At 41.8% G+C, this 57,671-nt stretch carries 54 protein-coding genes (1 of these 54 running past the window's edge); 19 read left to right on the forward strand and 35 right to left on the reverse strand.

Annotation, left to right across the window (positions count from 1 at the left end):
* Positions 1 to 416 precede the first annotated feature (416 nt).
* Together dcd and B2727_RS09020 are read right to left on the reverse strand one after the other, a co-directional pair.
* The gene (gene dcd, locus B2727_RS09015) at positions 417 to 986 is read right to left on the reverse strand and encodes a dCTP deaminase (RefSeq protein ID WP_003653416.1); all 570 of its coding nucleotides are present in this window, start codon (positions 984 to 986) and stop codon (positions 417 to 419) included.
* A gap of 106 nt (positions 987 to 1,092) precedes the next feature.
* Complete coding sequence (locus tag B2727_RS09020) at positions 1,093 to 1,686, reverse strand: LysE family translocator (RefSeq protein ID WP_004804846.1); 594 nt, start codon at positions 1,684 to 1,686, stop codon at positions 1,093 to 1,095.
* 316 nt (positions 1,687 to 2,002) lie between these two features.
* On the opposite strand from B2727_RS09020, the gene B2727_RS09025 reads away from it, so the two are divergent.
* Positions 2,003 to 2,560, forward strand: coding sequence for a DUF2062 domain-containing protein (locus tag B2727_RS09025; RefSeq protein WP_032858878.1), 558 nt, complete (start codon positions 2,003 to 2,005; stop codon positions 2,558 to 2,560).
* A gap of 24 nt (positions 2,561 to 2,584) precedes the next feature.
* On the opposite strand, the gene B2727_RS09030 is transcribed toward B2727_RS09025, so the two are convergent.
* The gene (locus B2727_RS09030; protein WP_081406946.1) at positions 2,585 to 3,463 is read right to left on the reverse strand and encodes a 5'-methylthioadenosine/S-adenosylhomocysteine nucleosidase; all 879 of its coding nucleotides are present in this window, start codon (positions 3,461 to 3,463) and stop codon (positions 2,585 to 2,587) included.
* Positions 3,464 to 3,609: 146 nt separating this feature from the next.
* Entirely contained in the window at positions 3,610 to 4,839 is a 1,230-nt protein-coding gene (apbC, locus tag B2727_RS09035; protein WP_033133503.1) for an iron-sulfur cluster carrier protein ApbC, read from the reverse strand.
* Between the two features lie 263 nt (positions 4,840 to 5,102).
* Here apbC and B2727_RS09040 point away from each other — a divergent pair, with 263 nt between their 5' ends.
* Complete coding sequence (locus B2727_RS09040; RefSeq protein ID WP_033133502.1) at positions 5,103 to 5,783, forward strand: hypothetical protein; 681 nt, start codon at positions 5,103 to 5,105, stop codon at positions 5,781 to 5,783.
* Between the two features lie 95 nt (positions 5,784 to 5,878).
* On the opposite strand, the gene B2727_RS09045 is transcribed toward B2727_RS09040, so the two are convergent.
* Together B2727_RS09045 and B2727_RS09050 are read right to left on the reverse strand one after the other, a co-directional pair.
* A complete protein-coding gene (locus B2727_RS09045) occupies positions 5,879 to 6,328 on the reverse strand; it encodes a hypothetical protein (protein ID WP_033133501.1) in 450 nt (149 codons plus the stop codon).
* A gap of 187 nt (positions 6,329 to 6,515) precedes the next feature.
* Entirely contained in the window at positions 6,516 to 7,052 is a 537-nt protein-coding gene (locus tag B2727_RS09050) for a GNAT family N-acetyltransferase (protein WP_033133500.1), read from the reverse strand.
* A gap of 109 nt (positions 7,053 to 7,161) precedes the next feature.
* Here B2727_RS09050 and B2727_RS09055 point away from each other — a divergent pair, with 109 nt between their 5' ends.
* The gene (locus tag B2727_RS09055) at positions 7,162 to 7,659 is read left to right on the forward strand and encodes a hypothetical protein (RefSeq protein WP_005191215.1); all 498 of its coding nucleotides are present in this window, start codon (positions 7,162 to 7,164) and stop codon (positions 7,657 to 7,659) included.
* A 26-nt stretch (positions 7,660 to 7,685) separates the two neighbouring features.
* On the opposite strand, the gene B2727_RS09060 is transcribed toward B2727_RS09055, so the two are convergent.
* Positions 7,686 to 8,153 carry a hypothetical protein gene (locus B2727_RS09060; RefSeq protein WP_005205604.1) on the reverse strand — a complete coding sequence of 156 codons (468 nt, stop codon included), beginning with the start codon at positions 8,151 to 8,153 and terminating at the stop codon, positions 7,686 to 7,688.
* 204 nt (positions 8,154 to 8,357) lie between these two features.
* Between B2727_RS09060 and metG the strand changes: the two genes are divergently transcribed.
* The 3 genes from metG (at position 8,358) to B2727_RS09075 (ending at position 12,309) form a co-directional block, all read left to right on the forward strand.
* The gene (gene metG, locus B2727_RS09065) at positions 8,358 to 10,415 is read left to right on the forward strand and encodes a methionine--tRNA ligase (RefSeq protein ID WP_033133499.1); all 2,058 of its coding nucleotides are present in this window, start codon (positions 8,358 to 8,360) and stop codon (positions 10,413 to 10,415) included.
* Positions 10,416 to 10,557: 142 nt separating this feature from the next.
* Positions 10,558 to 11,202, forward strand: coding sequence for a sel1 repeat family protein (locus B2727_RS09070; RefSeq protein WP_227505284.1), 645 nt, complete (start codon positions 10,558 to 10,560; stop codon positions 11,200 to 11,202).
* Positions 11,203 to 11,331: 129 nt separating this feature from the next.
* Positions 11,332 to 12,309, forward strand: coding sequence for an MBL fold metallo-hydrolase (locus B2727_RS09075; RefSeq protein WP_033133497.1), 978 nt, complete (start codon positions 11,332 to 11,334; stop codon positions 12,307 to 12,309).
* A 62-nt stretch (positions 12,310 to 12,371) separates the two neighbouring features.
* Here B2727_RS09075 and B2727_RS09080 read toward each other — a convergent pair whose 3' ends face one another.
* The gene (locus tag B2727_RS09080) at positions 12,372 to 12,995 is read right to left on the reverse strand and encodes a LysE family translocator (RefSeq protein WP_023270720.1); all 624 of its coding nucleotides are present in this window, start codon (positions 12,993 to 12,995) and stop codon (positions 12,372 to 12,374) included.
* Positions 12,996 to 13,354: 359 nt separating this feature from the next.
* Here B2727_RS09080 and B2727_RS09085 point away from each other — a divergent pair, with 359 nt between their 5' ends.
* A complete protein-coding gene (locus tag B2727_RS09085) occupies positions 13,355 to 14,977 on the forward strand; it encodes an oleate hydratase (RefSeq protein ID WP_033133496.1) in 1,623 nt (540 codons plus the stop codon).
* A 106-nt stretch (positions 14,978 to 15,083) separates the two neighbouring features.
* On the opposite strand, the gene B2727_RS09090 is transcribed toward B2727_RS09085, so the two are convergent.
* The 4 genes from B2727_RS09090 to B2727_RS09105 all read right to left on the reverse strand — a co-directional run bounded on the left by B2727_RS09090 (position 15,084) and on the right by B2727_RS09105 (position 17,868).
* On the reverse strand, positions 15,084 to 15,602 hold the full coding sequence (locus tag B2727_RS09090; RefSeq protein WP_005312506.1) for a hypothetical protein: 519 nt from the start codon (positions 15,600 to 15,602) through the stop codon (positions 15,084 to 15,086).
* A gap of 7 nt (positions 15,603 to 15,609) precedes the next feature.
* Positions 15,610 to 16,218 carry a hypothetical protein gene (locus B2727_RS09095; RefSeq protein WP_005312497.1) on the reverse strand — a complete coding sequence of 203 codons (609 nt, stop codon included), beginning with the start codon at positions 16,216 to 16,218 and terminating at the stop codon, positions 15,610 to 15,612.
* 103 nt (positions 16,219 to 16,321) lie between these two features.
* Positions 16,322 to 17,089 (reverse strand): class I SAM-dependent methyltransferase, encoded by a 768-nt coding sequence (locus B2727_RS09100; RefSeq protein ID WP_033133495.1) that lies wholly within the window; start codon positions 17,087 to 17,089, stop codon positions 16,322 to 16,324.
* A gap of 101 nt (positions 17,090 to 17,190) precedes the next feature.
* Positions 17,191 to 17,868, reverse strand: coding sequence for a DUF1345 domain-containing protein (locus B2727_RS09105; protein ID WP_005312491.1), 678 nt, complete (start codon positions 17,866 to 17,868; stop codon positions 17,191 to 17,193).
* A 184-nt stretch (positions 17,869 to 18,052) separates the two neighbouring features.
* Here B2727_RS09105 and B2727_RS09110 point away from each other — a divergent pair, with 184 nt between their 5' ends.
* The 4 genes from B2727_RS09110 (at position 18,053) to B2727_RS09125 (ending at position 22,381) form a co-directional block, all read left to right on the forward strand.
* Positions 18,053 to 18,601, forward strand: a complete 549-nt coding sequence (locus tag B2727_RS09110) for a TetR/AcrR family transcriptional regulator (RefSeq protein ID WP_005205624.1) — start codon at positions 18,053 to 18,055, stop codon at positions 18,599 to 18,601.
* A 13-nt stretch (positions 18,602 to 18,614) separates the two neighbouring features.
* The gene (locus B2727_RS09115) at positions 18,615 to 20,261 is read left to right on the forward strand and encodes an MFS transporter (RefSeq protein WP_004804807.1); all 1,647 of its coding nucleotides are present in this window, start codon (positions 18,615 to 18,617) and stop codon (positions 20,259 to 20,261) included.
* A gap of 23 nt (positions 20,262 to 20,284) precedes the next feature.
* Positions 20,285 to 21,448, forward strand: a complete 1,164-nt coding sequence (locus tag B2727_RS09120; RefSeq protein ID WP_005312488.1) for an HlyD family secretion protein — start codon at positions 20,285 to 20,287, stop codon at positions 21,446 to 21,448.
* Between the two features lie 66 nt (positions 21,449 to 21,514).
* Positions 21,515 to 22,381, forward strand: coding sequence for a 1-aminocyclopropane-1-carboxylate deaminase/D-cysteine desulfhydrase (locus tag B2727_RS09125; RefSeq protein ID WP_033133494.1), 867 nt, complete (start codon positions 21,515 to 21,517; stop codon positions 22,379 to 22,381).
* A gap of 44 nt (positions 22,382 to 22,425) precedes the next feature.
* Here the strand turns inward: B2727_RS09125 and B2727_RS09130 are convergent, their stop codons facing one another.
* Entirely contained in the window at positions 22,426 to 22,791 is a 366-nt protein-coding gene (locus B2727_RS09130) for a DUF4870 family protein (protein WP_004804804.1), read from the reverse strand.
* 141 nt (positions 22,792 to 22,932) lie between these two features.
* On the opposite strand from B2727_RS09130, the gene B2727_RS09135 reads away from it, so the two are divergent.
* Positions 22,933 to 24,129 (forward strand): NAD(P)/FAD-dependent oxidoreductase, encoded by a 1,197-nt coding sequence (locus tag B2727_RS09135; RefSeq protein WP_033133493.1) that lies wholly within the window; start codon positions 22,933 to 22,935, stop codon positions 24,127 to 24,129.
* 50 nt (positions 24,130 to 24,179) lie between these two features.
* On the opposite strand, the gene B2727_RS09140 is transcribed toward B2727_RS09135, so the two are convergent.
* From B2727_RS09140 to B2727_RS09150, 3 genes are all read right to left on the reverse strand, one after another.
* A complete protein-coding gene (locus B2727_RS09140) occupies positions 24,180 to 24,359 on the reverse strand; it encodes a hypothetical protein (protein WP_004804800.1) in 180 nt (59 codons plus the stop codon).
* A gap of 213 nt (positions 24,360 to 24,572) precedes the next feature.
* On the reverse strand, positions 24,573 to 26,207 hold the full coding sequence (locus tag B2727_RS09145; RefSeq protein WP_033133492.1) for a mechanosensitive ion channel: 1,635 nt from the start codon (positions 26,205 to 26,207) through the stop codon (positions 24,573 to 24,575).
* Positions 26,208 to 26,436: 229 nt separating this feature from the next.
* Positions 26,437 to 26,637, reverse strand: coding sequence for a hypothetical protein (locus tag B2727_RS09150; RefSeq protein WP_004804796.1), 201 nt, complete (start codon positions 26,635 to 26,637; stop codon positions 26,437 to 26,439).
* Between the two features lie 203 nt (positions 26,638 to 26,840).
* Between B2727_RS09150 and B2727_RS09155 the strand changes: the two genes are divergently transcribed.
* Positions 26,841 to 27,263 carry a hypothetical protein gene (locus tag B2727_RS09155; RefSeq protein WP_004804795.1) on the forward strand — a complete coding sequence of 141 codons (423 nt, stop codon included), beginning with the start codon at positions 26,841 to 26,843 and terminating at the stop codon, positions 27,261 to 27,263.
* 22 nt (positions 27,264 to 27,285) lie between these two features.
* On the opposite strand, the gene B2727_RS09160 is transcribed toward B2727_RS09155, so the two are convergent.
* Positions 27,286 to 28,047, reverse strand: a complete 762-nt coding sequence (locus tag B2727_RS09160) for a ferredoxin--NADP reductase (protein ID WP_005205637.1) — start codon at positions 28,045 to 28,047, stop codon at positions 27,286 to 27,288.
* Between the two features lie 84 nt (positions 28,048 to 28,131).
* On the opposite strand from B2727_RS09160, the gene gigC reads away from it, so the two are divergent.
* Positions 28,132 to 29,016, forward strand: coding sequence for a LysR family transcriptional regulator GigC (gene gigC / locus B2727_RS09165; RefSeq protein ID WP_004804792.1), 885 nt, complete (start codon positions 28,132 to 28,134; stop codon positions 29,014 to 29,016).
* Positions 29,017 to 29,065: 49 nt separating this feature from the next.
* Here the strand turns inward: gigC and B2727_RS09170 are convergent, their stop codons facing one another.
* The 16 genes from B2727_RS09170 to ndhC all read right to left on the reverse strand — a co-directional run bounded on the left by B2727_RS09170 (position 29,066) and on the right by ndhC (position 47,673).
* Complete coding sequence (locus B2727_RS09170) at positions 29,066 to 31,126, reverse strand: TonB-dependent receptor (RefSeq protein ID WP_081406945.1); 2,061 nt, start codon at positions 31,124 to 31,126, stop codon at positions 29,066 to 29,068.
* Between the two features lie 340 nt (positions 31,127 to 31,466).
* A complete protein-coding gene (locus tag B2727_RS09175) occupies positions 31,467 to 31,757 on the reverse strand; it encodes a cold shock domain-containing protein (RefSeq protein WP_004804787.1) in 291 nt (96 codons plus the stop codon).
* Between the two features lie 123 nt (positions 31,758 to 31,880).
* Positions 31,881 to 32,516 (reverse strand): uracil phosphoribosyltransferase, encoded by a 636-nt coding sequence (gene upp / locus B2727_RS09180; protein ID WP_017402053.1) that lies wholly within the window; start codon positions 32,514 to 32,516, stop codon positions 31,881 to 31,883.
* A gap of 106 nt (positions 32,517 to 32,622) precedes the next feature.
* Positions 32,623 to 34,119 (reverse strand): NADH-quinone oxidoreductase subunit NuoN, encoded by a 1,497-nt coding sequence (nuoN, locus tag B2727_RS09185; protein WP_004804782.1) that lies wholly within the window; start codon positions 34,117 to 34,119, stop codon positions 32,623 to 32,625.
* Between the two features lie 3 nt (positions 34,120 to 34,122).
* Positions 34,123 to 35,721: an NADH-quinone oxidoreductase subunit M gene (gene nuoM / locus B2727_RS09190; RefSeq protein WP_005191270.1), complete on the reverse strand. Its 1,599-nt coding sequence runs from the start codon at positions 35,719 to 35,721 to the stop codon at positions 34,123 to 34,125.
* 1 nt (position 35,722) lies between these two features.
* Positions 35,723 to 37,618 carry an NADH-quinone oxidoreductase subunit L gene (nuoL, locus tag B2727_RS09195; RefSeq protein ID WP_005205642.1) on the reverse strand — a complete coding sequence of 632 codons (1,896 nt, stop codon included), beginning with the start codon at positions 37,616 to 37,618 and terminating at the stop codon, positions 35,723 to 35,725.
* Positions 37,615 to 37,923 carry an NADH-quinone oxidoreductase subunit NuoK gene (gene nuoK, locus B2727_RS09200; RefSeq protein WP_004655436.1) on the reverse strand — a complete coding sequence of 103 codons (309 nt, stop codon included), beginning with the start codon at positions 37,921 to 37,923 and terminating at the stop codon, positions 37,615 to 37,617. The genes nuoL and nuoK overlap by 4 nt, the downstream gene beginning before the upstream one ends.
* Positions 37,923 to 38,441 (reverse strand): NADH-quinone oxidoreductase subunit J, encoded by a 519-nt coding sequence (nuoJ, locus tag B2727_RS09205; RefSeq protein WP_171061079.1) that lies wholly within the window; start codon positions 38,439 to 38,441, stop codon positions 37,923 to 37,925. The genes nuoK and nuoJ overlap by 1 nt, the downstream gene beginning before the upstream one ends.
* A complete protein-coding gene (gene nuoI, locus B2727_RS09210) occupies positions 38,441 to 38,983 on the reverse strand; it encodes an NADH-quinone oxidoreductase subunit NuoI (RefSeq protein WP_004655439.1) in 543 nt (180 codons plus the stop codon). Before nuoI ends, nuoJ begins: the two co-directional genes overlap by 1 nt.
* Before the next feature lie 18 nt (positions 38,984 to 39,001).
* Positions 39,002 to 40,018: an NADH-quinone oxidoreductase subunit NuoH gene (gene nuoH / locus B2727_RS09215; RefSeq protein WP_004804775.1), complete on the reverse strand. Its 1,017-nt coding sequence runs from the start codon at positions 40,016 to 40,018 to the stop codon at positions 39,002 to 39,004.
* 3 nt (positions 40,019 to 40,021) lie between these two features.
* Positions 40,022 to 42,706: an NADH-quinone oxidoreductase subunit NuoG gene (gene nuoG / locus B2727_RS09220; protein ID WP_033133491.1), complete on the reverse strand. Its 2,685-nt coding sequence runs from the start codon at positions 42,704 to 42,706 to the stop codon at positions 40,022 to 40,024.
* An 11-nt stretch (positions 42,707 to 42,717) separates the two neighbouring features.
* Positions 42,718 to 44,043 (reverse strand): NADH-quinone oxidoreductase subunit NuoF, encoded by a 1,326-nt coding sequence (nuoF, locus tag B2727_RS09225; RefSeq protein ID WP_004804772.1) that lies wholly within the window; start codon positions 44,041 to 44,043, stop codon positions 42,718 to 42,720.
* Positions 44,040 to 44,549, reverse strand: a complete 510-nt coding sequence (nuoE, locus tag B2727_RS09230) for an NADH-quinone oxidoreductase subunit NuoE (RefSeq protein ID WP_004804770.1) — start codon at positions 44,547 to 44,549, stop codon at positions 44,040 to 44,042. The genes nuoF and nuoE overlap by 4 nt, the downstream gene beginning before the upstream one ends.
* 12 nt (positions 44,550 to 44,561) lie before the next feature.
* A complete protein-coding gene (gene nuoC, locus B2727_RS09235; protein ID WP_004804769.1) occupies positions 44,562 to 46,349 on the reverse strand; it encodes an NADH-quinone oxidoreductase subunit C/D in 1,788 nt (595 codons plus the stop codon).
* Positions 46,350 to 46,437: 88 nt separating this feature from the next.
* Positions 46,438 to 47,115 (reverse strand): NuoB/complex I 20 kDa subunit family protein, encoded by a 678-nt coding sequence (locus B2727_RS09240; protein WP_004655450.1) that lies wholly within the window; start codon positions 47,113 to 47,115, stop codon positions 46,438 to 46,440.
* Positions 47,116 to 47,121: 6 nt separating this feature from the next.
* Positions 47,122 to 47,673, reverse strand: a complete 552-nt coding sequence (gene ndhC / locus B2727_RS09245) for an NADH-quinone oxidoreductase subunit A (RefSeq protein ID WP_004804766.1) — start codon at positions 47,671 to 47,673, stop codon at positions 47,122 to 47,124.
* A gap of 696 nt (positions 47,674 to 48,369) precedes the next feature.
* On the opposite strand from ndhC, the gene B2727_RS09250 reads away from it, so the two are divergent.
* Positions 48,370 to 49,788: a GGDEF domain-containing protein gene (locus B2727_RS09250; RefSeq protein ID WP_033133490.1), complete on the forward strand. Its 1,419-nt coding sequence runs from the start codon at positions 48,370 to 48,372 to the stop codon at positions 49,786 to 49,788.
* 92 nt (positions 49,789 to 49,880) lie between these two features.
* Positions 49,881 to 50,237 carry a hypothetical protein gene (locus B2727_RS09255; RefSeq protein WP_004804760.1) on the forward strand — a complete coding sequence of 119 codons (357 nt, stop codon included), beginning with the start codon at positions 49,881 to 49,883 and terminating at the stop codon, positions 50,235 to 50,237.
* Between the two features lie 114 nt (positions 50,238 to 50,351).
* Here B2727_RS09255 and bfmS read toward each other — a convergent pair whose 3' ends face one another.
* Complete coding sequence (bfmS, locus tag B2727_RS09260; protein ID WP_004804758.1) at positions 50,352 to 51,992, reverse strand: sensor histidine kinase BfmS; 1,641 nt, start codon at positions 51,990 to 51,992, stop codon at positions 50,352 to 50,354.
* A gap of 108 nt (positions 51,993 to 52,100) precedes the next feature.
* Positions 52,101 to 52,817, reverse strand: coding sequence for a response regulator transcription factor BfmR (bfmR, locus tag B2727_RS09265; protein ID WP_004655457.1), 717 nt, complete (start codon positions 52,815 to 52,817; stop codon positions 52,101 to 52,103).
* Positions 52,818 to 53,361: 544 nt separating this feature from the next.
* Here bfmR and B2727_RS09270 point away from each other — a divergent pair.
* From B2727_RS09270 to B2727_RS09280, 3 genes are all read left to right on the forward strand, one after another.
* Positions 53,362 to 56,196 (forward strand): ribonucleoside-diphosphate reductase subunit alpha, encoded by a 2,835-nt coding sequence (locus B2727_RS09270; protein ID WP_005205652.1) that lies wholly within the window; start codon positions 53,362 to 53,364, stop codon positions 56,194 to 56,196.
* Between the two features lie 73 nt (positions 56,197 to 56,269).
* On the forward strand, positions 56,270 to 56,401 hold the full coding sequence (locus B2727_RS09275; protein WP_004804753.1) for a hypothetical protein: 132 nt from the start codon (positions 56,270 to 56,272) through the stop codon (positions 56,399 to 56,401).
* Between the two features lie 143 nt (positions 56,402 to 56,544).
* On the forward strand, positions 56,545 to 57,671 hold the 5' portion of the coding sequence (locus B2727_RS09280; RefSeq protein ID WP_033133489.1) for a ribonucleotide-diphosphate reductase subunit beta. Its footprint extends 157 nt past the window's final position; the window shows 1,127 of its 1,284 coding nt (coding positions 1–1,127); its start codon is at positions 56,545 to 56,547; its stop codon lies off the right edge, out of view.

Consider the following 57,671-nt stretch of genomic DNA (forward strand, 5'->3'; position numbering starts at 1 on the left):
CACGGCTTGCCAGCAAAGATGTGTCGCATTCCATACCACTTGATAGATCTTATTCACAATTATCCCCACCTGTTCTTAATATTTTAAAAAATTGCGATTTATTTTTAGCATATCTTTTTTATTATTTGATTAATTTGTATATTTTCCTGACCAATGGTTAAAACATCATCAAGCAATCGCATAAATCACAGGTGAGTGCTTATCCTGAATTTAAAGAGAACGAGACGTAGAACATTTTATTTAGATGGATAAATCTAATTGATTAAAAATAAGGAAATACTAAAAATTTAAGGATTATTATTCGTTAAAAACGATACGATTTATGATGATGTGATAAGCATTATATTTAACTTTTACTGAGAGGGTATTAACCATTGACCCGATGATCAATGGTTAAAAATTTTAACGATTAATAATTAGGTCTTCGGTAAAGTCACACCTGTTTGACCTTGGTATTTACCACCACGATCTTTATATGATGTTTCACACACTTCATCGCTTTCAAAGAACAACATTTGTGCAACACCTTCACCTGCATAAATACGCGCTGGCAAATTGGTTGTATTTGAGAACTCTAGGGTAACATGACCTTCCCACTCAGGTTCTAACGGCGTTACGTTTACAATGATTCCGCAACGCGCATAAGTCGATTTACCCAAACAAACCGTAAGAACATTTCGTGGAATACGGAAGTATTCGATGGTACGCGCTAAAGCAAATGAGTTTGGTGGAATAATGCACACATCAGATTCGATATCGATAAAGCTTTTATCATCGAAGTTCTTTGGGTCAACAATCGCTGAATGAACGTTGGTAAACACCTTAAATTCGCGCGCACAACGGACATCGTAGCCATAGCTCGATACCCCATAAGAAATCAACTTTTCTCCGTTTTCATCAAAACGAACTTGATTCTCTGCATAAGGTTCAATCATGCCGTGTTTTTCGCTCATTTCACGAATCCAACGATCAGATTTTATTGCCATGACTTTTTATCCATAGACGAAGTTAATAATTGGCGAGTACTTTAACGTAAAATGGTATCAATGAAAACAACAGCACTATCCTGTTATGTGGATAACGCTGTCAAAGTTATAAATTGATTAATGCTGAGTAGCTAATTGGGATGGCAAAAGCCATAAGTACGACAGATGCAGTACGCTGTAATTTTGATTGAGACAACCATGCAACTTTATTCGTTGCTAACATGGCACCAACTGAAATCCAGAATAATGCAATTGGCAAAATCAAACCGACAAAAGTACTCATATGTGCCATATAAATCTCTTGGCTTTTCCATGCTGCAACAGGAAAAATCGCTGAAGCAAATAACAGTGCTTTAGGATTCAACAAGGTCGCACATAGCAATTCTCTAGGTCGAATCGTGGGTTGATTTAAAGCCACTTCTTGGTTCGCAGTGCGCCATAATTTAATCGCAAGAAAGACGATATAACCCGCACTTAATAATTTCAAAAAGATAGGCAATGCAGGTAAAGTTGTAGAGACTTTACCAATCAGCATGCCCCATGCACTAATTGCGATGATATAACCAATTGCTTCTGCTGGAATCAAGAGTAAAGATTTGCGTAATCCAACTTGAATACCCGAAGATGCCAATAAGGTATTGGTAGGACCAGGCGTCAACAGAATGGTAATGACTAAACCAATAAAGAACCATGAAATCATTGAATGACCTCACTAGGAGATCGTTTCAGATTAATCCAATTCATAAGCCATAGCAAAAAATTAACTGTAAACAGTTATGACCAAATACAAGTTAAACAACTGTTTTATATTTATTTTATAAATTTCAAGCCTACTCTACTCAACAGTCACTGCATAAAAAGCGTCTATTTAAAATACAATAAATGTAACCTATCCATTTTGGGCTGATTTTTAGTGCAATAATGTCTGATGTAATTTTAAGTTTTCACTAAGTAAATCGTGTTATTTTCTATACAATTTCCTGTTTATCTGTCCTATTGGGTCTATTTCCGCATTTATGCCTAAGCAATTCTTTCACAAGTGGCTGCCTTCATCAGAGAAAGTCGCGAGCTTAAAGCTGATGAAAATTTTTGGCGATCGCGCCTTAAATCCATTGCTTTGGTATGTGAATCGTCGCTCGATTGCAAAAGCCATGTTTATTGGCACCTTCTGGGGGATTTTACCCGTCCCCTTTCATAGTCTGTTTATTATTCTGACGGTATTATTTTTTGAAGTAAATTTACCAATTGGCCTCTGTATGGCTTGGCTCACCAATCCTTTTACCGTGGTGCCAATTCTGTATTTAGGCTTTTGGTTTGGGACAAAAATTTATCACGTCAATATGATAAACAAAGAGATGCTACTTGGTGTTCTGCATCAAATTCTAAACTGGATTAAGAACTTTGGACATGGTCATATTGATTTTAGTTTGGCCAAAATTTTAGTTTCAGGTCTAATCATTGAAGCTGTTTTATTTGCCATTTTATTTTATCTAGCGACTCACCTGATGTGGCGCTGGATCGTGATTCGCAGCTGGCGCAAACGAGAAAAACAACAGAGAGAAGAAACCATTTAAATGATTTCTTCTCGATCATATTCATTATTTAGCGTCTGCTTTCGCCTTCATATATTGCTCCGCGACCTCAAGTGCATAGTCCTGACACGCTTCGCCTGTTGCAGGGTCATAGGCGCCATTATTGGTAATATTATTCGATAAGATACGTACCCCAAGGAATGGTACTTTGAACTGTTGCGCAATTTGAGCCACCGATGCGGCTTCCATTTCTTCTACAGAGGTTCCGTATTTGGTATGAAAAAAGTTGATACGATCAAGTTCATTATTCCAGGTATCTGCTGAACCGATGGTGCCTTCGACCACTTGTCCTTTGCTGTAATGCACTTTAGCTTTATAAGCGGCGATCAGTAACTCCTTATCCCCTTCGAATTTACGAATCGCAATCGGTTCTGGATCAGACTCATCTTCTGGTAATACATCAAATGCTTCATTCCACTCCAGTGAATTAGAACCACCGCCAATCGGTTTATTTGGCGTTTTAAATGCACCAATATTGGTGGTGTATTTGCCTAATACAATATCAAACACCTTGAGGTCTGGATCATGTCCACCTGAGGTGCCCTGATTGATAATCGCAATCGGTTGATAATGCTGAATTGCAATGGCTGTCGCTGCGGCCGAGTTGCTCATCCCCATCCGGGTTTTAGAGATCACCATTGGATAACCTTTATAGGTGCCTTTCCAGAATTTCCAGCCACCAATGGTTTCTACACTGACATTTTCTAGTTTTGATGCCATTCGCTCTGATTCAACAGGTAATGCACCTTGGATCACAATCGGCTGTAATTTTGGTTTTTCCTGTACTTGGTTATTACTATTTGAAGAATTATCTCCATTACAGCCACTTAAAACTAAAGCTGCACAAACACTGACAATACCCATCAGGCTTTTAAATTGCATCATCGATCTATACTCAAAAATCAAAACAAGTGATAAGCAAGCAACATACCATTTTTTATTTTTTTAATTTATTTTTAAAGCGTAAAAATAAAAACTTATTTTAATCAAATAGTAAAAACCCAGCAGGATATGCTGGGTTTTTGAGCATTTTAGAAGATACGCTTATCGTCTTTCTGACGTTTGGGTAACTTCTCCATTTGTTGCAACACGGCTTGGGCAATATTGAGATAACTGTCTGCGGCTGCATCCTTTGCGATCACACTTGGTGTGCCTTGATCTGCATGTTCACGAATTTTGGCATCTAAAGGTAAATGACCAAGCAAAGGAATATGATATTGCTCAGATAACTGATCACCACCGCCTGTACCAAAAATTTGCTCTTCATGACCACAATTTGAACAGATATGCGTCGACATATTCTCAATCACACCGAGTACTGGAATATTCACTTTATTAAATAATTCAATACCCTTGGTTGCATCCATCAACGCAACATTTTGCGGCGTGGTGACAATCACTGCACCCGTCACAGGAATACGTTGTGCCAGAGTCAGTTGGATATCGCCTGTACCGGGTGGCATATCAATCACCAGTACATCTAGATCAGGCCATAAAGTCTGATTGAATAACTGCATCAACGCACCAGTTGCTTTCGGACCACGCCATGCCACAGGTGTATTGTGTGCACCAATTAAATGCCCAATCGACAGTACCGCCATGCCGTAAGCATCTAAAGGTACAAAGTGTTCATTTTCAATCTGTGGGGTTCTGCCCGCATTGCCCAACATGGTTGGGATACTTGGTCCGTAAATATCGGCATCCAACACACCAACTTTTAGACCAAGTTGTTGCAATGCAAGTGCAAGGTTGACCGTAGTCGTTGATTTACCTACACCACCCTTACCCGAAGAAACCAGAATCACATTTTGGATACGTGGATGAGCAGCCACATCACGTTGTTGTGGTGCAGCTTTTTGAATCGGGGGATTATTCGGATCGGCTTCTACTTTAGGTGATGCATCCATCACAGGAGGTAAATTGCTGTTTTCTGCTTTTGGCTTCGATGAGCAACTATGACCTGCTTCACCATGCGCCGCATGTTTTTGTTGAATAATATGTAAGTTTAATTCTTGGATCCCACACTTTTCCAAAGCTTCAGCCAGTTCATCATGGATCTGCTGTAAATGATCTTTTTCTTGCGGGTAAGTATTAATCGTGAGTTGTAAAATACGGCCTTGTACATTCACTTGGCTGATACGCTCTTTGAGCGCATTGTCTGAATGTGGCAGGACATAATTTTGTAGAACTGTTTGAATCTCGTCTTCCTTCACTTCTTGCGCTGGTGAAAAAACAGATTTTAAGGAAGAAAGCCACGACATTTTGTTTACTCCAAAAACAGATCAACATTTCACTGAGTTTGGCTAGTTTAGCAGTATTGAAGAATTGACGCTCATATCAAAGCAGATAATTGCTCATTTTTTATAGCAACTTTTCTGCTTTAAATTTCAATCTTCAGCAACTGATACTTTTCACAGGAACAGGATATATTACTAAGCTGATCAGATCGACGATGAGAATATGGGATGACGCTTTCATCATATGCAGAGTCACATGATGTTTATGCTTAACTTGGGAGTATTCAATGACACGATATTATTTGGCGATATGTAGTTTTTTTGCTTGCTTCCCGCTATTCGCCCAAGAATCGATGAATCGTGCTGTTTATCAATTGCCACCACAAACAGAAATCGTGGTAAATAAGCAAAAAGAGCTATCCCCATCGTCTGAAATTAAGGTATCAATTAGAATCAGCCCAGAAAAAAATGGGTTAAAGATTCAATTATTCAAAGCAAGCAACTCAGAGCGACTTAATCGGCATGCTTTAGCGCTTGCACAACAGATAAAACCAGAGGATTTACCCACTCAAGAGACTTCGGCAGAACAACGTGATCACAATAGTAAACGCCTATTCTCAAACTATGAGCAAATCTATTATTTTATTTCCATGCAAGATCAAGCTGTTATACAACGTATTCGACGGGTTGCTTCACCGTCGTCCTTAACTGAAATGGCCTGTTTGCTTTTACAAAAAAGTGTTCCATTAGAAGGTGAATCTTTCAGATTGAATGTCAAACTCTACATCGATAAAGAAGGCAAAATACATCACCAAGAAACTCAGCCACCCTTAGAAACAGCATTAATGAATCAACTTTTCCCTGATCAAAAACGTACTCAGCCCTTTTATAAGATTTTCGATCTAGAACGCCAACAATACATTGATATGCCCATTAATCAGCCGGTACGATTTATTTGTACGACATGATCGAAACCCATTTAAAAAATATTCAAATAAAAATCCTCAAACATAGTTTGCCTATGTTTGAGGAAGATCTACAGTCGATCACAAGGTTAGCAAGCTTAACCTTTGAATTTATTGATCGTATCCGTTGCGGCTTTCTTTAAATCATCCAGCTTATGACTTGCTTGAGCTTTTAGATCATCAAACTTTGCAGCAGCTTCATCTTTTAGCTCAGAGGCTTTGGCTTTGGCATCATCCAGTTTATGACCAGCTTCTTCTTTAAAGTGATCAAACTTATCTTGAACCGCATGTTGGGTATCTTCAAGTTTGGCTTTAATATCATCCACTTTAGATGAAACTGCCTCTCTACCTTCTGCATTTTGCTCAGAGACATCTTTCTTTAAATCATCAAGGGCTTTTTCGCCTTTTAACTTAAGCTCCTCGGCGGAGTGTTTTAAGTCATCCACTGCTTTTTCACCTTGTAGCTGAGCTTCTTTTGCTTTGTATTTTAAGTCATTACCCAATTCTGCTGCTTGGTCTTTTAATTCATCAAGTTTTTCGTTTGTCATGATATTTCCTCACTATAGGTAAAAAACATATTGTTTGGATCAATCTTAGTTATACCGTGTTTGAAGTTTTTTTTTGCCCATTGCTGCAAATTGAAACAAATGGGATACAGGAAGATTCAATTGATTGCGGATTGATAAAGCTTTTAATTTTTAGATATAAAAATCATATAAATGAATAACATCCCATTTATTCAACAAAATCAGATCGTAGAATCTCATACAGCACATGCCAGCTTAAGGGATGCTCTGAGGCTAAAGCGGGATGCTGAAACTCCGATACTTTTTTCATATTTAATTTTCGCATCACAGCTTGTGACTTGGCATTTTCTAACGTGGTAAATGCAACGACTTTCTCCAGTTTCAATTGATCAAAAGCAAATGCAAGTGCCGCTTGGGCAGCTTCTGGTGCATAACCTTGTCCCCAATAGGCTTGATCGAGTCGCCATCCAATTTCCACACACGGCGAAAATGAAAATTGTGTCGGTTGATCATGTAAACCGGTAAAACCAATAAATTGCTGATTGTGCTTTAGCTCAACCGCCCAAAAGCCCCAGCCTTTTGCATCGATAATTGATTTCATTCGATCAATCAGTGCATCGCTTTCTGCTCGAGTCAGGAGTTTAGGGAAATATTCCATCACCTGTGGATTGGTGCCCATTGCGGCAAAGGATGCATAGTCCTCTGCTTGCCATTGTCTTAAGCGTAATCGTGCAGTTTCGATCATTTTTGCAACCAATAAATTTGTATTAAAAACTATTAACAATATAAGGAGATAGTTCGGATATACTTCCGCAATATCTCAATCATAGACCTCGTTGTCAGAATTACCTAATATGAATGAAAATGAACTCTTAGAAATTCAGCAGGAACTTCAAGCCCAAGAAAAACGTTTGAAGTACATACTTTCAAGTAAAAGAAGAATCCAAAACATGATTCTTTCGTTTGAAAAAGATCTTGCTGAACAGTTAATTCCAGTGATTCATCAGCAAAGTGATGATAAAGCACCTGTTGAAAGCAGTCTAGCGCTTACGATCTGCTGGAAATTTTCTAAAGCTGAATTTCCTAAAACCGAACATTGGTGCAGTGAACTGAGTATTACTGAGCTTGAGTTCAAAGATGAATTTACGGTGGCACTAAAAGCACAAGCATGGTTAGGAACTTTGGGCAGTGATGAACTTTGGCAGACGCCAATGTTTGCTGAAATTACCCTTGATCCGAAAACGGACGGCTTAAAGAGCTATCACATTCATTTCCTATCTAAAGGAAAGATTATCTCTTTAAGAAAAAATTCAAAGCACAGTGTCACAGTAAAACAAATGCAAAGTATGTAATCCTTCGGGATGCATACTCTCCTGCTCTAGATCCTCTCAAATTGATTTAAATCGCCATACTTCTTTTTGCATATCAACACATAATAACTATTGGCGCTGATACAACCCAATGCAAGCACAGGCAAAACCGCAACAAAAATGAAAAGACTCATGGCTAATGTTTCAAAATCAAAGCCATTCACTTGATCTTCTAGTAAAATCAGCAGCACTAAGCACATCCACCCCGTAAAAAAGACCAAACTGACTTTTAAAAACTGCGCCAAATCAAAAATTTTGCTGGGTAATTTCAATATTGATAAAACAATAACGTAGAAGATAAAAGCAAGCACGATCAGAAATGGAGTGAGATATAGCATCACTTGCATCGCATTGCTGACCACATGCAATAAATGGTTTTGTTGAAAGTTTAAGAACAAACAATAGGGAATCACAAAACTAAAAACCGATGCCACACTTGCGCAAAAAGATGCACAAAGCAAATGCCAAGATCTCATGGTTGGTTCCTTTATTTATTGAGCATGCAGCCATTATCAGTAAAGGAAATGTGTTTTGATTGAAGTGCAAGTGAAGCTTGCATGAAGTCATGAAAATAGACCCATAACACAGCTTGAAAAGATTTCACCGAATCCCTTGTGCAAGTCGGGGCCAAGTCATGTAAAATCATCTGCCTTGCAAATACGAATGAGAGAACAATATCCGTGCGTAAAATTTTAGTCACCAATGCCCTACCTTATGCCAATGGTCCTATCCATATGGGTCACTTACTCGGTTATATCCAAGCAGATATTTGGGTTCGTGCGATGCGTGCAATGGGCCATGATGTGACTTATGTATGTGCGGATGATGCTCACGGTACAGCAATCATGCTACGTGCTGAAGCCAACGGGATTAGCCCAGAACAACAAATTGCCAATGTTCAGAAAGAACATATCCGTGACTTTGATGGTTTTGGCGTACATTTCGATCACTATGATTCAACCAATAGTGACGAGAACAAAGCACGTTCAGAAGAAATCTATATTAAAAACCGTGAAGCCGGCAATATTGCCATTCGCCCTGTTAGCCAGTTATTCGACCCTGAAAAAGGCATGTTCCTGTCTGACCGTTTCATTAAAGGCACGTGCCCGAAATGTAAAGCGGAAGATCAATACGGCGACGCTTGTGAAGTGTGCGGTACAACCTACAACGCCACTGAATTAGAAAACCCGCGTTCAACTTTAAGTGGTGCGACTCCTGTTGAGAAATCATCGGATCACTATTTCTTTAAACTTCCGAATTTCTCAGAATACTTACAGAAATGGACCCGTGACCAAGGCCGTTTGCCTGTTTCGATTGCTAACAAACTAGACGAATGGTTTGAAGCAGGTTTATCGGATTGGGATATTTCGCGTGATGCGCCTTATTTCGGTTTTGAAATTCCAGATGCGCCAAATAAATATTTCTATGTTTGGGTGGATGCACCGATTGGTTATATGTCGAGCTTTGAAAACTACATCAAAACTAAACGTCCCGATTTAAGTTTCGATGATTTCTGGAAAAAAGACAGCGATAAAGAAGTCTATCACTTCATTGGTAAAGACATCGTTTACTTCCATGCACTGTTCTGGCCTGCAATGCTTGAAGGTGCTAACTACCGTACCCCATCAGGTTTATTCGTGAATGGCTTCTTGACGGTGAATGGTCAGAAGATGTCGAAATCTCGTGGAACCTTCATTAAAGCTGAAACCTATTTAGAGCATTTGAATCCTGAATATCTACGTTACTACTTTGCGTCTAAACTGTCTGACAAAGTTGAAGATTCAGATTTGAACCTAGATGACTTCGTTCAAAAAGTGAATTCTGACCTTGTTGGTAAAGTGGTGAATATTGCCAGCCGTTGTGCAAAATTTATTAACACCAACTTCAATAATACTTTGTCAAATACATGTGCAGAGTCTGAACTGGTTCAAAGCTTTATTGATGCAGGTGATTCAATCGCACAAGCTTATGAAGCACGTGAATTCTCGGCAGCAATCCGTGAAATTATGGCGTTGGCTGACCGTGCGAATCAGTATATCGATGAGAAAAAACCGTGGGCACTTGCCAAGCAAGAAGGTCAGGAACAACAAGTTCATGATGTGTGTTCGGTGGGTATTAACCTGTTCCGTCAACTTGCGATTTACTTAGCTCCAGTCTTACCAACACTTGCTGCACAGGTTCAAGCCTTCTTACAACTTGAAAGTTTTGACTTTGCATCACGTCAGCAAATTTTGCTTGCACATGAAATTGCTCAATTCCAACCTTTAATGCAACGTGTTGATGCCAAAGCGGTTGCGGCAATGGTGGATGCCTCTAAAGATTCTTTAGCTGCTGCGGCAGAAGCACCAAAAGCAGAGAAGAAAAAAGAAAAGAAAGCCGAGAAGAAGCCTGAGCCAAAAGTAGGTGAAGCTGAAATTATCGGTATTGAAGACTTTATGAAGGTTGACCTTCGTGTTGCTCAAGTACTTGAGGCAGCAACCGTTGAAGGTTCTGATAAATTGCTGCAATTGACTTTAGATGTCGGTGAAGCTGAAGCACGTAATGTGTTTAGTGGTATTCGTGAGTTTTATCAGCCAGAAGATCTAAAAGACAAATTGGTGGTGATGGTGGCAAACCTTGCGCCACGTAAAATGCGCTTTGGTATTTCTAACGGTATGGTACTTGCCGCAGGTAATGGCGAAGGTGTTTGGGTGATTTCACCTGAATCTGGCGCAAAACCAGGCGATAAAGTGTCTTAATATATAAAACTGATGTAAGGGTTTCTTCGGAAGCCCTTTTTTTATTTCTATAATTCAACCAAAATATTAAATGAACGATAAATACATCAGGTAAAACATGTTCCAAAAAATAATAGCTTTTCTTTTTTTAAGCATTTTTTGTTTGCATAGTGCGGTTGCTCAAGCACCGGATTATCAATTTAGCCCTCAAGTACAACAAGCCAAAGATCAAGTTCAACTAATATTCAATACTTTATTCCAATCGGATGATGAGAATCAAAATATAAAAGTTGATCCTACATTAAAACAGCTACTTTCAGAGAATAAGGAGGTGAAGGCAAAAGAATATATCGATCAACAGCAAAACTTATTTTTAAAGCAAATGAATCGCTATATCAAACAAGGAGACCCAACTGCATCTGTTGCACTTTTAGAATTTGCTCTATTCTCACAAGATTCAGCGTTAAAAGAACAAATCGACCTTAAGCCAATTCAAAAGCTTTCCAATCAAAAGGATGCTTATGCAAGTTATTTGCTGGCGCAATACTATTCAACTACTGAGCAATACATCCCCTTACTCGAAAAAGCAGGGCAGCAAGGTTCTGTTGCTGCACAAATGACACTTGCAGATGAATATGGTTTTCGACTGCCGGTTGAACAGCAAGATGCCAAAAAAGCTGCGTTTTGGGCAAATAAGGCCAAACAAAATTTAGGTGAAGCGGCCTATACCGAGCAGAAATGTGCATTGGCAAATTGTGATCTTGAAGAATTTGAAATGGTAGACTTTTCCAAGCTAACCCAGCATTAAAGCCATACGCTAAGACGAGAACCTCTCATAAAATCCGCTTACAAAAGTGGATTTTTTTCTGCGCTCAAATACCCAATTTTATTTGAATTCATGGTAAAAAAGTTTTTCTCTAATAAATTTAATGATTCTATGAAAAAAACAGCCCTCCTCCTTTCCGTCTCATTCTTGAGCAGCTTCCCTTTACTTAGCCATGCAGAAACAAGCAAGATCCTGCCAATCATTGAACAACAAAAACAGGTTGCGGGCTACTACCAACACCAAGTCGGTGATGTACAAATTACCGCCCTGCTCGATGGAACTAACTTTATGTCACCAAGCTTGTTTAAAGATATTTCACCGCAACAAGTCCAGCAAATCTTAAAGAAGTACTATGCTGATCAAGATAAAGGCGTACAGACCTCCATCAATGCTTTCCTCGTCAATACTGGAAAATCATTGGTACTCGTCGATAGCGGTGCAGCCAGTTGTTTTGGTGCCCATTTAGGCTCAATTCTAAAAAACCTCGAGGCTTCAGGCTACAAACCGGAACAGGTCGATACCATTTTACTCACGCATTTACATCCTGATCATGTTTGCGGCATCAGCAAAGATGGCGTAGCCAATTTCCCCAACGCAACCGTGTACGTTTCCAGTGACGAAGCCAATTATTGGCTTGATCCAAAACAGGCTGCCAAGCTTCCTAAAGATAAACAAGCGGGTTATGAAGGAACCGTAAAGCACATTAAACAAGCGATTGCCCCATACCAAGCCAAACAGCGCTTTAAGACCTATAAACTCGGTGATGAAATTCAGGGCTTTAAAGTCATTAACACGGCGGGACATACGCCTGGTCACTTTAGCTATGAATTAAAAACCAAAGGTGAAAGCGTGGTGTTTATTGGAGATATCGTGCATTCACATACTGTGCAATTCGATCAACCCAAAACTGCGATTGAATACGATATTGACCCGAAAAAAGCCGTCGCTACACGCTTAAAGCAGTTTGCTGATTTCGCCAAAAATGGACAAACCATTGCTGCTCCCCATTTACCATTCCCAGGGATTGGACATATTTATTCTGCTGATGGAAAGAGCTATCAATGGATTCCTGTGCATTTTAAAGATTAAGCGAGATGCGTTGATTCTAGGCAATAAAAAAGCGACCTTCTCGGTCGCTTTTTTCTGCTGCATCATTTCATGCCAAAGATCAGCTTTAATCCGAGCAAGGTCATCACACCACCCGCAATCCGATCAAATATCGATTTTGATTTTAAATAAACTTTACGTGGGCCTTCGGCTGACAATGCTACTGCAACCAGCGAATACCAACCTGCATCAATAAAGAAGCACAGCATTGGCAACACCACATAGTAATAACTTGGAATGTCTTTCGGTAATAAGGCGGTAAAAATACTGGCAAGGATAATCGCAATCTTCGGATTACTGAGTTGAGTAATCAGCCCTAAGCGAAAGGCTTGTGCATAGCTCATGCGATTCACAGTGCCATTGACTGCTTCCATTGGTTCTTTGGCATGTTTGATAATTTTATACGCCAGCCAAAGTAAGTACAGACCACCAAATATTTTTAGTGCGATATAAGCAGAAGGTACGGCTAATAGAATCGCTTGCAAGCCCATGACCGCAAGCAAACCAAATAAGGCTGCACCCGTGCCTGTTCCCAAGGCGGTAAACAGTCCATGCTTACGAGAAATCGCAATTGAGTTTTTAGCCACATAAATAAAGGTAGGACCGGGGCTGATTGCACCCAACATTAAAGCCAAAGCAATTGAGCCTAAAATCAATAACGATTCCAAGTGAAACCTCTAGATTAGAATAATTTTCAAATATTAATTTTACTGAAAAAGTATCGCCAGAAGATATAAAAATTTTGACTAATCTCAGCAATTTTTGTGCGCTTTAAGCAACAGAAGTTGATGAGAAAGCCTCAAGCTAGAGCAAAGACTCAATTTACAATGAATATCAAACACTTAAAAATAGCATATTCATCTCCGTCATGGATCGAGTATCCGATTTTTCTATAAAACTAATTTTATGATCAAAATTTGTCATCCATTTTAGTGTAACTTTCATTTATTTTTAGCGACTTAAAACCCATAATAAATTTATGGAATTAAATTCATTTTCATCAATAACGATAACCGAGGCACATTAGATGCAAACTAAAAAATTGAAAAATTTAGACCCTTCACAATCACATCTGTGGATTATTGGCGGTGGTATTGCTGGTATGGCGGCGGCAGCCTTTGCCATTCGTGATGCCAAAGTCCCTGCCCAAAACATTCATATTTTAGAAGAGCTTGAGGTCTCAGGCGGTTCAATGGATGGTGGACACAACCCACTCAATCCAAACCATGCATGGGTAACTCGTGGTGGAAGAATGTTGACCGATGAAACCTACCTCTGCACATGGGATCTATTTTCCAGCATCCCCTCACTGGAAGATCCCAACATTTCTGTCCGCGAAGAATGCCGTGAATTTAATGAAAAAATTAAAACCCATGCCCAAGCTCGCTTAATCGATGCCAACCATGTCATTGCAGAAGCCGAAAAGCTTGGCTTATCCACCTTGAATCGCGCACAGATGCTACGCCTGCTGGCACTCAAAGAAGAACGGATTGGCAGCCGTCGTATTGATGAATTTTTTGATGATGCATTTTTCCAAAGCAATTTCTGGCGGATGTGGCGCACCACCTTTGCCTTTCAGAAATGGCATAGTGCAGCGGAATTACGCCGCTATTTCTTACGCTTTATTCAGGAATTACCCCGTATTCATACCTTGGCTGGGGTTAAGCGTACTAAATACAATCAATATGATTCGATGATTTATCCCTTACAACGTTGGTTAGTCGAACAAGGCGTGGATGTGCGCTTTGGTACTTATGTCACCGATGCTGATTTTATTGAAGATGAGCAAAGTAAACAACGTAAGGCAAGCAAGCTTTATCTCAATCTCTCAGAAGGGACTGAACAGATTATCTTAGGTGAACATGATCTCGCCTTATTTACCTTAGGCTCGATTACAGCCGATTCACGTTATGGTGGTCAAAATGATGTGCCAGCCTTAATTCGTGATCGACAGGACCATGGCTGGCGCTTATGGGAAACCCTTGCACAAAAAGCACCTGATTTTGGCCGCCCAATGACCTTTAATGGCAATATCGACGAACATAAATGGAAGTCTTTTACCCTGACCCTGCATGATGATGTGCTGCTCAAACGTATCATCGAATACACAGGCAATGAGCCAGGAACGGGTGCACTGATGACTTGGTTTGAATCAGGCTGGCATTTATCCATCGTCGTGCCTGCGCAGCCACATTTTGCTGACCTACCTAAAGGCAAATTTACCCTATGGGGCTATGGCTTTGAAATTGACCACATCGGTGACTACATCAAAAAACCAATGAGTGAAGCCACTGGGCAAGAAATTGTGATTGAGTTAATTCGCCAACTCGGATTCGACGATATTCTGGATCATGTACTGGCGCATAGTGACATTAGCACCGTGATGATGCCCTATGCTTCTGCCCTGTTTGCCTGTCGTAAAGCGGGCGACCGTCCCTTACTGATTCCAGAGAATGCCGTTAATTTTGCTTTCTTGGGTCAATTTGTGGAACTGGAAGATGATGTGGTGTTTACCGTGGAATATTCCATCCGTGGCGCCATGCTTGCTATTTATCAACTCTTAGGGGTAGACCGTGAAGTTCCTGAAATCTACAACGGTCTGCTCGACCCTAAAGTCGGTTTAAAAGCCTTAGAAACCGTATTTCATTAAATCCTTCTGAAATACTAAAATGAAGTAGATCTTGATGATCTACTTCATCCACTTGATCAGTCCTTAGCCATGAGCAAAATTCAGTCTAATTTGCTAAGTAGTACGCTTATTCTTGAAGCAGCAGCTTGCCATTTTCTTTCAGTAATTTTCCATCATAGCTATAAATCATTTTCTTCTGAGCAACTTTGCGTTCTTGCTCCTCACTTTCTGGTGCCCCCATAAAGTCAGGCATGCTCACGATAATTTGATTGGGTTTTGCTGAAACTTTGATGAGATCCGAACATGAGCCAAAAACAGGCGAAACCGTCACTTTCTGGTTTGGACTGATTTTCACAAAATTCAGTTGGATCGGACAACCACTGCCGCCAATGTCTTGCACCAAAACCACATCATCCATGTGTAATTTATAAATGCCTTCAATCGACAGACCGTTATTGCCCTCAATTTTTGGCAGTACCATCTTATGATTAAAATATAGCGTTTCTTGCCCAGTCTCAGGGCTGACTTTAATTTGAACTTGCCCATAACGTGTTTTCTTGACGCTTTCCGCAGCAAAAGCAGTCTGTGTCGCGACCAATACCGTAGCAGCAAGCACCAATTTCAACATCTTATTTTGTATCATCATTTTGATTTTACTCATCACCTTGTTTAATGATTTTAGGTTTTAAACTACATGGATTTTCGACTTTGATCTCCTGAAAATATTTCTCTCCGTCTTCTTCCGCATCATAGCCAAAATTAAACGAGCCATCGCTCTCGTCAAAGAAGGTAGAATAGCCAATCTGCTCCATCTCGCTAAACTTTGGATCTTTTTTACTGATACTTAAATAAGGCTTGAGTTCAGGCAGGCGGTAAAACACCACTTTGTCATGTTCTTTATCCAATTGCTGTTTGGTCACGAAGCACTTTTGATTGGGTGACATTTTTAATAATTCAAAGAATTCCTGCTGCTTATTATTTTGATCATACACCGTGAGGATATGTGCACTGCCTGTTGCACCAAGCTTAAAACCGATCAGTTTTGGGGTGAATTGATAGGCCCTTGCCGTCTTATTCCATTGCGATATTAAGACTTTGTCTTGACCTTTATAGGTTTTAATATAGTCACAGGCATCGGTTTTCACATTGCAATTTCGTTTAATAATTTTGACCTCACCCGCTTGAGCCAAAACTTCGGTTTTAGCCCATAGCGCGCTACTGCAACAGAGCAAACTGATTGCTAAAATTAATCTACTTGTCATTTTATAATATACCCAATTGATTTAAGCCGTGGTCTAAGTGCCACAAAATAGACAGCTTATTCTGCTTAGAATAGATTGGGAATTCAATGTTTTATTGCTAACCTCATCCACATGACGTTGAAAGCACCATATACAACACTTCACTGCTGAATGAACCATCTGCTTGGATACGATAATATTGCTGGGTTTGATCAGATGCCTTTTTCTGTAAATGACGAATGGTCTGAATCGCATATTCAGGGGTTTGCATCCGCGCTGTCCAGCTCTTGAACTCTAAATCTAAATATTGCTTTTCAACTGTCTCGACCCTAAAACCTGCAGATTCAGCAAAGCGCATCCATTCCTGCAAACTATAATTGCGTACATGACTTGGGTCTCGAATGGTTTCAATGCTCTGAAAGAAGGTATCCATCACAGGATTTGAGTGCCCTAAAATATCGACAATAATCACCTTGCCTTGTGGCGCCAATACACGGCGAATTTCCGCCATCGCCTGCGCGACGTTGTGCCAATGATGTGCTGAATAGCGGGTAATCACACAATCAAAGCGTTGATCGGCAAAGGGTAAACTCTCGGCAGCCCCTTGCTGAGCGATCACATTATTCAAGCCCTTTTGCTTGGCCTGTTGCGCCACCAACTCCACCATCGACGGCGTTAAATCATAAGCAGTTACTTCACCAGTAAATGGTGCGATCTGATAGCTGACATGGCCACCGCCACAGCCTAAGTCCAACACGGTCTTCAATTGATGTGACTGGATCAAATGCTGCATTTTTGCAAACTCAACACCTTGCGCATGCACTGTGCTGTTTAAATAGGCTTGGGATTTATCTTGATATTGCTGTTGATTAACTTGATGCTGGGTATTCATCTTCTTATCCTTGCACTGTGGGTTTAGCTTCAAAAATAACCAACCTTAATCAAAAATAAAAATGATCAATTTTAAATTAATTTATAAAAATAAGTTATTAATTAAAGACCAATCAAGCTGGCTGCGACATTAATCGCCACCGCCAAGATCACGGTATTAAAAATAAAAGCCAAGACACAATGAAAAATATTCAGATGTCGGAGCGCTGAGCTGGTAATTGAGACATCAGCCGTTTGTGCAGAGGTACCAATGATATAACTGAAATAGATAAAATCGAGATAATCAGGTTGATCGGTTTTAGGAAAATCCAAACCTGCTTCTTGATGACGACTTTTGGCAAGGTAGTAATCATGTGCATAGTGAATCGCAAATAAAGTATGCAGTAATAACCACGTTGAAAAAATCGTCCCGATGGTCAGTAAAATCAGAGCACTTTTTAAAATCGGCTGATCTTTAGGCACATGCCCCAATTGCACCACAATCGAAATAAAGCAGATTACAATGGCAACCAGCACCACGGTCAAGATCATCCACTTACCTTCATCCTGTTGCTTGGCGCGTTGTAAAATATGGGTGGCGTCCAAGTGCCACATCATTTTCAAGGTCAGAAATAAATACAGCCAAATCGCAATATTCCAACCCAGTTGTAAGCAGGTTGCCCAATGCCACTGGGTAAGCAGATGCAAAGCCCCATAAATCATAAGTCCCAAAGAAAAAGTCGCAGACAAATATGGCCGATACTTTATTCCTTTTAGCAAGCGCGGGATAAATCCTTGCATTTTCCACCTATTTGTATTTTTTATACATGCGTAATTTACCCTTATTTTTTAACACTGTATGGCCTGAGAAAACTCACTCAGAACGTCAATTTAACCGAAATTAAACAAAATAAAGTTTCTCAGCATATTTACTTCGGACAAAAATGTCCGTTTAATTCACCCTATCTCCCAAGAAATTTGAATCATGGCAAAACGTCAGCAATTGGCAGCGCATAATCGTGATGAACTTCTAAATGCGGCTGAAGAAATCTTTCGCAAGCAAGGGGTTCATGTGCCTTTACAAGCCATTATTGATCATGCTGGCGTGGGACGTGCAACCTTTTACCGTAATTTTGCAGATCGTAAAGCCTTGATGACAGCATTACTGGAACGTGCCATAGAACGTTTGGAACAACGTACGCTTGCCTTACAAGACTTTGATGATGGCTTTATTCGTCTGATCGAGGGGCATATCGAACAATTGCCCCATCTGGTGGTGCTGATTGATTACTGGCGCATTATTGATCGGCAAGACCCAATCATGCTAAACATTTATGAGCGGCGTGATAAAGCACTGCAACCCTTGATTGATCGCGCCATAAAACACAAATTGTGTCGTCCAGATTTAACGCCACACGATTTTGCCATGATTACAGCGATTTTGGGCTCTTCATTTCAAGGACATCACGCCTCTGATCAAGTGCGCTTAGCCAAACGAGCAATAGAATTATTATTAAACGGCATTAAAGTTTAGTTCGAGGAATAATATGGATAAAAGCCCTCGCTATCTAGAGACTCCTCCAGATTGGTCTGCCGATGAGCGCCCAACCTTACCGGGCTCGCCTGCTGCAATTGCACATGCCCGACCAAAACGTTTTGCCTATTTTTTTATTGGTCTGTTTATATGTATTGCAGCCAGTTTAAGTAACGGGTTTATCGTTGCCAATTTACCGATTTTCCAAGGTGAATATGGTCTCACCCCATCGCAAGCAGCATGGCTACCTGCAGCCTATGTGATGGCCAATGTCAGCTCTAACCTGATTCTGTTTAAAGCCCGCCAACAATATGGTTTGCGCTTATTTTCAGAAATTGGCCTGTTGGCTTTTATTGGTGTACTGGTATTACATATCTTTGTTCAAACCTATGAAGTTGCCTTATTTGTGCGCTTTATTGCAGGTTTGGCAGCTGCGCCTTTAAGCTCGCTAGGGATGTATTACACCATGCAAGCCTTTGGTAAGGCGGATATGGCCAAAGGGATTTATCTGGCCTTCGGCTTTCAGCAACTTGGCCTGCCTTTGGCATGGATCATCTCGCCTTTTCTGCTCAGTGCCAATCAGTGGGATGTGATTTATACCTTTGAATTGGGTTTGGCAATTTGTTGTTTTGCCATGGTGGTGGCGTTAAAACTGCCACGCAGCCTACGCTTAGAGGTATTCGAGAAGCAGGACTTCTTTACCTTTGCCTTGCTTGCACCCGGTTTTGCCTGTCTGTGTATCGTACTCACCCAAGGGCCGATTTTATGGTGGTTCAATAGTCCTTGGTTGGCCTACACCTTAATCGTCGGTTTTTGTTTGATTGTGTTGGGACTGACTTATGAACACTATCGCAGCAATCCATTGATTATGACCCGTTGGTTAGCCGCAGGTGATCTACTCAGTTTTGTGGTCAGTGCCTTCGCCCTACGCTTACTCATGTCAGAACAAAGCTATGCTGCGGTCAATTTCCTTAAGACTATGGGCATGGGACCTGACCAGTTTGTACCACTGTATGTGGTGATCTTCTGCGGCACCATTGCAGGTTCGGTATTTAGTGCTCTGACCTTCCATCGTGAACGACTGATTCTGAATTTGTTCCTTGCTGAAATCCTGATTTTGATTGCTTGTGCGCTGGACTATCACCTGACCAGTGATGTGCGTCCTGCCAACTTTTACCGCAGTCAATTTCTCGTCAGCTTTGCAGGTGGTGTGTTTATCGGCCCACTGCTGCTGATGGGCTTTATGCGTACCCTGCAACGTGGCCCGCAATATGTGGTGACCTTCATTGTACTGTTTTCAGCCACACAGAATTTTGGTGGTTTGGTCGGCTCCTCCTTTTTCAACACCTATCAGCAGCGCCATACCTATGATTATAAAGTCGAAATCAATAGCAATCTTGACCCGACAAATCCAATTGTGGCACAGCGTTTACAAGCCTACCAACATAGTGCCATGGTCAGTAGCAATGACCCTGTTTTGCAAAATAACCAAGCCTTGCAAAACCTGAATAAGGTGGTCACCCGTGAGGCTCAGGTACGTGCCTATAACGATGTAATCGTATTAAACGGTATTTTTGCAGTGGTGTTATTGCTGTGGGGGCTATTTAAATATGCACGGGATAAATACAAAACCCGAAAAAATCTGCAAGCAGCCAGTTAGTCCTTTTTGATTGAGAAAAGCTTATGTCCGAACAAGAGAAACCTGAAAATAATAATGCTCAAACCACTGAGCAAAATGAGACAACTCAAGCAGCCAAGGTGCCTGAGACTGTCGCCCAAATGCCGCCTCCACCACCACCGCCGACCAGTAAACTCATTAAAACCAAACGCTCTACCCTGTGGTGGATGCTGCTGGTGTTATTGGTCGGAATCACCATTATTTTATGGGCATGGCGCATTGGCCCCTTCCATACAGCAGTTGAACAAACTGACAATAGCTATGTGAAAGGTAAAACCACCATCCTGTCTTCACAGATCAATGGCTATATTAAAGATGTCTTGGTCAAAGACTTTGATCAAGTTAAACAAGGTCAGGTTTTGATGCATATTGATGCCACCACCTATGACCAAAAAGTGACGCAAGCAGCATCTGGTGTAGAGCAAGCAGAAAACAGTCTTGCCAATCAAACCCAAGCCATTGCGCAACGTCAGGCCGATGTTGTGGCCGCACAAGCCAAACTGGATCAAGTCAAGGCACAGTATGATTTATCTGTGGCTCAGCTAAAACGCTACCAACAATTGGGCGATAGCGGTGCGGCGTCTAAATCTGAACAAGATAAAGCCGCGGCAGATGCGCAGAATAATCACGCCTTACTAAAACAAGCCGAAGCCAATATCTTGGTGGCACAAGAAGCTTTAAAAACGGCGCAAGTGGCACAGTCTGGCTTAAAAGCACAAGTTAATAGTGCACAAGCACAACTCGACCAAGCCAATACCACCAAAGACTACAGCACCATTGTTGCACCACTGGATGGACAATTGGGTGAGGTCAATCCACGGGTGGGCCAATATGTCGCTGCGGGGACACAATTGCTTTATCTGATTCCGACACAAACGTGGGTGATTGCCAACTTTAAAGAAACCCAAATTGCCAATATGAAAATTGGGCAAAAAGCGTATTTCACCGTCGATGCGATGAATCATCAGAAATTTACAGGACATGTTGAACAGATTTCCCCTGCCGCAGGTTCAGAATTTAGTGTACTCAAACCCGACAATGCCACAGGTAACTTTACCAAGGTGGTACAACGTATTTCAGTCCGTATCGCCATAGATCCAAATCAAAAAGGCATCGAAAACTTACGTCCTGGGATGTCGGTAATTACCTCTGTGGATACCGACTCCTAATACAAAACTGACATTCTCAATCAAATCCATTTACAATGTGATCAAATCCATTTCTCTTGTTCGAAAATGTTTGATCACATTGCTTTTCCCACACCCTATCAAACATTAGCACTTCCTAGTTCGGTTCAACTGACCATTAAGCGTCTGGACCTGATTCATCCTCACATTTCAGGCAATAAATTTTATAAGCTGAAATACAACCTGCTTGCAGCACAACAACAAGGTTTGACTCAAGTTCTGACTTTTGGTGGTGCTTTCTCCAATCATATTGCTGCTACAGCCTATGCTGCACAGCGTTTTGGCTTGCAAAGCATTGGCATAATTCGTGGTGAAGAACTTGCAACTCAAAACTTAAACCCTACCCTACAGACAGCGCAAGATTTTGGTATGCAATTGCATTTTGTCAGTCGGGCTGAGTATCGACTGCGCCATGAAGCGGAATATTTACAACAACTACAACAGCAATATCCTCAGGCCTTTATTGTTCCAGAAGGTGGCAGCAATGCACTTGCACTGCAAGGAACACAGGAAATTTTAAGCAAAGATGATCGAGAAAATTATGATGTGATTTGTTGTGCAGTTGGAACAGGTGGCACCATTGCTGGACTGATTGAAAGCAGCTCTGCACAACAACAGGTTCTAGGTTTTTCAGCATTGAAAGGCGACTTCCTAAAACAGAATATTCAACAGTGGACCAACAAAAGTAATTGGTCTTTAACCGATGCCTACTGCTGTGGTGGTTATGCAAAAACCACAGCTGAGTTGCTGCAATTTATGCAACACTTCGAACAACAATATGCAATTCCTTTGGAACAGGTCTATACCGCCAAGATGATGCTGGGGCTATTCGATTTAATTCAGCAGCAGTATTTTCCTGAAAATAGCCGTATTTTGGCGATTCATACGGGTGGATTACAAGGGCGCTTAAAATAAAAAAGCCACTCGCAAGTGACTTTTTATTTGATCGAATCAAGTGCTTAAAACCAGCCATCACCAATCGGCTTATTGTCCATAAACACCACTAAGCCTTTGACAATGCGATAAATAAACCAGATTGATGCTGCAAATAGAATCGGAATACCAATGAGTACAAAAGACAAGATAAATCCAATAATTGCAGCAATGAGAGTGATCCAAAAGGTTTTGATTTGCCATTCAAAATGACTGGCCAACCATGTTCCTTTTACCTCGTCACGCTTCATATAATTCATAATAATGGCAGCAATACTTGTTAATCCCACAAAAATACTGGCCGCATAAAGCCCATACGCAATTAAGGTATATTGTCTGAGTTGATCTTGCTGATGAGGCGGAGTGCCTTCTAAAAAAGTCTTATCATTCATTATTGTTATCCCCTTTATTGAGTCCAATTTTATAACATGCTTTGATTTTAAAAGTATCTTTTTTAATCAAACAATCAACATACTCAAACTGCTCTAAATCTTCTATAATTGCCCGCTTTTCCTCCCTTGAGTATTTTCCCCATGGTTCATCAAGTTGATGTTGTTGTTTTAGGTGCAGGTGCATCAGGCTTGATGTTGGCTGCAGAAGCAGGCAAACGTGGGCGCTCGGTTGTGGTGTTGGAAAAAGCCAATAAAGTCGGCAAAAAGATTTTGATGTCAGGTGGTGGTAAATGTAACTTTACCAATCTGGAGGTCGAAGCTGCCAATTATTTGTCTGAAAACCCACATTTCGTCATCTCAGCCTTAACGCGATACACCAATTGGGACTTTATTGCTTTGGTCTGCGAATACGGCATCGAGTACGAAGAACGCAAACACGGGCAATTATTTACCCTCAAAGGATCTAAAGAGATTCTGGAACTTTTACTTTCAGAATGTGACAAAGCCAAACGTGTTCAGATTCAAACCCACTGTGAAGTACAGCAAGTGAAGGCTCAGGCAGATTCCAGTTTTATGATTGAAACCAGTCAAGGGACTTATCACTGTGAATCCTTAGTTGTGGCAACGGGCGGATTATCCATTCCAACCCTCGGTGGCTCAGGTTTTGGTTATGAACTTGCGCAACAGTTCGGACATCATGTTTATCCAACCCGTGCGGGTCTGGTTCCGTTCACCTTCTCCGATCAGTTTAAAGAAGTCACCACCCGCTTGAGTGGCAATGCATTAGACGCAACCTTGATCAATGATCGTCATCAATTTACCGAAGCTTTGCTGTTTACCCATCGTGGTCTTAGTGGTCCAAGCTCACTGCAACTTTCGAACTACTGGCATGTTGGGGAAAGCTTTAAAATTGATTTCTTCCCAAGCCAAGACTTTGCACAATTCTTTAAAGATAAGAAAAAGTCACAGCCTAAAGTTCTACTACGCACCTTAATCAGTGAATTTACCGCCAAAAGTATCGTACTTGAATTACAGCAACTGATTTGGACAGAACAAAGTGAAACACCAATTGGCAATCTCAGTGATGTACAACTCGAACATATAGCAGCGCAATTGCATGCATTTACGGTAAAACCATCAGGTACTGAAGGTTATCGAACGGCCGAAGTCACACTCGGTGGGGTGGATACCAGTGAAGTATCTTCCAAAACCATGGAAAGTAAAAAACAGAAAGGTTTATATTTTATTGGTGAAGTGCTGGATGTTACAGGACACTTAGGTGGCTATAACTTCCAATGGGCATGGTCTTCTGCACAGGCAGCGGCTCAATTTGTCTGATATGACCATATGAATTACAGCACTTCAGGCTACGTTCAATAAAATCTGTTTCAGTTTTGGTGGTCTGAAGAGTTTGCCGCTTCTGAAGTTGCGATTTGTTGTGTATTTTCAATGGGTCTCTCTTTAGAAGAGTTTGACTTAGCAACAACAAATTTATAAGCACTCGCCAAGAACCCTACAGTAATGCCTGCAATAATAATCGGTGCGAATACTCGATTTGGCCTCTTCATGTTCATTCTCCTATAGACTTTTTATTTAGAGACTATTGATACTTTAGCTATAAATGAATTGCTTTTGAGGTCAAATTTGTTATTTAAACCCTCTAACTTTACTCAAAATATCCAATCGCAATCCAAAACAAAAGCCAATAGCGCCGATACAAACAAAACGACCACCCTGCTTAGAGTGGTCGAATTGATTAAAAAAATCAAAGATTATTTTTTCTATTCATCCGAATACGGCGGAATTGGTGGTGGATTCGCCGGAGTATCTGATGACGTTGGCGTCGGACTCACAGGATTTACTGGAGTCGTTGGTGCTGTTGGTGTTGGACTCACAGGAACTACTGGCTTAACCTCATCCTTATGTAATGGATTTGGTTTATTGCCTTCAGTTTTTGCTTTATCTAAAAGATCCGTCAGTAAGCGTTCTGCAGGTTGACGTCCTCCTAGACCAAAGGCCAATGCAAATGCGACTGCAACTGAACCAAGTGTTAAACCAAATGCCAAATTCACAATCGAGTCAGCAATGCCCATGGCTTTTAAACCCATTGCAATCACTAAGCCCATAATTAAGATACGGACTAAATTGCCTAACCAGCGTGAACTGTTGTATTCACCACGTTGTACGATGTTGGCGACCACATTAGCTAACCAGAAGCCGATCACTAGAATCACAGCACCAAGTAGGATACTTGCGCCAAACTGGATAAACATCGCGATCAGTACACTGACCTGTTCTAATCCAAGTCGATTGGCTGCCTCTGAAACCGCAAATAACATGGTAAAGAAAACAATTAAACAACCGATCACGTCAGAAACACGGGTTTGTCCCAAGAAGCGTTGTAAATCCAGCTTCATCGGGATTTCATCCACCCCAGCCCCAGAAATCAGTTCAGCCACTAAACGTCCAACAAAACGGGAGACAATATAAGCCACAATTAAAATCAAACCAGCTGCAATGATTTGTGGAATTGCATACATGATTTGATTGAGCATGGCGGTTGCAGGTTGAGAAATTGCTTGGATACCCAAGGCTTCAAAAGCCACAATTAAAGTGGTAATAATAATGATGGCAAATACAAATGAACCTAAGAATTTAGAAACATTTGAGTTCTTAAATAAGCCAACTTTTTCAGCTTGCGCCTGTAAACCCAGACTATTACTTAAGCCTTCAACAATGCCTCTTACAATTTTCGCTAACACATAGCCCACGAAAATGATCACAGCCGTAATAAACAGGTTCGGCAGATAAGCAATCGCTTCATTCACCATGTTTTGTACTGGAATTAAAAGCCCTGTTAAACCCAGAATTGATAAGACAATAGGCAAGAACAGTAATAACACTAACCAATAGAAAATTTCACCAATATTGCTACTGAGTGAACTGACACCAACTTCGCCACTCAGCTTCTCATCGAATTCAGTTTTAGAAAGTACATTGGTTAGCCCCGCACGAACCAGACGTGCGATAATCCAGCCAATAAAGCCCACGGCGACTGCTGCCAGCAAGTTAGGTATATAGGCCAATACGCGACCAACCATATTGCTAAATGGATCACTGACCCCACTGATATTTAAAACATTGAGTGCGCCAACTACAGCGAGAATCATCACAAACCAGAACACCAGTTTAGAGACCAGATTTTCAATATTTGGAGTACGGCCTGTTGCAGAAGACAATTTATGATTGGTATCAAGCTTTTGCAGTAATTTTTTAACACCTGCTGCAATCACTAAAGCAACAATCCACCCTACAAGTAGGATGACAACTGCAGCAAAAATAGGATGAAACTGATCCCAATAATACATTGCATCAAATCCTCCACGATTGGAGGGGTCACTAAAAAAATCATTCATGTTGTTATCCTTATATTGTGTTTTTAAATCTTGATACACATCCACTTAAGAACGTTCTGCAATGAAGAACATGATTTATGGATGCTTCCACCTTAGTTTTTGTCTATTTTCCAATCAATCAATGGCATCACTAATACAACAAAAAAGTCTCACAATATTGCAAAAAAGCTCATTGATTCACACCAATGAGCTTTATTATGAATTGGTTTTGGTCTAAAGATATGCTTGCTTAAGCATTCAGAATGGCCGACTGCATATGTGACATGATCACTTGAGCAGTTGGATTGGCTGAATGATCAGCAACCATATAAACAAGTAATGCAATCAGGAAGATTCCGACCATAATCAAAATATAAACGGGTAATCTTCTCTTTTTGGTAATTTCTTCTTTGCTGGCCACATGAGGCTGTGGCTTACTAAAATCATGCATGATAGCAGCCCTCATCCTTTTACTTTTCAAGTTTTATATTAGCAATACCCAGTGTTGCATTGTGTGAAAAAGCTTCGGACTATCGTTGCACTGGTTGCAGAACTCCACTTTCTTTTATTTATTTTTTGTTTAAAATATAGTCGGTTTTAGAATGCGTTAAAATAAGCTATAATACGCGCCTCCTTTCTCAGCCGTTCTGCTTTATGTCCTATAGCCAACAAAGCGTTTCTCTTGAATTAGACACTGATGTGACCCATCAATGTTTTTTACATCACACACGCGATGAACATTTGATTGGAATTATTGAGTTCAATAAGCCGAGCTATATTCTGAAATGGGGCGATTTAGAATACTTTCGTCGTCGTACAGAAGAGTTTTCGGTGATGCCATTGCCAGATTGTATCAATGCGATGATTGTCGATATTCGCAATGTACAACCCTTTTTGGATAATGAAGTTCCGATTCTACCTTGGCGCTTACTCGAAGAAGATTGTCCTGTCCGTCTGGTCGTCCCGCAAGATCGCCTAGAGCATTATATTGGCTTGTTTGAACCGACTTGGTTAACCACGGATGTCGATACCGCCATTCAAGAAATTCGTGAATTTATGGATATGTTTGTACATTAAGACATATCCATTCAGCACTCTTCTACCAATAATTCTCTACAGCAATATTGCCTTCGCCACGACGATTCATAATTAAACCGCGTTGCTTCAGGGCTTCTTTAGTATCTTCCACCATTTGTGGATTGCCACATAACATCACATGACTACTGTCTCGGTTAAAAGAGAGCCCTGCTGCTTTTTCTAATTCACCATTGCCAATTAAAACAGGCAAACGATCATGCAGGGCGGCATTCGGATCACGGGTAATGATTGGAATGAACTTAAAGCCCGTATGCCCTTCGCCAAATAAGGCTGCAATCTCTTGGATACGCTCGACATAAGCCAACTCAGATTCAGTACGTACGCTATACACCAGATTGATCTGCTGATATTTATTCCATGTTTCAAAGTCTTGTAACATCGATAAAAACGGCGCAAGCCCCGTGCCTGTTCCCAATAACCATAAATCCTGTGGTAACGGTTGTTGATAACGTGCCAGCGTTAAATAGCCATAGGAAATTTTTTCCAGATACAACTCATCATCGACTTTGAGGTGTTGTAGATTCGAGGTAAAAGCACCATCAGGCACAACAATTGAAAAGAATTCTAATGTTTCATCAAAAGGTGAAGAGACAACTGAATAAGCACGAACAACCAGTTCCCCTTCAACCATTAAACCAATACGTGCGAACTGACCTGCGGTAAATTTAAAATGAGCTGGTCGAGTCATGGTGAAGCTAAAAAGATTATGAGTCCAACGGTGTACAGATAAAACCTTTTCTACGCTAAATTTTTCAATTGACATGATGAGAACGTGGCATGAAACAGTGCGCTCATGTTAGCATGATCGAATAATTGATGGATACTCAAAACATTAAGGCTATTTAACATGCGCATGACATTACGCCAGTTGGCTGTTTTCGTGGCGGTCGCTCAAGAAGGAACGGTAACCAAAGCGAGTGATGCTGTCCGACTTACACAAAGTGCGGCAAGTATGGCTTTAGCAGATTTAGAAGATGGTCTAGGTGCACCACTCTTTGATCGTTTGGGTAAACGATTGCAGCTCAATGATTTGGGACGTTTTTTACTCCCACAAGCTTTAGAAATTTTAGGTCGCTGTGACTCTTTTGAACAAGCGGCTAAGGGTGAATTACAAAGCATTGATCTACGTTTAGGTGCAACGCTTACAATTAGTGATTATTTAATGCCAGATTTGATGGCTGAATTTTTACAACGTCATCCACAAGCACATCTGCAACTGCAAGTGGGCAATACCCGTCAAATGATTGAAGCAGTCAATCAATTCCAATTGGATCTGGCCTTGATCGAAGGGTCTTGTCATTTACCTCAACTGCAATGTATCCATTGGCGTGATGATGAGCTAGCCGTATGTTGTGCGCCAGATCATCCCTTAGCACAGTTGAATCGCCCCGTGAGTCCAACTGATTTCCTAGATGTGGAGTGGATTCTACGTGAGGAAGGCTCAGGTACACGTGAAGTATTTGATAATGCCATTTTGCAAGATTTACCCGATGCCAATATTCGTTTAACACTGGGTCATAATGAAGCGATCTTAAAAATTGTCGCGGGTGGTTTAGGCATGTCTTGTGTTTCTAGATTAGCGATTGAACCGCTACAAGAGAAAGGTCAGCTGGTGATCTTGGATACTCCATTCTGGCAATTAACCCGACCGCTCTATATGCTCGTGCATCGTCAAAAGTACCAAGGGCCTGGACTGAAAGCCTTTTTACAATTTTGCGAACATCAGGTGTAATTCACTCCAATAAAAAACGCTTCCAATAGGAAGCGTTTTTTATTTTTATTTAGAAATCGAAACTCACACCCAATTTATAGGTACGACCTGCACCAATAATGGCATAGTCATTATTAAATACACCGGCCCAATGTTTTTTGTCCGCAACATTATCAATATTTGCTCTAAATGTTGTATCCACACCACCAATTTTTGCTTTGTACTTAGCACCTAAATCAAAAATAGTGTAATCAGGTAATTCCAAAGTATTTGTGTTATTTAAATACTGTTTACTCACATAGGTCGCACGTGTATTTATACTCAAGCCATCAATTTGTGGAATCTTATAATCTAAGGCCAAACCAGCAGTGAAATCAGGTATACCATAAATTGTTTTTCCCTCAAGAGCAGGGGTTCCAGACTTAATATACTCAGCATCGATATAAGCCAGATTTCCAAGCAAGCTTAAATCCTCAGTAATATTACCTGAGAATGACCACTCGATCCCACGTGAACGAGTTTCAGCATCATCTTTAACGATTGATGTAGCACTGTCTAAATAAGCTTCTGGTTTTTCAATTTGATACAGCGCTAAAGTATTTAACCAAGAACCCATTTGATGCTTCGCACCAATTTCATATTGCTTAGTCTGGTACGGTGCTAAAGTTTCACCTTTATTTTTCGCAGTTGGATAAGTAATATCAGAAACGGTTACACCTTCAGATAAACCTTCAACATAACTCGCGTAAAAAGAAAGATTTTCAGCAAAAGGCTTAATAACAATACCTATACTTGGTGAAACCTTATCTGCTGAGTAACTAGTTTTTCTGAATAAGTTTTTGGTATCAATATCTTGATAGCGCGCTCCTAAAATTAACTGTAACCGATCATCCAACATCGAAACTTGGTCAGTCAATGTATAGCTCACATACTTGTTGTCCCCGTAAGGTACTATTTTAGGATAGCTGGTTGGCATTGCTCCAGTGTTTAATGGATCATATAAATTAGTATCAAAGGCCGACACTGTTGCCGCACCGTGCTGCCAATATTTACGCGTTAAATAATCTGCTCGAATACCAACAGTATGTTTGATACTTCCTGTTTCAAATTTCGCTTCAAGACCCGTGTTTGCCGCAACATTGTGTTCCTGAGTCCCTACTCGATAATATTGAGATTTTGCAGCACCTGTTTCAGCATTTTGCACAATCATTCGTGTACCAAAAAGATGGCCTGAATATTCTTTTTCAGTATATCCAACCCCTGCAAACACTTTTAAATCTGGAGCGAACTTGTATTCACCAGATAGTCCCGCATATTGGCTACTCTGCTTTCCTTCAATTTTTGGAAAATAGTTATTATTACCATCAGGAGCTGCAATCACTTGCTTAATTGTTCCCATTGAGACCATTGCTGGTGAACCACCTTCACGATCATCTCGCATCGCATAGGCATCAAAATTTAACTTTAATTTGTCTGTCGTATAGTCAAGTGCGAGTACGCCAGTTGCATTGCTATCATCCATTCCATCAATAAGATGTTCCCCTGTACCATATGAACCACTCGCTCTGATACCAAATTCATTATTTGCGCCTAAGCGACGGGATACATCAAAACCTGATTTATAGTATCCCCCATCTTCATAACTCGCTGAAACTTGAGTCAAATCTTGATTGGCACGTTTAGTCTGAGCCATGACAACGCCACCAACACTACCTGCTGGCGCCATCCCAGCAACTAAAGCATTTGGGCCTTTTAACAAAGTGACTGACTCAAGAATATCTGTAGGAATACGCCCAGTCGGCGCCATTCCAAACAGGCCATTTAGGTTATAGTCTTCAAATCCAACGCTAAAACCACGAATCTGAACATTTTCATTTAAATGTCCAGCATTGGTTGTTTCACGAATACTTGGATCATTTCTTAATACTTCTGAAACAGTGGCAGCTTGCTGATCTTGAATCAACTTATCCGAATAAGTCGTAACAGAAAACGGGGTATCAATAGTAGATTTATTGCCTAAGCTACCCAAATTTGAATTTTTCTTGAGCTTACCAGCAGCATAACTCTCTTGTTGATCAGCTTTTACCGTAATCGTTGGTAAAACGGTATTGTCTTCAGCAACAGCAAACATCGGCAAAGCGATAAGAGATAAAAATAATATATTCTTTTTCAAGTGATCAAACCCCGATAAAAATTTGACCACAGTATATAAGATAAATTAACAAATGATAATAAAAATCATTAATAAAATGATAACCATTTATTTAATGAATATAAAAATCTCATCATGAGAATTCACATAATTTATTTTTAACTTAATAACCGATGAAATGCTTTGCCTCTCGGACTTAGTTCAACAGCTGATTAGCTACAATAGGCCAATCGAGAAGCAATACTGATAGAAAGAAAAAGAGGCTAACCGCCTCTTCTCTTTTGAGCTTTAAAAACAAGTTCAAATCAAACCAGAAAAATTAGCGTCTGAAGTTAGATAACAACTCTGATGTGATTGAATTATTGTGCGTCGCTATTTTAGTTTTTCTAGTTTTCGCTGGATTTGGATCAACAAGCTCAATTTTTGTGGCTTTGTACTTCCCGTCATTTTCAACGACCACAAATTTCACTTTTTCATTTCTTTTCGGCTCGCCACCAGCGGGATACTCTGAAATATGAAAAAACACATCCCCTTCAGAGGTCCCAATAAAGCCAAAGCCTTTGTCTGGATTATATTGTTTAATTTTTCCCTGATAGAACTCTTGCTTCATGACATTTATCCTACTTTGCAAATCTGATCATCACAGTATATAAAAATAAAAAAGAGACTTTCAATCTATCCCCAAAACAGTATCAGGATGAGATCAAGTCTCTTTTTATGAATGTTTCAAAAATCAGTCTTTTTGAACACTACCAAAAATTTTGTCACCTGCATCACCAAGACCAGGAACAATATAACCTTCTTCATTCAGACCTTGGTCAATCGACGCGGTATAGATCAACACATCTGGATGTGCCGCTTCTACTTTCGCAACACCTTCTGGCGCGGCAACCAAGACCATGACACGAATATCTTTACAGCCACTTGCTTTCAATACATCAATTGCAGCAATTAAAGAATTACCTGTCGCAAGCATTGGATCAATAATCATGGCTAAGCGATTGGCAACATCAGGCACCAACTTTTTATAGTATGTGCGCACTTCTAAAGTTGCTTCATCACGCTCTAAACCTAAAACACTCACTTTCGCGCTTGGAATCAGGCTAAGAACGCCCTCAAGCATACCAATACCAGCACGCAAGATTGGAACAATTGTGATTTTCTTCCCTGCGATACGCTGAGTTGAGACTTTCCCTGCCCACCCATCAATTTCATGATCAACAACAGGAAGATCCTTTGTTGCTTCATAAGTCAGTAACATCGTGACTTCTTGCGCTAATTCACGGAAGTTCTTGGTACTAATATCTGAACGACGTAATAAACCAAGTTTATGGCGAATGAGCGGATGACGGATTTCTTGAATCGACACGAATGAGTACCTAGGTAATATTAATCTCACTCCATTATAAAGTGTTTTTTTACTCATCAATAAAAAAGCCTCCAACTTTGGAGGCTTTTTTGTACAAATCCGACGATTACTGTTGTTGAGACAACATAAAGTGCAACGGAGAAAGGATCTCTGCCTTCAATGCCAAGTTAATCATTGGATCCGGATAAACACCCATCACCAATACTAATAACGCAGCAGCAAGGACCATAAGACCACCGACTTTACTTCCCCAATGAGCATCCGCATCAATACGAGGTACATCTGGTGGAGTCATATACATCACCACCATCACACGTAAGTAGTAATACAAACCGATACCACTACCCACCACAATCATTGCCGCCAAGAACCAGTGTTGCGTTGTCACCGCAGCCATCACCACCAAGAACTTACCAATGAAGCCTGCTGTTAATGGAATACCTGCTAAAGACAACATCATTACAGTTAATGTTGCAGTCAAGATCGGACGGCGCCAGAACAAACCACGGTAGTCTGCAAGGCTTTGTGCTTCATCGACGTTGTTATATGGGCTCGACATTAATGCAACCGCACCAAATGCACCGATTGTGGTCAATACATAGGTAATTACATAAACCGTCACACTACCAAGACTTGCGTAAGTCATGCTGATTAAAGCAATTAACAAATAACCGAAGTGTGCAATCGATGAATAACCCAAGATACGTTTCAAGTTGACTTGACGAACTGCAAGTAAGTTACCCACCACGATCGACAATACCGCAATGATGGTAATCACCGTCACTAATGATTCAACCAAGATTGCACCAGAAGTCAGTAAGTAACGTACAAATAGACCAATCGTTGCAACTTTCGCAGCCGTTGCCAAGAAGGTTGCCATAGGTGCCGGTGCACCTGCATACACATCTGGCGTCCATTTATGGAATGGCGCAAGTGAAAGTTTGAATGCAACAGCAAAGATAATTAAACCTAAGCCCAATAACACCATTGGTTGTTTGATTGCAGTAAACAATGCCTGAACAGAGTCATAGAATGACAATGAACCTGTATACGCATAGATATAAGCCATACCCATGAGCAACATTGCAGAAGCAGTCGCTGAAAGCACAAGGTATTTAATCCCCGCTTCCAAAGACTGACTACGTTGATAGGTATACGCCAACATGCCGTATACAGGAATCGACATCAACTCTAGGCTGATGAAGAATGCTGCATAGTGTGAGCTTGAAACCAACAACATTGCACCTGTCACTGAGCACAGTAACAAGATATACAACTCTTCGCGGTTGTCCTTATAAGTCTCAATATAAGCATGAGATAAAGTACAGCACGCTAAAGCAGCAATTAGAATCAGGAATTGATAGAGCATGGTAAATGGATCAACCATGAACATACCCATCACGTTTACTGGTGCAAAGTGCCCACTAAACATGGTGTATCCAATATAAATTGCAGCAAGGTTTAAACCCACAACCGAAGTTGTTGCAATCAGATTGTGATTACGCTTAATCGCAGTTAATAACATCACGACGATTGCGGTCAAAGCCACAATCATCACGGGAGCAAGTGGCATTAGCTCAGAAAAAGAAATTGTGAAGTTCATGATTTATTGCATCTCCACATGTTCAAGTTGAGTTGCAGCCTGTTGAACAGTTTCGACAACTTCTTGTACTGGCATATAACTATTTACTAACCATTGCATGCTTGAATGAGACATATCCAAGAATGTTTGCGGGTAAATACCTAACCAAACTAAACCGATCGCACAGATCATCAAAATAGTGACTTCACGTGCAGATAGATCTTTAAGCGGACTAGTATAGTGCTGTTTTTGCTCTGGGTTTGGTTCACCAAATAATGCTTTGTGAATCAGAATCAGACCATAAAGACCAGCAAATACCAAGCTCACTGCTGCAATGATCGTGAACGCTGGATAAGCTTTGAATGAACCCATCAAGATCAGGAATTCACCAATAAAGTTACCTAGACCTGGTACACCAACCAATGCTGCAACAAAGAACATCAAGAAGAATGGCAAATATTGCAGCTGGCCACGAAGACCACCCATCAAGCGTAAATCACGTGTATGTAAACGCTCGTACACTTGACCCGACATAATGAACAATGCAGCAGATGACAAACCATGTGCCAACATCATGATCATGAGGCCTTGGAATGTCAGGATATTACCTGCATAAATTGCAAGTAAGATGAAACCCATGTGCGAAATAGACGTGTACGCAAGTAAGCGTTTCATATCTGTTTGTTGGTACGCTAAGAATGCACCGTAGAAAATACCAATCAGACCCAAAATAATGGCGATATCAGCAAATTGTGCTGATGCAGCCGGGAAGAATGGAATTACGAAACGAAGCAAACCGTACGCAGCTGTTTTAATCAAAATACCCGCTAAATCCACAGAACCCGCTGTTGGTGCTTGAGCATGCGCATCAGGCAACCAGCCGTGTAATGGGAATACTGGTAATTTCACCGCAAAACCGATGAAGAAACACAGCATGAATGCATAAGCAACTTCAGGTGGTAAGTGGTTCGCAACAGCCAATAGATAGTTGTAATCGAAACCGATCATACCTGTCATCATGTATCCATAGACCACAAGGCCCAAGATACCGATCAACATGATCAAACCAGCGATTTGAGTATATAAGAAGAATTTGGTTGCAGCATAAACACGCGAACGACCATTCGACCCTGAGTGTCCCCATAACGCAATCAAGAAGTAGATTGGTACGAGCATCATCTCCCAGAAGAAGAAGAACAAGAATAAGTCAATCGCCAAGAATACACCGATGACCCCACCCAAACTCCAAAGTAAGTTTAAATGGAAGAAACCAACGTTCTTTTGAATCTCACCCCATGAACAGCCAACTGCAAGTACACCCAGTAATGCAGTCAACAACACCATAAGTAGAGATAAACCATCCACCGCTAAGTGAATGCTAATGCCTAAAGTCTGAATCCATGGAAGATGGAATTCAGCCGCCCAAGTCGGGACTTTACCGCCCAACTCGTAGCTAAATGTACCACTTTGCCACAGTGCAATGCCCAAACCGAAGGTAATCAACATACCAATCAAGGCAATCCAGCGCGGTAAATGTTGGTCGTATTTATCGACTAACCAACAAATAAAACCAGCAATGAAAGGAACTAAAATCAGTGCGGGTAAAATTAAATTGTTTTCCATTTTATTTCCCCACAACCTGAATCACGATCAAGATCATCAATAACACCACTACACCGAGTGACATGCTTGAAGCGTATTCACGTAATGAACCTGTTTGACGCGAACTTGTAAAGCTATTACCACCCTTCACAATTGCAGGGAGTACTAACCATAAACCGTCAACTGGATCACGACCTAAAATTTTCGCAATCAATAAATAAGGTTTTACAAATACGATGTCATACAAAGCATCGAAACCAAATGCTGTACGGCAAATGTGCGCTAAACCTGAACCCAAAGATGTTTGAGCAAAAGCTTTTACTGCACCGTATGCAAAAGCAAACAAGAAGATACCCACAGCTAAACCAGCGAGGGCAACACCACTTGCTAAATGTTCAGCATGTGCAACAGCAGCTTCTAAGCTCTCAGGAACAACAAAACTTGGAATGCTTGCAGCAGTCAATAATTTTGCAACTGGCGCTTGTAGGAAGTAGCCGATACCTGTTGATAACGCAGCAAGAATTGCAAGCGGACCCCAGTAAGTGACGCCATGAATCGCATGTGCATGGGTTTTCTCTTCGCCGAAGAATACCACCCAGATTAAACGGAAAGTATAGATAGACGTTAAGAATGCACCCGCAACACCAACCCAGTACAACGTATTGTAAAGTGGAAGATTTGCAATTGTAGACTGTGCATATACTGCACCCAAGATCGCATCTTTAGAGAAGAAGCCAACAGTCACGATTGGAAGTGCTGCCAATGCGCCACCACCGATTACGAAACACCAGAATACGAATGGAATCTTATGACGTAATCCACCCATTTTGAAAATGTTTTGTTCGTGATGACATGCAAGAATTACGGCACCTGAAGAAAGGAACAATAATGCTTTGAAGAATGCGTGAGCCAACATGTGGAATAAACCAGCTTGGTATGCTTCAGCACCCACTGCCATAAACATATAACCCAACTGACTCATGGTTGAGTAAGCCAAGATACGTTTGATATCGGTTTGCACCAATGCGGCAAAGCCAGCCACCAGCAAAGTCACAGCACCTGTAATCGAGATGAACTGCATTACTTCTGGTGCCATTTCAATCACAGAGAACATACGGCAGCATAAGTACACACCTGCTGTAACCATTGTTGCAGCATGGATCAATGCAGACACTGGTGTAGGACCAGCCATCGCATCAGCTAACCAAGTTTGTAATGGAATTTGCGCTGATTTACCCGCTGCACCCAAGAACAACATCAATGCTGTCCAGATCGACAATGATGAGCTTTGTGTCATGACAGTCGCTGCATTTTCAACAATGTACTGAATATTCAAAGTACCAAATTGTTGATAGAGCAAGAACAATGCGATGAGTAAGAATACGTCACCCACACGTGTTACGGTGAATGCCTTGATTGCCGCCCAGCCATTTGCAGGGTTTGAGTAATAGAAACCAATCAATAAGTAAGAGCACAGACCTACGCCTTCCCAACCTAAGAACAATAACGCCAAGTTATCGCCCAATACCAACAACAACATGCTGGCAACGAATAGGTTGAAATAAGAGAAGAAACGCGCATAACCTTCTTCACCACGCATATACCATGATGCGAAGATGTGAATCAGGAAGCCAACACCTGTGACCATACCTGTCATCAATAATGACAAGCCGTCTAAATGTAAGCTGATGCCTGGCTCAAAACCGCCAACACTGAACCAAGTCCATAAGTGTTGAACAAAAACGGTTTGACCACTGCTGGTAAATGCAAGACCGGCAATTAAAGCAAATAACGCAGATAAACCAACTGAACCAACACCAATAATGGCAGCTACATTTTCAGAAAGTTTGTCACGCCCTGCCGCTAAAAGGATAAAACCAATGAGCGGAAATAAAACGGTTAAATATAATGTACTCATCCGCGCATCTCACTAGCAGCATCCACATCCAAGTGATGGAAGCGATGATAAAACTGAAGGACGATCGCAAGACCAATACATGCCTCTGCTGCAGCAAGCGTCAGGATCAAAATGAACATGATCTGTCCATCTGGCTGAGCCCAAACACTACCTGCCAAGACGAATGCCAACGCAGCAGCATTCATCATCACCTCAAGGCTCATTAGCATAAATAAAAGGTTGCGTCGCACCATTACACCGTAAAAACCCAGTGCAAAAAGGATGGTTGCAACGATCAAACCATGTTCTAAAGGGATGTGTCCCATTATTCTTTATCCTCTTCTGCACCTGGTTCACGTTTGCCTAAGTGGAATGCTGCAACAAGTGCTGCAAGCAATAACATCGCGGCAACTTCTACCAATAATAGATAGTGAGTAAATAGTGCTTGACCGACTGCTTTAGGCCCAACAACTTCTGTACCCATTGGCGCAGAAATCGTGGTGTATTCACCACCGAGCATCCACACCAAGATTAAGCCTAATAAAAAGCTCATCAGTGCAGGAAAAGCCCAAGCATCTGAAGTCAACCATTTGCTTTCTTGTTCAATGGTATCTTGTCCAAGGTTCAACATCATGACAACGAAGACGAACAAGACCATGATCGCACCTGCATAAACGATGATCTCAAGGGCAGCCGCAAACGGCGCACCCACGATCATGAAAATGCCAGCAACCGCAAGAAGAGAAACGATCAAGCTAAGTAATGCATGCACAGGATTGGTGTTGGTCACAACACGTACTGTCGAAACAATGGCCACAAGTGCCATCAAATAAAATGGCCACATCATGGTAATAAGCTCCGTACATCTACTGGTGCACTTTCTTTTTGTGCTTGACCTTTTTCTTTACCGCTCACAGCCATACCAGTGACACGATAGAAATTGTAGTCAGGATATTTACCAGGTCCAGAAATGAGTAAGTTTTCTTTCTCATACACCAAGTCTTGACGTACATACTCACCAAGTTCGAAATCTGGTGTCATCTGAATCGCTGTGGTTGGACATGCTTCTTCACACATACCGCAGAAAATGCAGCGTGAGAAGTTAATACGGAAAAATTCTGGATACCAACGTCCATCTTCTTTTTCCGCTTTTTGCAATGAAATACAGCCCACTGGACATGCAACCGCACACAGGTTACATGCCACACAACGCTCTTCACCATCTGGATCACGCGTTAATACGATACGACCGCGATAGCGTGGAGGCGCAATTTGTTCACCCGGTACTTCTGGATATAAGATCGTGTCACGTTTACGTGTTACATGGCTGAACACCATCCATAACGAACGTACAATCGATCCAAAGCCAGCTAGAATTTTATACATTTTGTACTCCCTGCTGTCCTAGGCCTGATTCATCAGAATCACAGCACCAGTCACTAACAAGTTGACCAACGCCAATGGCAAACAAACTTTCCAACCAAAGTTCATCACTTGGTCATAACGTGGACGCATTAACGAGCCACGCGCCAAGACAAACATCATTACAAAGAATGCTGTTTTAATCACGAACCAGAATAATGGTGGAACAAATGGAATTTCTAAGTTAAATGGTGCAAGCCATCCGCCGAAGAATAAAGTCACGATCAAAGCCGAGATCAAAACAACGTTGACGTATTCCGCAACGAAGAACATCCCCCACTTCATACCACCATATTCAACATGGTAACCTTCAGCCAATTCTTGTTCAGCTTCTGGTTGGTCAAATGGGTGACGGTGCGTAACCGCAACACCCGCAACCACAAAGATCAAGAAACCTAAGAACTGAGGAATGATGAACCACATATCACGTTGTGCTTCAACAATTTCACGAAGGTTGAATGAACCTGCAATCGCAACCACACCCATCAACGAGATACCCAAGAACACTTCATAAGAAATGGTTTGAGCAGCAGAACGAAGACCACCGAGTAATGAGTATTTGTTGTTAGACGCCCAACCACCAAATAACACTGCATAAACTGCAATACCTGCCATTGCCATAAAGAACAATAGGCCGATACTCATATCCGCAACGCCCAGTGTAGGACTTACTGGAATCACCATGAATGAAAGTACCGCAGTTGCCATCGCAACTGCTGGTGCTAAACGGAAAGTCAGCTTATCAGCAAACTTTGGTGTCCAGTCTTCTTTGAACATGATCTTAAGCATGTCGGCAACGATCTGGAACATACCACCTGGACCGACACGGTTTGGACCATAACGGTCTTGCCATAATGCCAAGAGACGACGCTCAATAAATGACATCAAAGCAGCAACCAAAACCACCACCAGCAAGATCACAATCGCCTGAATCACTGAATAAGCGATTGGCCAGTTCTCAGCCCAAAGTGGCGTTTGACGTATAATTTCTTGATTCATGAATTACACTCCTACCGCCACAGAAACAGGCTCTGCCAATGAAACAGTTGGTGCTAAACCAATTGGGTAACCAATATAACCTGTTGGTAAATATTCGATCACTTGTACTGGCAAGCTAATACTCGTTTCACCCGCTTTCACTGTAATACGTTGACCATCTTGAACATTTAAGCGTGTCGCATCTTGCTCACCCACAGCAAACATTGCTTCAGGAATACGAGATTCCATCGCAGGTGTTTTAATGGTGAATTCGCCAGAACCAAAAATATGGTGCATCGGCACAAGGCGGAAGCTTTCAGGATTCACAACAACAGCAGAAGGTGCAACATAGCTACGCGCAGGACGTTTTGCTAAACGATCGAATAAACGAACACCCGAATCACCACCTTTTAAGTGACCACCCACTTCATCTTGGTATTTGTTCCAAGCTTGTGGTGAGTTCCAACCCGCAGACCATGCGAAAGGTACCAATGAAGATGCAGTCTGATTCCCTACATAACCTTCCATCGAGAACGTTAATGCAGAGTCGATATCCGTCGGTTGCTTAGGTTCGTGAACCGATAACGGTGCACGCATTGCGGTACGACCTGAGTAACGACGTGGTTCACGTGCAATTTTCAAACCGTGGATACGATAGCCAGCATCTGGTGCAACGTCTTCAATTGCAGCAAGCACAGGAACATTCTTCACGATGTCATCAATCACATCATCAAGCAATGTCCAGTCCACTGCTTTGCCTTTGAGACCTGTCTCAATGGCATGTAACCAGCGCCATGATTCTTTGATCGCATATTCAGGTTTGTAGTAGCTTGGGTCATACACTTGATAGAAACGTTGTGCACGGCCTTCTTGGCTCACGACAGTACCGTCACCTTCAGCAAAGCTTGCTGCTGAAAGTACGATATCTGCAAGTTTCAAGGTTTCAGTTTCGCTATGATCGAGCACGATCACAGTCTCAGCCTTGTCAAATGCAGCTTTCACTTGAGCCACTGGTAAACGACGAGTTAAGTCATTTTCAATCACAACCACTGCATCATAATCTTGTGCAAATGCTTGTTCTAAGCTTAAGCCACCAAACAGCGCCAAGCCCATTGAGTTCACTTCAGGAACAGTCAATGACAAGCCTGCATGTTCACCTAAGTTTTGTGCAACTTGAGCTGCAGCTTCCATGATTGCAGGATCTTGTAAGCTGGTACCAGAGATAATCAATGGTTTTTTCGCCGCTTTCAAAGTATCTGCAATGGTTTGCGCAAATGCTTTGGCATCATCCGCTAAACCAGAGAGTGCTTCACCTTTAACAGCAGCAGCAACCGCGAAACCTAAACGTGCGATATCATTTGGAGATGCAACCACTTCACCTGTTGCAACATCGGCTAAACGCGTTTGTGTTGCAGCAAGGATATAGATTGGTGATTTTGCATCTTGACCGATACGTTGTACAGGTTCTGCTAACCAGTCTGGTGTACGTGTCGCAGCAGCCATTTCTTTGGCTTTGTTTTTCGCAGCTTGGCGAACAGACAATGCCATACGTGGCGCAGTTTGAGTTAAGTCTTCACCCAAGATCAACACCGCATCATAGCTTTCAATTTCACGCATGTTCGGGTTATAGATACCCTGTGTTTGCATGATTGATGCAGCTAACTCAACCAAGTTTTGATCTTTTTGAGACATACCTGTTGAGTAATTGTCTTGTCCGACCAATTCACGCAGTGCGTAGTTTGATTCCAAGCTTGCGCGTGGTGAACCAATACCTAACACTTTCTTGCCTTGAAGTTGAGTAATCACTTGATCAAGTGCCTGATCAACACTCACAGTCGCAACAGTTTCACCATTGCGGAACTGCGGTTGACGTGGACGATCTTCACGATTCACATAACCTGTACCGAAACGACCTTTGTCACAAAGGAAGTATTGGTTGACTGAACCATTGAAACGGTTTTCAACACGACGGATTTCGCCATAGCGTTCGCCCGGAGAAATGTTACAACCTGAAGAACAGCCATGACATACGCTTGGCGCATACTGCATGTCCCACTTACGGTTATAGCGTGCTGAATGGGTCTTATCCGTGAATACACCCGTTGGGCAGACTTCAGTCAAGTTACCAGAGAATTCAGACTCTAAAGTGCCTGATTCTGGACGACCAAAGTAAACACGTGAAGCATTGGCATATACACCAAAGTCCGTACCGCCCGCATAATCTTTGTAGTAACGCACACAACGATAACATGCGATACAACGGTTCATCTCATGCGCAATAAACGAACCCAACTCTTGGTTGTGATGCGTACGTTTGGTAAAGCGATAGCGACGACGGTCATGTTGCGTCATGACGGTCATATCTTGTAAATGACAGTGACCACCTTCTTCACAGACTGGACAGTCGTGCGGGTGGTTGGTCATTAAGAATTCAACAATCGACGCACGGAAATCCGTCGCTTCTTTGTCTTCAATCGAAATATAGGTATTGTCGGCAGCAGGTGTCATACATGACATCACCAAGCGTCCACGTGTGTCCTCAGGATTTGCGTACTGAGTCACCGCACATTGACGACAAGAACCAACAGAACCTAAGGATGGGTGCCAACAAAAATACGGGATGTCGATGCCAAGGCTTAAACATGCTTGTAGCAAGTTTTCAGTGCCGTTGACTTCATACGATTTTCCATCGACATGAATTGTAGCCATAGTCGAATTCCTTAAGCTTGTTCTACGTCTAGAGCAGGAGCATGGGTTTTAACCTTTGCTTCAAACTCGCCACGGAAATATTTAAGTGCGCCCATAAGCGGCTCCATCGCACCTGGTGCGTGAGCACAGAAAGTTTTACCAATCCACAATTTACGAGTAAGTTCTTGTAGGTGATCGATATCTTCTTTCTTACCTTCGCCTGCTTCCAGTGCTTTAAGCGCTTTAACTGCCCAAGGTAAACCATCACGGCATGGTGTACAGAAACCACATGATTCACGTGCAAAGAATTCTTCTAAATTACGTGTAGCAGAAACCATACATTGAGTTTCATCCACAACCATCAACAAACAGGTACCTAAACGTGAACCCGCTTTCATGATCGTTTCAGAATCCATTGGCAAATCAATGTGCTCAGCTGCTAAAAAGTCAGTCGAAGCACCACCTGGTAACCATGCTTTCAAAGTAAGACCATCACGCATACCACCCGCATGTTCTTCAATCACTTCACGCGCTGTTGTACCAAATGGAAGTTCCCAAAGACCAGGGAATTTAACTTTGCCTGATGCACCATAGATCTTGGTACCCGGATCTTTCGACTTACCCGCAGAAAGATTGATGTACCACTCAGGACCACGAAGCATAATCGCTGGCAAGTTGTTATAGGTCTCAACGTTGTTGACAATCGTTGGACGGCCCCATGCCCCTGCAACTTGCGGGAATGGTGGCTTAGTACGCGGATTGGCACGACGACCTTCAAGCGAGTTGATCAATGCAGTTTCTTCACCACAGATATAACGACCTGCGCCAGTGTGAACATGCATATCAAAGTTCCAGCCTGTTCCAAGGATGTTGTCACCCAAGTAACCTTTGGCACGGATTTGCTCTAATGCTTCATTTAAGTATTGAGCTGCTTCAACATATTCACCACGGATGAAGATATAACCTTGAGTTGCTTCTAAGGTATAACCTGCAATCAGCATGCCTTCGATCAATTGATGAGGAAGTTTTTCCATCAACAAACGGTCTTTAAAGGTACCTGGTTCCATTTCATCGGCATTACAGATCAAATAGCGTGGACCACCATCATTTGGCGCCATCAATGACCATTTAATTCCCGCTGGGAAACCTGCACCACCACGACCTTTGACCGTTGCAGCTTTAATGACTTCAAGCACGTCTTTTGGTGGCATGCTCAATGCTTTTTTAAAGCCAGCATAACCTTCAAGTGCTTCATACTCATCTGCTGCACGCACAAACTCTTGTTTGCTCAAACGCCAAGTCAATGGATGCGTTTCTGGATTACCGTCGCCATAAATTGGTTTTGGTTCAGTATTCATACATACTTCTCCAATAACTGTTTAACTGATGACACGTCCACAAGACCATGCGTATCTTCATCAATCATTAAAGTTGGACCTTTATCGCAGTTGCCTAAACAGCAAATTGGGAGCAAGGTAAAACGGCCATCTGCTGTGGTTTGTCCGTACTGGATACCCAACTCGCGCTGGAATGCTTCTGCCAAAGTTTCTGCACCCATCAAGAAGCATGCAATTGAGTCACACAATAAAATCACATGGCGACCAACCGGTTGACGGTAGATACGGTTATAGAAAGTTGCAACACCTTCAAGATCCGCCACACTCATCGTCAACAACTGTGCAATCGCATTCATTTGTGCATCATCTACCCAACCATTACGGCGCTGTACACACTTCAAAGCATCCAAAGAGGCTGCACGTGGGTACGGGTAATGACCAATGTGATGTTCAATGTCATGAATTTCGTCAGCAGTCAAAATCCCTTCAACATTCACACGTGGTTTTTTATCAGTCAAAATCATCATAATCGTTTACCCCTAGCGATCCACGTCAGCCATAACCACGTCAATGGTCGCCAAATAAATGATCAAGTCAGAAACCAAACTGCCGTTAATCACTGAAGGCATTTGCTGTAAGTGAGTGAATGTCGGTGTACGAATACGGGTACGGTAACTCATCGTTGACTTGTCTGAAGTCAAATAATAAGTACTCGCGCCTTTCACGACTTCCGTCATAAATGATGACTCACCCGCAGGCATTACTGGACCCCAAGATACGCTCAAGAAGTGCGTAATCAAGGTTTCAATATCTTGTAATGTCTTATCTTTCGGTGGTGGAACAGCCAATGGATGATCCGCTTTATAAGGACCAGATGGCATGTTATCCAAGCACTGTTGAATGATTTTCAACGACTCAGTAATTTCACGGAAGTGAACCAAGACACGTGCATATGCATCGCCTTCATATTCCACTGGAATATCAAAGTCGAAGTTTTCATAACCACTGTATGGACGATATTTACGAACGTCAAAATCAATACCCGTCGCACGTAAACCAGTACCTGTTACACCCCAAGCCAACGCAGATTTAGCATCGTATTGCGCAACGTTACGCGTACGACCAATAAATACTGAGTTTTTAAGTGCAGCAGTGTAGTACTCATTCAAACGTTTCGGCATCCACTCTAGCAACTCTTTAACAAGTTTTTGCCAGTTATTTGGAAGGTCGTGTGCTGTACCACCAATACGGAACCATGCTGGGTGCATACGGTAACCCGTAATCGCTTCAACGATGTCATAGACTTTTTGACGGTCTGCGAACATATAGAATACAGGAGTCATACCACCCGCATCCTGAATCGCTGTACCACAAAACAACAAGTGGTTATTGATACGGAATAATTCGTTCAACATCACACGAATGACTTGTGCACGCTCAGGTACTTTAATACCAGCAAGCTGCTCAACAGCCATCACGTATGGCATGTTTTGCGCACAACCACCGAGGTAGTCGACACGATCGGTATAAGGAATGAATGAATGCCATGTTTGACGTTCAGCCATCTTTTCCACACCACGGTGGTGATAACCGATATCAGGCACACAGTCTTTCACTTCTTCACCGTCCAACTGTAATACCACACGGAAAGCACCGTGTGCAGATGGATGGTTAGGACCCAAGTTCAGGAACATGAAGTCTTCGTCGTCATTACCGCGTTTTAGACCCCAGTCTTCTGGTACAAAGCGTAAGTGTTCTTGTTCGAAATCTTGCTTTGCTTGGTCTTGCATATACGGCGTATATTCTGTCGCACGCGCTGAATATTCTTTACGTAATGGGTGACCTTCCCAATAGGTTGGTAACAAGATACGACGGAGCATTGGATGCCCTGCGAAATCGATACCGAACATATCGTAAGCTTCACGCTCGTACCAGTTGGCATTTGGCCAAATGTTGGTTGCAGTTGGAATGCTTAAATCATTTTCATTCAACGCAACTTTAATACGAATATCACTATTACGCTCAAGCGATAACAAGTGATAGAACACAGTGAAGTCAGATGCTGGTAAACCATCACGGTGAACACGTAAACGCTCATCTACCGCTGATAAGTCAAACAACATCACATAAGGACGTTCCACTTTACGGAGGAACATAAGGACTTCTTGCACGCGTGCGCGCTCAACCCAGACTGTTGGAAACTCTTCAAAAGTCGTCTGCACATAGAAGTTCTCACCAAATTTGGTTTTGAGCTCTTCTACGATTGCAAATGCAGGGCGGGAATCAACTGGTGTTGATTCTGGCATAGCAATGTCAGTTTCAGCCATTGGCTTGGCTTCCTATTTAATACAAATTCTGGCAATTTTTCCGATGACCATACCCATCACGGGACATGTCAAAAACTCATCGAGAAAATTATTTAATATCATCCATAGAGCGTAAGTTTTTCACCGCAATACGTTCAGCATTTTTACGGTCACGTTCTGGCATCATCTTTGGCTTATACACAGGCTGAAGATCATCACCAATAACCGCTGAAAGTGGACGGCGCTCTAGTTGAATTTGGTCTTGAAGTAACATCAATGCTTGAATCAATGCTTCTGGACGAGGCGGGCAACCTGGGATGTACACATCAACAGGAATAATTTTATCGACACCTTGAACTACAGAGTAGATGTCATACATACCGCCAGAGTTCGCACAAGCACCCATTGAGATCACCCATTTAGGCTCAAGCATTTGTTCATACAAACGTTGAATTACAGGTGCCATTTTGACAAAGCAGGTCCCTGCAACAATCATCAAATCTGCTTGACGTGGTGAAGCACGAATAACCTCAGCACCAAAACGGGATAAGTCATGTACACCCGTTAAAGTCGTTGCATATTCAACGTAGCAGCATGAAGTACCAAAGTTAAAAGGCCACAAAGAGTTTTTACGCCCCCAGTTCACCGCTGTATGCAACACATCTTCAAGACGCGTCATCATCACGCTTTTATTAACTTCTTCCTCAAGTGGATCAGTTACGATTTGACGATCTTGTAATGGATATTGATCGGCATCTGGATTCGCACGGGTTAAAGTATATTTCATCCCGACTTACTCCTTTTTAAGTAATGATGTAGTCGGTGTTTTAGATTTAACACGACCTGAAGACTGTGCTGGAATATGACCAGTAGGATCGACAACTAACTCTTCAATATTATTGAATCGCGTAATGTCAGCAATGTTCATATTTGGCGAACCTATTTTGGTTTTAATCCCAGCTGCTTTACGACGATCTGAAGGTGCCCAGTTAAGTGCGCCTGTAGAAAGCTCATAAATCAAACCGATTAATAAAACTAAAATAAAGACAGCAGCCGTTGCAAAACCAACCCAACCGACTTCACGAACTGAAGTTGCCCAAGCGTAGAGATAGAGGGCTTCCAGATCGAAAACCACAAAGAAAATTGCAACTAAATAGAACTTGGCTGACAAGCGGATACGAGCACCGCCCGCACCAACTACACCTGATTCAAACTGCTCTTGCTTTGCACGTCCCCATGCTTTACCCCCTAGGAGTAAGGGAACAGTGAGCATAAAAACGCAAAGAAATGTAACGCCGATCACGAAGGCAATTATTGCCCATTCGTATGGAGTAATGGCACTCATGCGGGGATAACTCCTGGCAGGCCTATTTTTAACAAAGAATGTATGTATTGGCCTTCAAATACACCAAACACAAAATTAATCCCGCCAATTGTACCTGATTTCTAATTTCTCATGCTAGTTGAAGCGCTTTAGTCTTTCGGATGATTTTGTCCTTAAATTTACCGATATATCCAAGATCATGGTTAATTCACCCCTAAAAATCGAATTATCTAATCAAGAAGACTATATTGATCATTTTTTTCTTTTTCTACATCGTGAAAAAATCTAAATTTTGAGTGGTCCGCCCCAATATATTGCAGCACGAACTAAATCATTGCATTGATACAAATTTATGATGAAAATTTAAACAGAAGTTAGGGCCTGTTGACATTTCAGCCATGCATTGCGTTATCGGCTAAAACGACAGAAACAAGGCATGAAATGCAGGCAATGGTGATCCCCTTGCCAAGTTTCATAACGCAGTTTATGGAGGTTTTAGCCATAACCTAAGCAAGAGCAAAGCATTGCTTTGACGCAGCGCAAGGACAGGGACTTTTTTTGCCGTTACGGCGTTAGGTCTCACACACTTAGAATAACTAAGTTTCGTAAAACCTGCCTTGTACCGTCTAAAAAATGTCCTCTGTCGCAAGCATCTGTGAAATCTCAACAGACCCTATATAATAGCGCGACCTTGCCTCCCCATAGAACCGCGTCAGCATGCCCCAAGCCTATGCAGCATTAAAACCACGCTCCCTTTTACAATTATTTCTACTTTTTAGTGGGGTAATTCTATTGTGCTGCCTACTCGGTATCGCAACCAGACACCTCACCTTTCTTGCCTCTTTTTGGCCTGCTAACTCGGTTCTGCTCGGTTTACTCATTCGTTTTCCGCAAACACGCCACCCGATCAGTTTTATTGGGGCAATCGTGGGTTACCTACTTGCCGATACCTCACAAGATACGCCTTTTTTACTCAATATTTGTCTAACCTCAGCAAATCTACTCTACGTCATCACGACATTGGCCCTATATGTCAAATTTAATGCATTTATCCGTTCAATGCATCATGGTTATTTTTATCTATTTCTATTTAGTTTTTGCTGTATCGGTGGTTTGGCTAGCTCATTATTTGCAGCCCTCACCCTACCTTTATTTAACACCAAATTTGCTTTAGGTTCATTTTGGATTGATTTTGGCTATTGGTTTACTGCGGAAATTCAAAATGCATTATTACTGCTCCCGGCAATCATTAGTGCTCCGCTTTGGAGTGAATTTAAACAGCAACTCCAAGAGTTTAAAACTCAAACGGTACAAGAAAGCTTACCGCTATTTGCAGTTATTTTCTCCATTGCAATTGGCTACTATGATGCAGGTCCCGGTTCCCTACTTTATCCAATTGCGGCACTGATCTGGTGTGCATTGAGCTATCGTCATTTTTCAGTGGCAATGATTACTTCGATCAGCTGCGCCTTTGTGATCTATCACGTCTCGCAGAACTACCTGCTACTTTATCCCCAGCAATTTTTAAATAATGCCATCTCAATCCGCCTTGGACTGATTATGATGACGATTGCCCCACTCACCGTGTCCAGTATCAATATGGTGAGATCCAAGCTAATCCAAGAATTGCAAGATACCATTGCGCATGATGAACTCACCTCCAGCCTGACCCGCCGCCAATTTCTACAATCGGTGCAACTGTTCCAGCAGCAAGCAACACAGGCTGGTCAAAGTACGGCCTTTCTTATGCTCGACATTGATCACTTTAAACAAGTGAATGACAGCTATGGACACCAGATGGGTGATCGTGCCTTGCAAAGCTGCGTGCACACCATTCAGAGCCTACTCAGCCCTCAAGACTTGCTCGGTCGTTTAGGCGGTGAAGAGTTCGCTATCTTTATGACCGACACCGATGCCGATGCAGCTTATCTCTGCGCTGAAAAAATCCGCCTACAGATCAGCCAAACCCCGATTGAACATGAACAACAGCAACGTTTCTTCATTCAAATCAGCATTGGAATTTGTATCTGCACACCTGAAAATCAGCACGCCATTGAGCAATTATTTAAGCAGGCCGACGATGCGCTGTATCAAGCCAAACGGCAGGGCCGAAACCAAGTTGTCATTTCGACATAATATGTTGCAATTCAGCTAAATACTTTAATTATCTTTATACACAGCAGCGCGAATAGATGAGTATTCTAGAATGAGAACAAAAGGAGAAAAATATGCATCTAGAATACACTCACGCTTCGGATTATTTCTTTTTTTCACAACTTCTGATGCGCCATATAGAAAGTTATGTTCGAAAACATCCAGATGCTGATAATGCAATTTTTGATTTAAGAGACATTTACGAAGTATTTAGAGAGGATTTTGCCGCCACAACAACCAATTTAGAAAGTATTCTCAATATTGCCGATGGCTATAAAGTCGAAACCTTAAATGGAGATCAAACCCTGATCAAAGGTTATAAAATCGATATCAAGAACAATGCGCTACTGATTGACTTCAATGCAGATGCATTGCAGAGCCTTCGCTCAGGCAAACCGTTGATTGAACCCGATCCATCTGTTCATGAATAAATAGTAATAATTCAAGGTCGCCAAAAGACCTGATTTAGCCAAAGTATTTTGCTTTGGCTTTTTTATTAATATCAATAAAAAAAGGAATGATAAATATCATTCCTTTTTCACTACTTATTTTTTAATGACTTGTTTATAACGCTTGGCAGGCCACGTCATGATAAAGCGTGCACCGCCCAAGTTTGGACTTTGATCGACTTGGATCGTACCACCAAACCAATAGGCAATCCGGCTGACAATTGACAGACCTAGACCATAACCACCTGAAGCACGGGTACGGCTGTCATCTAAACGGGCGAAGGCCTCAAAAATACGACTGCGCTCTTGTTCAGGAATCCCCGGCCCGTCATCTTCGACGCAGACATAGGCATTACCGTCAGCACGAACCCCACCACTAATGCGGACTTTATTATCGCAATAACGTACTGCATTACCGACCAGATTTTGCACCACTCGGTGTAGATAGCGGCGTTCTGCATCCACTTTCAAGGCTAATGGCGGTGCAATCAGTTCAATTTCTTTTTGCGTCTTCAATGCTTCCGTTTCCATTGCGACCTGATCCAATACTTCAACCAGTACAATGTCTTCGAAATCTAGAGATGGCGTACCTTGCTCCAATTTGGCATAGGTCATGATCTCATCAATCAAGGTATTGAGTGCTTCAATATCTTTATCAATCATGTCCACTTGCTGAATACGATAATTATAATCATCTTCTTCAGCCAGCATCTCCATACCAAAACGAATCCGTGCCACAGGTGTTCTGAGTTCATGCGACACCGCACGCATCAATTCACGCTGCGCTTCAATCAAACGCTGAATATGATCTGACATATTGTTATAACTGGATGCCAAATTTGCCATTTCGTCAGTACCTTCAATGGGTACACGCAATGACAAGTCACCCGACTTCATCTTATTCAAGGCATAACGGACCTGACGAATTTTACGCTCAAGCGGTAAAATCAGGCCATAAACACCCAAACTTAATAAGAACAAGCTGAATAAGGTGATCCCTGCTGACAGCTGGAACGGCATCCAATTAAACATTGGAACAGGCCCTAAAATCAGCACTTGCGCAGGATGGTTTGGCATTGGAGAAACAATCGAAATGGTGGTGCCACGCACAGTTGCACTGTCTTTATACAGCAACACACTTTGATCTTGGCGCAAACGACCAATCTGCTCCGAATCCAGATTAATGTCTTTAATATCCGCAATTTCAATTGGGTAATAGAAATGCTTTTTAATTTTGTCTAAATACTCACGCTCCTGCCCTGGATAGAAAATCAAATAATCCAGTACAAAAATCGGTAGCGCTTTCATTTGGCGTTCGCCAATTTTATCGACTTTAATATAGAGGAAATGCTTAGGGTCGTCTTTCAGGCCAATAATGATATAGCCAATCCCATTATTCGCATCATAACGAACCACTGATTTTTGCTCAGCAATACGTTTTTTCTCGGTACGCGATAGTTCTACCCGTTCAGCATCGACATAGTAGATCGGTAGTTCCAGCAAATCAGACGCATCGGAAATCCAATCTAACTTTTGTTGCTTTTCTGGCTGACGAGATACCCCTTCACTAATGACATAAGAAATGCCATCGGTAAGAGATTCACGATATTCTTGCGCCCGTTGATAGTTAATGATCTGCACCAGCAAATAACAAAATGCGGCAACCACAACAACCAAAACCACCAATCCAGCATAGATACGCAAGAATATGCTGTTTTTCAGTACTCGACTTACCATAGGGTAAATAATTCCAAGCTAGTTAAAATCTCTCCTGAACAGCCACGCTGTACAAGCCCCTCCTCTATCAAGGGAAAAGCCCCCTTTTAAAAGGAGGCTTTAGAGAGTTTAGATTCCGTTGGTTTCTTTAACGAATAAATAACCTTTACTACGCACTGTTTTGATACGTTTTGGATTTTCTGGGTCATCACCGATTTTTGGACGGATACGTGAAATACGTACATCGATCGAACGATCTTGACCATCGTATTCAATACCACGAAGACGCTCAAAGATATCTTCACGAGACAAGATACGACCTGCATTCGACGCCAACAACCATAACAAGTCATATTCAGCGCTGGTGAAGTCAACCAACTCACCATTTAACGTTACTGAACGACCACCGTTATCAATCACAAGGTCATCAAACTCGATACGTTGTGCAACTTCGTCTTCAACTGTTTTGTCAGTACGGCGTAATAAAGCACGGATGCGCGCTAATAACACACGTGGTTGAACAGGTTTCGCAACATAATCGTCTGCACCCATTTCCAAGCCAAGAACCTGATCCATATCTTCAGTACGTGCAGTGAGCATCAAAATTGGTTGATGGTAATGCGGACGTACTTCACGACAAACGGTCAGGCCATCTGCGCCCGGCAACATCACATCGAGAACCACTAAATCTGGTTGCTCGCTGATAATGCGACGAATTGCACGATTACCATCCGTTTCGACTCCAACTTCTAAACCGTTACGAATCAAATACTCTTGTGTTAAACGTGCTAAGCGTTCGTCATCTTCTACGATCAAAATCTTCGGTAACTTTTCTTCTTGGCTCATTTGTTTGCCCCTAAAATCTGAGTGAATCTATCTATGAAATCTGACAGATACATTGGTTTATGTTTTGCAATATACACACGTTTACATTGTAAACAAGTAGGCGTTCACCAAACTGATACACGCCTAACCCCTTTTGTTATATTTTTATTAAAATTATGAATTTTAATATATTTTTCAGCTCTCTATGCTTTTTCCGACAGGATGAATATTTAGTATAGATTTTGTGCCAATGTTAAACAATTTGTTTCTTTATTCACCCAAAACAATTTAAGTGTCTGTTTTTTGAGTTATCCACAGAGTTATCTATAAGCCTTTTTTAATGGCTTTGATATGCTATGTGACTGTGATTTCAGCAGTTAACACATGAAAAAAAAATTAGTAAAAAGTCAAGGATTGATCTACTGCAAAAAATCCCGTATCTTGTGTTGAAAATAAACTTTAACCACTAAGTATTGTGTTTATCCCTCAAACATCGTGGCATACTTTTTGCTCGATTCAAACGGTCCATGAACATAAAAATAGATGATAATGGAGCTATGCTGACATGAGCATCATCACTTCTACTCCTGGCCAACTTCAGGTCATTAAGCGCACCGGTGAGATTGCGACATTTAATGCCGAGAAAATTTCTGTTGCGATTGGGAAAGCATTTTTAGCTGTTGAAGGTCAACAAGGTACTGACTCAAGTCGTATCCATGACCGTATCACTCAACTGACTGAAATGGTAATGAACACATTCAATCGCCGTTTGCCTTCTGGCGGTACGATTCATATCGAAGAAATTCAAGACCAAGTTGAATTGGCATTGATGCGTACAGGCGAGCAAAAAGTTGCACGTGCCTACGTCATTTATCGTGACCAACGCGCAAGTGCTCGTCAGCAAACTGGTGCGAACCATCACCCTACCCTTCAAATTACAGATGCCAATGGTCAGCTCCAACCATTGGATTTGGATGCGCTTACAGCCACCATTGAAACTGCAAGTGAAGGTCTAGAAGGAATTGATGTTCAAGCCATTCTTGATGAAACGGTAAAGAACTTATATAACGGCGTAAAAGAAAGCGATATCGCGACCACCATGATGATGGCAACGCGTACCCGTATCGAACAAGAGCCAAACTATACTTATGTGACTGCGCGTTTACTTAGTAGCGAACTCGTTAGCACAGGTTTAGAGTTCCTCGGTCTACCGACAGACACCTTAGAAGGTGATGCTTTAGAAACCTTCTTGAAGAAAGGTATTGAGCTTGATCTTCTTTCTAAGGACTTGCTTGATTTTGACCTTGCAAAATTGGCTGCTGCGATCAAACCAGAACGCTCAAACCAGTTCACTTATTTAGGTCTACAAACTTTATTTGACCGTTACTTCATCCATTCAAATGGCGTGCGTTTTGAATTACCACAATTATTCTTTATGCGTGTATCAATGGGTCTTTCGCTCAATGAAGAAAATAGAGAAGACCGTGCAATCGAGTTCTATGACTTATTGTCTAGCTTCGACTACATGGCTTCTACACCGACGCTCTTTAACTCAGGTACATTGCGTCCGCAATTATCTAGCTGTTACTTAACCACGATTGGTGATGACCTGTATGACATTTATGGTGCAATGCGTGACAACGCGATGCTATCAAAATGGGCGGGTGGTTTAGGTAATGACTGGACACCTGTACGTGCATTGAACTCTTATATCAAAGGCACCAACGGTAAATCTCAAGGTGTGGTTCCATTCCTTAAAGTTGCCAACGATACAGCCGTTGCGGTAAACCAAGGTGGTAAGCGTAAAGGTGCAGTTTGTGCATACCTTGAAACTTGGCACTTGGATGTTGAAGAATTCCTAGAGCTACGTAAAAACACAGGTGATGACCGTCGTCGTACCCACGACATGAACACAGCGAACTGGGTGCCTGACTTGTTCATGCAACGTGTGTTTGAAGATGCTGAATGGACCTTGTTCACACCGTCTGAAACACCAGACCTGCATGATTTAACTGGCGCAGAATTCGCTGAGCGTTATGCACACTACGAAGCTGTAGCAAAAGAACAAAACATGCTACACAAGAAAGTACGTGCTAAAGATTTATGGCGCAAAATGCTTTCGATGTTGTTCGAAACAGGTCACCCATGGATCACATTCAAAGACGTATGTAACTTACGTTCACCACAACAACACGTGGGCGTGGTTCACTCTTCGAACTTGTGTACAGAAATCACTTTAAACACAAACCAAGATGAAATCGCGGTGTGTAACTTAGGTTCGATCAACCTTGTACAACACGTTCAAGGTGGCGTATTAGATCGTGAAAAGCTTGCGCGTACAGTGAAAACTGCGGTGCGTATGCTCGATAACGTCATCGACATTAACTACTATGCTGTACCACAAGCGAAAACATCGAACTTGAAACACCGCCCTGTGGGTATGGGTATCATGGGCTTCCAAGATGCATTGTATGAAATGAATCTTGCTTATGGTTCAGATGCAGCCGTTGATTTCGCTGATGAATCGATGGAAGTGATCAGCTACTACGCAATTGAAACATCAAGCAACCTTGCGCTTGAACGTGGTGCTTACTCAACATTCAAAGGTTCATTGTGGGATCAAGGTATCTTGCCAATCGACTCTTTAGAAATCGTTGCGAAATCGCGTCCAGAGCGTATGTTCGAAGTGGATCGCACTCAACGTTTAGACTGGGACACTTTACGTGCCAAAGTTCAAAAAGACGGTATGCGTAACTCAAATGTGATGGCGATTGCACCGACTGCAACCATCTCTAACATTTGTGGCGTGTCTCAATCAATTGAGCCAACTTTCCAGAACTTGTATGTGAAATCTAACCTTTCTGGTGAGTTCACCGTGATCAACCCTTACCTTGTTCGTGCATTAAAAGAACGTGGTCTTTGGGATACCGTAATGGTGAATGATCTGAAACACTTCGAAGGTTCAGTTCAAAAGATTGCGCGTATTCCTGAAGAATTAAAAGCAATCTTCGCGACTGCATTTGAAGTGGATACTCGCTGGATCGTAGATGCTGCGTCACGTCGTCAAAAATGGATCGACCAAGCACAGTCATTGAACCTTTACATCGCTGGCGCGAATGGTAAGAAACTTGACATCACGTATAAGATGGCATGGTTACGTGGTCTTAAAACTACATATTACCTCCGAGCTTTAGGTGCGACTTCTGCAGAGAAATCAACCATTAATACTGGGGCACTGAATGCAGTTAAACCAGCATCGGTTGAAGCGCCTGTGGTTGCGGCAGCAGCGGTTGTAGCAGAAAAAGCTGAAGTTCAAACTGAAGATGATGGTTTCTCAACAGCAGCGCCAGTGCCATTGGCCTGTTCAATTGACAATCCAGACTGCGAAGCTTGTCAGTAATTTCACACCTCTCTGCATAAACTCCCTCTCCTTTGGAGGGAGTTCGAGAAAGGTTTCTATTGAGGCATAGATCATGTTCCATCTCAGTCATAATTATCAATTTGGTGTGATAGTCCTGATCTGTGCCTTTCTAGTGTTTTATATTCCAATGGTTTACGCATTTTTTAAAATACGTAAACAACAGCGTAAGCAAAATAAGTTTTAGGGATTATCGGTGTCCATTGGTCACTTTTTAAAATTTCAGTCAATAAAACTTAATTTTGCTTACACAAATTGAGCGTATAGTAGGACATCTCCTTGCTTGAGATGTCTAAATAAAAGATATAAAGCAACGAAGAGAGAATGAATATGTCTATCCTTAGTTGGGACGATTTTGAAGATGATTCGCAAAAACCGACTACACCTGAACACAAGTCTGCGCCCATCGACACGCAAAAAACGGTTAATACGCAAGTGGTATCTGATTCAGAGCAATCATCGCCGCGCGTGGCTGCTGCACAACCCGCTGGAACCAGTACCGTGCGATCAACAAATCCAACCGATTCGTTGGCACGAGCATCTGCTGCCTTAGAACACTTAGATGCTGCACCTGGCTTGGAAGAGCTTGAGATGGGTGCACAGCGTGTTCAGGTTGATGATAAAGCAATGATCAACTGTCGCGCTGACTTAAACCAGCTTGTTCCGTTTAAATACGAGTGGGCTTGGCAGAAGTATCTTGACGGGTGTGCAAACCACTGGATGCCGCAAGAAGTGAACATGAACCATGATATCGCGCTTTGGAAGTCTGAAAATGGCTTAACTGAAGATGAGCGTACCATCATCATGCGTTCTTTGGGTTTCTTCTCGACTGCGGACTCATTGGTTGCAAACAACTTGGTATTGGCGATCTACCGTCACATTACCAACCCTGAATGCCGTCAGTACATCTTGCGTCAAGCATTTGAAGAAGCGATTCACACGCATGCTTATCAATACTGTATCGAATCTTTGGGTATGGACGAAGGCGAAGTCTTCAACATGTATCGCGAGATTCCATCTGTTGCACGTAAAGCATCGTGGGGCTTGAAGTACACTCAATCTTTAAGTGATCCAACTTTCAACACTGGTACACCTGAAAACGACCAACGTTTATTGCGTAACTTGATTGCGTTCTACTGCGTTCTTGAAGGGATCTTCTTCTACTGTGGCTTTACTCAAATCTTGAGTATGGGTCGTCGTAACAAGATGAACGGTGTTGCTGAGCAGTTCCAGTACATCTTGCGTGATGAGTCTATGCACTTGAACTTCGGTATCGACATGATCAACCAAATCAAGATCGAGAACCCACATTTGTGGACGGCTGACTTCCAAGAAGAAGTGATTCAAATGATTCTTGAAGGCACGATGCTTGAGATCGAATATGCGCGTGACACGATGCCACGTGGTGTATTGGGTATGAATGCAAGCATGATGGAAGAATACTTGAAGTTCATCTG

The organism is Acinetobacter sp. UBA991, from assembly GCF_002292065.1.
Taxonomy (GTDB): domain Bacteria; phylum Pseudomonadota; class Gammaproteobacteria; order Pseudomonadales; family Moraxellaceae; genus Acinetobacter; species Acinetobacter higginsii.

Bases quoted from the DNA above. Each gene is read 5' to 3' on its own strand.
- dcd (WP_003653416.1), bottom strand. From the start codon at position 986: ATGGCAATAAAATCTGATCGTTGGATTCGTGAAATGAGCGAAAAACAC.
- B2727_RS09020 (WP_004804846.1), bottom strand. From the start codon at position 1,686: ATGATTTCATGGTTCTTTATTGGTTTAGTCATTACCATTCTGTTGACG.
- B2727_RS09025 (WP_032858878.1), top strand. From the start codon at position 2,003: ATGCCTAAGCAATTCTTTCACAAGTGGCTGCCTTCATCAGAGAAAGTC.
- B2727_RS09030 (WP_081406946.1), bottom strand. From the start codon at position 3,463: ATGATGCAATTTAAAAGCCTGATGGGTATTGTCAGTGTTTGTGCAGCT.
- apbC (WP_033133503.1), bottom strand. From the start codon at position 4,839: ATGTCGTGGCTTTCTTCCTTAAAATCTGTTTTTTCACCAGCGCAAGAA.
- B2727_RS09040 (WP_033133502.1), top strand. From the start codon at position 5,103: ATGACACGATATTATTTGGCGATATGTAGTTTTTTTGCTTGCTTCCCG.
- B2727_RS09045 (WP_033133501.1), bottom strand. From the start codon at position 6,328: ATGACAAACGAAAAACTTGATGAATTAAAAGACCAAGCAGCAGAATTG.
- B2727_RS09050 (WP_033133500.1), bottom strand. From the start codon at position 7,052: ATGATCGAAACTGCACGATTACGCTTAAGACAATGGCAAGCAGAGGAC.
- B2727_RS09055 (WP_005191215.1), top strand. From the start codon at position 7,162: ATGAATGAAAATGAACTCTTAGAAATTCAGCAGGAACTTCAAGCCCAA.
- B2727_RS09060 (WP_005205604.1), bottom strand. From the start codon at position 8,153: ATGAGATCTTGGCATTTGCTTTGTGCATCTTTTTGCGCAAGTGTGGCA.
- B2727_RS09075 (WP_033133497.1), top strand. From the start codon at position 11,332: ATGAAAAAAACAGCCCTCCTCCTTTCCGTCTCATTCTTGAGCAGCTTC.
- B2727_RS09085 (WP_033133496.1), top strand. From the start codon at position 13,355: ATGCAAACTAAAAAATTGAAAAATTTAGACCCTTCACAATCACATCTG.
- B2727_RS09090 (WP_005312506.1), bottom strand. From the start codon at position 15,602: ATGATGATACAAAATAAGATGTTGAAATTGGTGCTTGCTGCTACGGTA.
- B2727_RS09095 (WP_005312497.1), bottom strand. From the start codon at position 16,218: ATGACAAGTAGATTAATTTTAGCAATCAGTTTGCTCTGTTGCAGTAGC.
- B2727_RS09100 (WP_033133495.1), bottom strand. From the start codon at position 17,089: ATGAATACCCAGCATCAAGTTAATCAACAGCAATATCAAGATAAATCC.
- B2727_RS09105 (WP_005312491.1), bottom strand. From the start codon at position 17,868: ATGCAAGGATTTATCCCGCGCTTGCTAAAAGGAATAAAGTATCGGCCA.
- B2727_RS09110 (WP_005205624.1), top strand. From the start codon at position 18,053: ATGGCAAAACGTCAGCAATTGGCAGCGCATAATCGTGATGAACTTCTA.
- B2727_RS09115 (WP_004804807.1), top strand. From the start codon at position 18,615: ATGGATAAAAGCCCTCGCTATCTAGAGACTCCTCCAGATTGGTCTGCC.
- B2727_RS09120 (WP_005312488.1), top strand. From the start codon at position 20,285: ATGTCCGAACAAGAGAAACCTGAAAATAATAATGCTCAAACCACTGAG.
- B2727_RS09125 (WP_033133494.1), top strand. From the start codon at position 21,515: ATGTTTGATCACATTGCTTTTCCCACACCCTATCAAACATTAGCACTT.
- B2727_RS09130 (WP_004804804.1), bottom strand. From the start codon at position 22,791: ATGAATGATAAGACTTTTTTAGAAGGCACTCCGCCTCATCAGCAAGAT.
- B2727_RS09135 (WP_033133493.1), top strand. From the start codon at position 22,933: ATGGTTCATCAAGTTGATGTTGTTGTTTTAGGTGCAGGTGCATCAGGC.
- B2727_RS09140 (WP_004804800.1), bottom strand. From the start codon at position 24,359: ATGAAGAGGCCAAATCGAGTATTCGCACCGATTATTATTGCAGGCATT.
- B2727_RS09145 (WP_033133492.1), bottom strand. From the start codon at position 26,207: ATGAATGATTTTTTTAGTGACCCCTCCAATCGTGGAGGATTTGATGCA.
- B2727_RS09150 (WP_004804796.1), bottom strand. From the start codon at position 26,637: ATGCATGATTTTAGTAAGCCACAGCCTCATGTGGCCAGCAAAGAAGAA.
- B2727_RS09155 (WP_004804795.1), top strand. From the start codon at position 26,841: ATGTCCTATAGCCAACAAAGCGTTTCTCTTGAATTAGACACTGATGTG.
- B2727_RS09160 (WP_005205637.1), bottom strand. From the start codon at position 28,047: ATGTCAATTGAAAAATTTAGCGTAGAAAAGGTTTTATCTGTACACCGT.
- gigC (WP_004804792.1), top strand. From the start codon at position 28,132: ATGCGCATGACATTACGCCAGTTGGCTGTTTTCGTGGCGGTCGCTCAA.
- B2727_RS09170 (WP_081406945.1), bottom strand. From the start codon at position 31,126: ATGTTTGCTGTTGCTGAAGACAATACCGTTTTACCAACGATTACGGTA.
- B2727_RS09175 (WP_004804787.1), bottom strand. From the start codon at position 31,757: ATGAAGCAAGAGTTCTATCAGGGAAAAATTAAACAATATAATCCAGAC.
- nuoN (WP_004804782.1), bottom strand. From the start codon at position 34,119: ATGAACTTCACAATTTCTTTTTCTGAGCTAATGCCACTTGCTCCCGTG.
- nuoM (WP_005191270.1), bottom strand. From the start codon at position 35,721: ATGGAAAACAATTTAATTTTACCCGCACTGATTTTAGTTCCTTTCATT.
- nuoL (WP_005205642.1), bottom strand. From the start codon at position 37,618: ATGAGTACATTATATTTAACCGTTTTATTTCCGCTCATTGGTTTTATC.
- nuoK (WP_004655436.1), bottom strand. From the start codon at position 37,923: ATGGGACACATCCCTTTAGAACATGGTTTGATCGTTGCAACCATCCTT.
- nuoJ (WP_171061079.1), bottom strand. From the start codon at position 38,441: ATGTGGCCATTTTATTTGATGGCACTTGTGGCCATTGTTTCGACAGTA.
- nuoI (WP_004655439.1), bottom strand. From the start codon at position 38,983: ATGTATAAAATTCTAGCTGGCTTTGGATCGATTGTACGTTCGTTATGG.
- nuoH (WP_004804775.1), bottom strand. From the start codon at position 40,018: ATGAATCAAGAAATTATACGTCAAACGCCACTTTGGGCTGAGAACTGG.
- nuoG (WP_033133491.1), bottom strand. From the start codon at position 42,706: ATGGCTACAATTCATGTCGATGGAAAATCGTATGAAGTCAACGGCACT.
- nuoF (WP_004804772.1), bottom strand. From the start codon at position 44,043: ATGAATACTGAACCAAAACCAATTTATGGCGACGGTAATCCAGAAACG.
- nuoE (WP_004804770.1), bottom strand. From the start codon at position 44,549: ATGATGATTTTGACTGATAAAAAACCACGTGTGAATGTTGAAGGGATT.
- nuoC (WP_004804769.1), bottom strand. From the start codon at position 46,349: ATGGCTGAAACTGACATTGCTATGCCAGAATCAACACCAGTTGATTCC.
- B2727_RS09240 (WP_004655450.1), bottom strand. From the start codon at position 47,115: ATGAAATATACTTTAACCCGTGCGAATCCAGATGCCGATCAATATCCA.
- ndhC (WP_004804766.1), bottom strand. From the start codon at position 47,673: ATGAGTGCCATTACTCCATACGAATGGGCAATAATTGCCTTCGTGATC.
- B2727_RS09250 (WP_033133490.1), top strand. From the start codon at position 48,370: ATGCCCCAAGCCTATGCAGCATTAAAACCACGCTCCCTTTTACAATTA.
- B2727_RS09255 (WP_004804760.1), top strand. From the start codon at position 49,881: ATGCATCTAGAATACACTCACGCTTCGGATTATTTCTTTTTTTCACAA.
- bfmS (WP_004804758.1), bottom strand. From the start codon at position 51,992: ATGGTAAGTCGAGTACTGAAAAACAGCATATTCTTGCGTATCTATGCT.
- bfmR (WP_004655457.1), bottom strand. From the start codon at position 52,817: ATGAGCCAAGAAGAAAAGTTACCGAAGATTTTGATCGTAGAAGATGAC.
- B2727_RS09270 (WP_005205652.1), top strand. From the start codon at position 53,362: ATGAGCATCATCACTTCTACTCCTGGCCAACTTCAGGTCATTAAGCGC.
- B2727_RS09275 (WP_004804753.1), top strand. From the start codon at position 56,270: ATGTTCCATCTCAGTCATAATTATCAATTTGGTGTGATAGTCCTGATC.